Annotated in this window: 55 protein-coding genes and 1 other RNA gene; 25 read left to right on the top strand and 31 right to left on the bottom strand. The window is 63.5% G+C overall.

What is annotated here, in order from left to right:
• Positions 1 to 104 precede the first annotated feature (104 nt).
• The gene (gene mscL / locus IP79_RS09685) at positions 105 to 527 is read left to right on the top strand and encodes a large conductance mechanosensitive channel protein MscL (RefSeq protein WP_054119122.1); all 423 of its coding nucleotides are present in this window, start codon (positions 105 to 107) and stop codon (positions 525 to 527) included.
• Positions 528 to 671: 144 nt separating this feature from the next.
• Positions 672 to 1017, top strand: a transfer-messenger RNA (tmRNA) gene (gene ssrA, locus IP79_RS15225).
• A gap of 44 nt (positions 1018 to 1061) precedes the next feature.
• On the opposite strand, the gene IP79_RS09680 is transcribed toward ssrA, so the two are convergent.
• The 5 genes from IP79_RS09680 to IP79_RS09660 all read right to left on the bottom strand — a co-directional run bounded on the left by IP79_RS09680 (position 1062) and on the right by IP79_RS09660 (position 5639).
• The gene (locus IP79_RS09680) at positions 1062 to 1607 is read right to left on the bottom strand and encodes a hypothetical protein (RefSeq protein WP_054119097.1); all 546 of its coding nucleotides are present in this window, start codon (positions 1605 to 1607) and stop codon (positions 1062 to 1064) included.
• An 86-nt stretch (positions 1608 to 1693) separates the two neighbouring features.
• The gene (locus tag IP79_RS09675; protein ID WP_054119096.1) at positions 1694 to 1942 is read right to left on the bottom strand and encodes a hypothetical protein; all 249 of its coding nucleotides are present in this window, start codon (positions 1940 to 1942) and stop codon (positions 1694 to 1696) included.
• Between the two features lie 91 nt (positions 1943 to 2033).
• Positions 2034 to 3281, bottom strand: a complete 1248-nt coding sequence (locus tag IP79_RS09670; protein ID WP_054119121.1) for an N-succinylarginine dihydrolase — start codon at positions 3279 to 3281, stop codon at positions 2034 to 2036.
• A gap of 133 nt (positions 3282 to 3414) precedes the next feature.
• Complete coding sequence (locus IP79_RS09665) at positions 3415 to 4431, bottom strand: arginine N-succinyltransferase (protein WP_054119095.1); 1017 nt, start codon at positions 4429 to 4431, stop codon at positions 3415 to 3417.
• Positions 4428 to 5639 (bottom strand): hydrolase, encoded by a 1212-nt coding sequence (locus IP79_RS09660; protein ID WP_054119094.1) that lies wholly within the window; start codon positions 5637 to 5639, stop codon positions 4428 to 4430. The genes IP79_RS09665 and IP79_RS09660 overlap by 4 nt, the downstream gene beginning before the upstream one ends.
• Positions 5640 to 5782: 143 nt before the next feature.
• Between IP79_RS09660 and IP79_RS09655 the strand changes: the two genes are divergently transcribed.
• Complete coding sequence (locus IP79_RS09655) at positions 5783 to 7882, top strand: malate synthase G (protein ID WP_054119093.1); 2100 nt, start codon at positions 5783 to 5785, stop codon at positions 7880 to 7882.
• 62 nt (positions 7883 to 7944) lie between these two features.
• Entirely contained in the window at positions 7945 to 8499 is a 555-nt protein-coding gene (locus IP79_RS09650; protein ID WP_054119092.1) for a hypothetical protein, read from the top strand.
• Here IP79_RS09650 and rsmA read toward each other — a convergent pair.
• From rsmA to IP79_RS09630, 4 genes are all read right to left on the bottom strand, one after another.
• Positions 8462 to 9298, bottom strand: a complete 837-nt coding sequence (gene rsmA, locus IP79_RS09645) for a 16S rRNA (adenine(1518)-N(6)/adenine(1519)-N(6))-dimethyltransferase RsmA (protein ID WP_054119091.1) — start codon at positions 9296 to 9298, stop codon at positions 8462 to 8464. The genes IP79_RS09650 and rsmA overlap by 38 nt on opposite strands.
• Before the next feature lie 80 nt (positions 9299 to 9378).
• Entirely contained in the window at positions 9379 to 10386 is a 1008-nt protein-coding gene (pdxA, locus tag IP79_RS09640; protein ID WP_054119090.1) for a 4-hydroxythreonine-4-phosphate dehydrogenase PdxA, read from the bottom strand.
• 2 nt (positions 10387 to 10388) lie between these two features.
• A complete protein-coding gene (locus tag IP79_RS09635) occupies positions 10389 to 11747 on the bottom strand; it encodes a peptidylprolyl isomerase (protein ID WP_233994162.1) in 1359 nt (452 codons plus the stop codon).
• Between the two features lie 189 nt (positions 11748 to 11936).
• The gene (locus IP79_RS09630; protein ID WP_156318243.1) at positions 11937 to 14231 is read right to left on the bottom strand and encodes an LPS-assembly protein LptD; all 2295 of its coding nucleotides are present in this window, start codon (positions 14229 to 14231) and stop codon (positions 11937 to 11939) included.
• Between the two features lie 151 nt (positions 14232 to 14382).
• Between IP79_RS09630 and IP79_RS09625 the strand changes: the two genes are divergently transcribed.
• The 5 genes from IP79_RS09625 (at position 14383) to ndk (ending at position 17567) form a co-directional block, all read left to right on the top strand.
• Entirely contained in the window at positions 14383 to 15843 is a 1461-nt protein-coding gene (locus tag IP79_RS09625) for a leucyl aminopeptidase (RefSeq protein ID WP_054119089.1), read from the top strand.
• Positions 15844 to 15855: 12 nt separating this feature from the next.
• The gene (locus tag IP79_RS15220) at positions 15856 to 16005 is read left to right on the top strand and encodes a DUF2256 domain-containing protein (RefSeq protein ID WP_082337149.1); all 150 of its coding nucleotides are present in this window, start codon (positions 15856 to 15858) and stop codon (positions 16003 to 16005) included.
• Positions 16002 to 16436 (top strand): DNA polymerase III subunit chi, encoded by a 435-nt coding sequence (locus IP79_RS09620; protein ID WP_054119088.1) that lies wholly within the window; start codon positions 16002 to 16004, stop codon positions 16434 to 16436. Before IP79_RS15220 ends, IP79_RS09620 begins: the two co-directional genes overlap by 4 nt.
• Before the next feature lie 62 nt (positions 16437 to 16498).
• Positions 16499 to 17005, top strand: coding sequence for a hypothetical protein (locus IP79_RS09615; protein ID WP_054119087.1), 507 nt, complete (start codon positions 16499 to 16501; stop codon positions 17003 to 17005).
• Between the two features lie 139 nt (positions 17006 to 17144).
• Complete coding sequence (gene ndk, locus IP79_RS09610) at positions 17145 to 17567, top strand: nucleoside-diphosphate kinase (RefSeq protein WP_054119086.1); 423 nt, start codon at positions 17145 to 17147, stop codon at positions 17565 to 17567.
• A 53-nt stretch (positions 17568 to 17620) separates the two neighbouring features.
• Here ndk and IP79_RS09605 read toward each other — a convergent pair whose 3' ends face one another.
• The 3 genes from IP79_RS09605 to purM form a co-directional block, all read right to left on the bottom strand.
• Positions 17621 to 18862 (bottom strand): sulfotransferase family protein, encoded by a 1242-nt coding sequence (locus tag IP79_RS09605; protein ID WP_233994161.1) that lies wholly within the window; start codon positions 18860 to 18862, stop codon positions 17621 to 17623.
• The gene (purN, locus tag IP79_RS09600; RefSeq protein WP_054119085.1) at positions 18862 to 19827 is read right to left on the bottom strand and encodes a phosphoribosylglycinamide formyltransferase; all 966 of its coding nucleotides are present in this window, start codon (positions 19825 to 19827) and stop codon (positions 18862 to 18864) included. The genes IP79_RS09605 and purN overlap by 1 nt, the downstream gene beginning before the upstream one ends.
• Positions 19828 to 19937: 110 nt before the next feature.
• Positions 19938 to 21035, bottom strand: coding sequence for a phosphoribosylformylglycinamidine cyclo-ligase (gene purM, locus IP79_RS09595; protein WP_054119084.1), 1098 nt, complete (start codon positions 21033 to 21035; stop codon positions 19938 to 19940).
• A gap of 69 nt (positions 21036 to 21104) precedes the next feature.
• On the opposite strand from purM, the gene IP79_RS09590 reads away from it, so the two are divergent.
• Genes IP79_RS09590 through IP79_RS09575 form a run of 4 tightly spaced genes read left to right on the top strand, consistent with a single transcriptional unit; the run spans position 21105 to position 24226 of the window.
• On the top strand, positions 21105 to 22406 hold the full coding sequence (locus tag IP79_RS09590; RefSeq protein WP_054119083.1) for a hypothetical protein: 1302 nt from the start codon (positions 21105 to 21107) through the stop codon (positions 22404 to 22406).
• Positions 22407 to 22419: 13 nt separating this feature from the next.
• On the top strand, positions 22420 to 23091 hold the full coding sequence (locus tag IP79_RS09585; RefSeq protein WP_054119082.1) for an HdaA/DnaA family protein: 672 nt from the start codon (positions 22420 to 22422) through the stop codon (positions 23089 to 23091).
• Between the two features lie 44 nt (positions 23092 to 23135).
• The gene (epsC, locus tag IP79_RS09580) at positions 23136 to 23864 is read left to right on the top strand and encodes a serine O-acetyltransferase EpsC (RefSeq protein WP_054119081.1); all 729 of its coding nucleotides are present in this window, start codon (positions 23136 to 23138) and stop codon (positions 23862 to 23864) included.
• Between the two features lie 23 nt (positions 23865 to 23887).
• Positions 23888 to 24226, top strand: coding sequence for a DUF2794 domain-containing protein (locus IP79_RS09575; protein ID WP_054119080.1), 339 nt, complete (start codon positions 23888 to 23890; stop codon positions 24224 to 24226).
• Between the two features lie 4 nt (positions 24227 to 24230).
• Here IP79_RS09575 and IP79_RS09570 read toward each other — a convergent pair whose 3' ends face one another.
• The 3 genes from IP79_RS09570 to IP79_RS09560 all read right to left on the bottom strand — a co-directional run bounded on the left by IP79_RS09570 (position 24231) and on the right by IP79_RS09560 (position 27246).
• On the bottom strand, positions 24231 to 25418 hold the full coding sequence (locus IP79_RS09570; protein WP_054119079.1) for a hypothetical protein: 1188 nt from the start codon (positions 25416 to 25418) through the stop codon (positions 24231 to 24233).
• A gap of 65 nt (positions 25419 to 25483) precedes the next feature.
• Positions 25484 to 26413: an SDR family NAD(P)-dependent oxidoreductase gene (locus tag IP79_RS09565; RefSeq protein ID WP_054119078.1), complete on the bottom strand. Its 930-nt coding sequence runs from the start codon at positions 26411 to 26413 to the stop codon at positions 25484 to 25486.
• A 137-nt stretch (positions 26414 to 26550) separates the two neighbouring features.
• Complete coding sequence (locus IP79_RS09560; protein WP_054119077.1) at positions 26551 to 27246, bottom strand: HAD-IA family hydrolase; 696 nt, start codon at positions 27244 to 27246, stop codon at positions 26551 to 26553.
• 76 nt (positions 27247 to 27322) lie between these two features.
• Between IP79_RS09560 and glmU the strand changes: the two genes are divergently transcribed.
• From glmU to IP79_RS09540, 4 genes are read left to right on the top strand one after another with little or no spacing between them, the layout of a single operon-like run.
• A complete protein-coding gene (gene glmU / locus IP79_RS09555; protein WP_054119076.1) occupies positions 27323 to 28702 on the top strand; it encodes a bifunctional UDP-N-acetylglucosamine diphosphorylase/glucosamine-1-phosphate N-acetyltransferase GlmU in 1380 nt (459 codons plus the stop codon).
• Entirely contained in the window at positions 28699 to 29403 is a 705-nt protein-coding gene (locus IP79_RS09550) for a hypothetical protein (protein ID WP_156318241.1), read from the top strand. Before glmU ends, IP79_RS09550 begins: the two co-directional genes overlap by 4 nt.
• Positions 29396 to 29662: an HNH endonuclease gene (locus IP79_RS09545; protein WP_420705626.1), complete on the top strand. Its 267-nt coding sequence runs from the start codon at positions 29396 to 29398 to the stop codon at positions 29660 to 29662. The genes IP79_RS09550 and IP79_RS09545 overlap by 8 nt, the downstream gene beginning before the upstream one ends.
• Before the next feature lie 55 nt (positions 29663 to 29717).
• Complete coding sequence (locus tag IP79_RS09540; protein WP_054119073.1) at positions 29718 to 30314, top strand: SOUL family heme-binding protein; 597 nt, start codon at positions 29718 to 29720, stop codon at positions 30312 to 30314.
• A gap of 17 nt (positions 30315 to 30331) precedes the next feature.
• Here IP79_RS09540 and IP79_RS09535 read toward each other — a convergent pair whose 3' ends face one another.
• From IP79_RS09535 to IP79_RS09495, 9 genes are all read right to left on the bottom strand, one after another.
• Positions 30332 to 30586: a DUF1153 domain-containing protein gene (locus IP79_RS09535; RefSeq protein ID WP_054119072.1), complete on the bottom strand. Its 255-nt coding sequence runs from the start codon at positions 30584 to 30586 to the stop codon at positions 30332 to 30334.
• A 250-nt stretch (positions 30587 to 30836) separates the two neighbouring features.
• On the bottom strand, positions 30837 to 32948 hold the full coding sequence (locus tag IP79_RS09530) for a prolyl oligopeptidase family serine peptidase (protein ID WP_054119071.1): 2112 nt from the start codon (positions 32946 to 32948) through the stop codon (positions 30837 to 30839).
• Between the two features lie 166 nt (positions 32949 to 33114).
• On the bottom strand, positions 33115 to 33372 hold the full coding sequence (locus IP79_RS09525) for an ATP synthase F1 subunit epsilon (RefSeq protein WP_054119070.1): 258 nt from the start codon (positions 33370 to 33372) through the stop codon (positions 33115 to 33117).
• A 134-nt stretch (positions 33373 to 33506) separates the two neighbouring features.
• Positions 33507 to 34964, bottom strand: a complete 1458-nt coding sequence (atpD, locus tag IP79_RS09520) for a F0F1 ATP synthase subunit beta (protein ID WP_054119069.1) — start codon at positions 34962 to 34964, stop codon at positions 33507 to 33509.
• Positions 34965 to 34985: 21 nt separating this feature from the next.
• Complete coding sequence (locus IP79_RS09515) at positions 34986 to 35855, bottom strand: F0F1 ATP synthase subunit gamma (protein WP_054119068.1); 870 nt, start codon at positions 35853 to 35855, stop codon at positions 34986 to 34988.
• Positions 35856 to 35867: 12 nt separating this feature from the next.
• On the bottom strand, positions 35868 to 37397 hold the full coding sequence (atpA, locus tag IP79_RS09510) for a F0F1 ATP synthase subunit alpha (protein WP_054119067.1): 1530 nt from the start codon (positions 37395 to 37397) through the stop codon (positions 35868 to 35870).
• Between the two features lie 11 nt (positions 37398 to 37408).
• Entirely contained in the window at positions 37409 to 37963 is a 555-nt protein-coding gene (locus tag IP79_RS09505; RefSeq protein ID WP_054119066.1) for a F0F1 ATP synthase subunit delta, read from the bottom strand.
• A 202-nt stretch (positions 37964 to 38165) separates the two neighbouring features.
• Entirely contained in the window at positions 38166 to 39206 is a 1041-nt protein-coding gene (locus tag IP79_RS09500; protein WP_054119065.1) for a hypothetical protein, read from the bottom strand.
• 72 nt (positions 39207 to 39278) lie between these two features.
• Positions 39279 to 40844, bottom strand: a complete 1566-nt coding sequence (locus IP79_RS09495; protein WP_054119064.1) for a S1 family peptidase — start codon at positions 40842 to 40844, stop codon at positions 39279 to 39281.
• Positions 40845 to 41192: 348 nt separating this feature from the next.
• On the opposite strand from IP79_RS09495, the gene IP79_RS15785 reads away from it, so the two are divergent.
• From IP79_RS15785 to IP79_RS09480, 3 genes are read left to right on the top strand one after another with little or no spacing between them, the layout of a single operon-like run.
• On the top strand, positions 41193 to 41462 hold the full coding sequence (locus tag IP79_RS15785; protein ID WP_233994160.1) for a DUF1203 domain-containing protein: 270 nt from the start codon (positions 41193 to 41195) through the stop codon (positions 41460 to 41462).
• Positions 41459 to 42547 carry a bifunctional DNA-binding transcriptional regulator/O6-methylguanine-DNA methyltransferase Ada gene (gene ada, locus IP79_RS09485; RefSeq protein WP_233994159.1) on the top strand — a complete coding sequence of 363 codons (1089 nt, stop codon included), beginning with the start codon at positions 41459 to 41461 and terminating at the stop codon, positions 42545 to 42547. Before IP79_RS15785 ends, ada begins: the two co-directional genes overlap by 4 nt.
• Entirely contained in the window at positions 42544 to 43116 is a 573-nt protein-coding gene (locus IP79_RS09480; protein ID WP_054119062.1) for a hypothetical protein, read from the top strand. The genes ada and IP79_RS09480 overlap by 4 nt, the downstream gene beginning before the upstream one ends.
• 71 nt (positions 43117 to 43187) lie before the next feature.
• On the opposite strand, the gene IP79_RS09475 is transcribed toward IP79_RS09480, so the two are convergent.
• From IP79_RS09475 to IP79_RS09450, 6 genes are all read right to left on the bottom strand, one after another.
• Entirely contained in the window at positions 43188 to 44072 is an 885-nt protein-coding gene (locus IP79_RS09475) for a hypothetical protein (protein ID WP_233994158.1), read from the bottom strand.
• Positions 44073 to 44076: 4 nt separating this feature from the next.
• Positions 44077 to 44418 carry a hypothetical protein gene (locus IP79_RS09470; protein WP_054119060.1) on the bottom strand — a complete coding sequence of 114 codons (342 nt, stop codon included), beginning with the start codon at positions 44416 to 44418 and terminating at the stop codon, positions 44077 to 44079.
• A gap of 87 nt (positions 44419 to 44505) precedes the next feature.
• On the bottom strand, positions 44506 to 44748 hold the full coding sequence (locus IP79_RS09465; protein WP_054119059.1) for a hypothetical protein: 243 nt from the start codon (positions 44746 to 44748) through the stop codon (positions 44506 to 44508).
• Between the two features lie 272 nt (positions 44749 to 45020).
• Entirely contained in the window at positions 45021 to 45656 is a 636-nt protein-coding gene (locus tag IP79_RS09460; protein WP_054119058.1) for a glutathione S-transferase family protein, read from the bottom strand.
• Positions 45657 to 45667: 11 nt separating this feature from the next.
• On the bottom strand, positions 45668 to 47293 hold the full coding sequence (locus IP79_RS09455) for a cryptochrome/photolyase family protein (protein WP_233994157.1): 1626 nt from the start codon (positions 47291 to 47293) through the stop codon (positions 45668 to 45670).
• Between the two features lie 100 nt (positions 47294 to 47393).
• Complete coding sequence (locus IP79_RS09450) at positions 47394 to 49562, bottom strand: primosomal protein N' (RefSeq protein ID WP_054119117.1); 2169 nt, start codon at positions 49560 to 49562, stop codon at positions 47394 to 47396.
• 55 nt (positions 49563 to 49617) lie between these two features.
• On the opposite strand from IP79_RS09450, the gene IP79_RS09445 reads away from it, so the two are divergent.
• Positions 49618 to 50313 carry a DUF4197 domain-containing protein gene (locus IP79_RS09445; RefSeq protein ID WP_054119116.1) on the top strand — a complete coding sequence of 232 codons (696 nt, stop codon included), beginning with the start codon at positions 49618 to 49620 and terminating at the stop codon, positions 50311 to 50313.
• Between the two features lie 4 nt (positions 50314 to 50317).
• Here IP79_RS09445 and IP79_RS09440 read toward each other — a convergent pair whose 3' ends face one another.
• Entirely contained in the window at positions 50318 to 50974 is a 657-nt protein-coding gene (locus IP79_RS09440; protein WP_054119056.1) for a DUF2490 domain-containing protein, read from the bottom strand.
• 58 nt (positions 50975 to 51032) lie between these two features.
• Between IP79_RS09440 and fsa the strand changes: the two genes are divergently transcribed.
• The 4 genes from fsa to cysS all read left to right on the top strand — a co-directional run bounded on the left by fsa (position 51033) and on the right by cysS (position 55741).
• Positions 51033 to 51689 carry a fructose-6-phosphate aldolase gene (gene fsa, locus IP79_RS09435; protein WP_054119115.1) on the top strand — a complete coding sequence of 219 codons (657 nt, stop codon included), beginning with the start codon at positions 51033 to 51035 and terminating at the stop codon, positions 51687 to 51689.
• Entirely contained in the window at positions 51689 to 53527 is a 1839-nt protein-coding gene (gene cobT / locus IP79_RS09430; protein ID WP_054119055.1) for a cobaltochelatase subunit CobT, read from the top strand. Before fsa ends, cobT begins: the two co-directional genes overlap by 1 nt.
• Positions 53524 to 54186 (top strand): nitroreductase, encoded by a 663-nt coding sequence (locus IP79_RS09425; RefSeq protein WP_054119054.1) that lies wholly within the window; start codon positions 53524 to 53526, stop codon positions 54184 to 54186. Before cobT ends, IP79_RS09425 begins: the two co-directional genes overlap by 4 nt.
• 106 nt (positions 54187 to 54292) lie before the next feature.
• Entirely contained in the window at positions 54293 to 55741 is a 1449-nt protein-coding gene (gene cysS, locus IP79_RS09420; RefSeq protein ID WP_054119053.1) for a cysteine--tRNA ligase, read from the top strand.
• Positions 55742 to 55831: the final 90 nt, after the last annotated feature.

Genomic DNA, 55831 nt, shown 5'->3' with positions numbered 1-55831 from the left:
CACCGCTATCCGCGTTCAAGCGGTGGACATTGAAATTCATGGTGCTTGGCACGGAAGGTCGAGAGTGCCAGATAGCGCGAAACATGGTTAACAAGGGGATCATTATGTTTTCGGAATTCAAAGCCTTTATCGCCAAGGGCAATGTCATGGATCTTGCCGTCGGGGTGATCATCGGGGCGGCCTTTGGCGCTATCGTCAAATCGCTGACTGACGAGATCATCATGCCGGTAGTCGGGGCGATTTTCGGCAATATCGATTTTTCGGACCGTTACCTCGTCCTGTCGGGCGAAGTCGAACCGGGCACGACGCTGGCTGCCGCGCGCGAGGCGGGTGCCAATGTGCTGGGGCTGGGGGCTTTCGTTTCGGTGGTGATCAATTTCCTGATCCTGGCCTTCATCATCTTCCTGATGGTGCGTTATGTGAACAAGATCACCGCGCAATTTGCCAAGAAGGAAGAAGAGGCCGCTCCTGCCGGGCCGACCGAGGTGGAGTTGCTGGTCGAAATCCGCGATGCTTTGAAGAAGTAAGATTGGCGCTCTGCCTGCCCCGATGTTTCACGTGAAACATCGGGGCAGGCTGGTGCAAAACAGGGCCTAGAAGGGGTCTGGACGGGTCTAGAGGGGGTCTGGACAGGGTCTAGAGCGGCCTAACCTGCCGCCAACCCGCCCTGTCCACTTCACATTCAGAATTGCCACGCTATATGCGTCATTGCCGGTTTCGACCGGATATGGCGATAAATTGCTGCGTGCAATAGATGCAACGGACCCGGGGGCAGTACCCGGCGGCTCCACCAGAAGCGGCAGCTTGCTGCTACTCCTGACGGGGCCGAACCAGGATCGACGTGTGTTGAAAAGCGTAGTTTTTGCCCGGGCTGAGTAACCCGCATAAGGCTCAAAACCCATAAGTGCCAACGATAACGAAGCACTCGCAATCGCTGCGTAATTGATGGGCTAACGCCCTTCTTTTATTAGGCTAAAAAGCGCGGTTGGACCGAACCGGGCAACAGAATCGGATACCGGGGGCCCGGGGGAGCCTAGCAACAGAATCCCCCACCTCCTTTTTCAGTCTACCGCGCGTTTCAGATAGAGAAACGGCAGCCAGCTGGCGGCATGGATCCAGCCTTCGCGTTCCAACCCGGCGCTTATGCTGATCACGCGCCGATATTCCCATCGGGTATCGGTGCGCCGGAAGGTCAGCTGCAAGGGGCCTACGCTGACGAGTTCGTGCCCTTGCGTTCCGGCCTCTCGCAAAATGGCCATTTCGTTGAATGCATGCGCACCATAGCGCACCACCTTTTCCCCCTCGCCATCGCCGTCATCCGCTTCGATCTCGGCCGGCCCCTGCGTGCGAAACCGCTGCTGGGCAGCCTGCTTCGAAATCCCCAGCACATCGCCGATCTCGCTCCAGCTCATGCCCGAACGGCGTGCAGCCTCGATCCAGCGATGAAGCACGATCCGGCTTTCGTCGGCAATACAGTGCGCGGCGAGGATCGCCTCCTCGAAACCCTCGCGGCTTTCGCCTGTGAAAGGGGGCTCGCGGCCTTTGGCCCAATCCAGCATGAGCGCGCTGACCTGGTCGCGCAGATGCTGTTCTTCGGTGATTTTCATGGCTCGGCATCCGTCAACAAGTTCCTGACGGATCGTCAATGCCCTATTGACGTTCTCTCGTCAAGGTTTGCTTGACGGAAGCGCTGCTAGTCCTGAACCGCCTCGGCCTTGATTGCCGCCAATTCCTTCTCCAGCCTGATCGCATCAAGGATCTTTGCGCCGCCAAGGAACACGGCGCCGGTGGTCGCCAGCAGCAACAGCTTGCCGCCAAAGCCGGGATATTCGTTAAGATAGGCCGAACCGCGCGCGGTCGCACCGAGCGCGAGCGCATAGATGATCAGGAACGCTTCAAAGCGCGTCTTGATGACGAACAGCCGTTTGAACTTTGCCAGCATGGCGTCTCCTGATCGATCGCGAATCCCGTTCGGAGACTCGCTCTAAGATTGGAGCAACCCTACGCCTGCCGTGCGGGGCGGCGCAAACGCGTTAACCAAGCTGTCCCAGATCGAGCGCGTCCAGCAGTGCCATTCTTGCGCCGACAACCTTTTCGGCAAGCGCGGGCGTGCCAAGATCGAACGGATCGATCTGTTCGGGCCAGTGCGCTGCGATGGTGGCTTCGATTCGCTCGGCCTTGGCCTCGTCGAGCAGGAAGCGCGGATCGACTGTTGCAGGATCGCACACCACCCGCAGGCGCAGGCAGGCCGGGCCGCCGCCGTTGGCCATGGATTGTTTCACATCAACGGGGATGACTTGCCGGATCGGGCCGTTTCCGGCGAGCATCGTCTGCACCCAGCCCCAGACGGCCGCGCTTTCGCGGCATTCGGTCGGCACGATCAGCGCCATGGTTCCATCGGGCAGGGTCAGCAACTGCGCGTTGAACAGATAGGTGCGGATCGCCTCTTGCAGCGTCACCGCACTTGACGGCACTTCGACCACCTCCAGCGCGGGGAAAGCGGCGCGGATTGCCTCGTAAGCGCCCGCCTGATCGGCAAAGGCTTCGGCATGGGTGAACAATACGCGCCCATTGGCAACCGCGACCACATCATTGTGAAACGCGCCTGCTGCAATGGCTTGCGCGTTCTGCTCCACGAAAACCGTGCGCGCCGGATCAAGCCCGTGGGCGCGGGCGACAAGGCGGCTGGCCTGTTCGTGCTGGCGTGCCGGGAAGGGCCCGCCGGTGCGACCATAGACGAACACTTCGACACCGGGCGCATCGTGGCTTTCGCACAGGCGCATATGGTTGGCCGCGCCTTCATCGCCGAAGGTTGGCGGCACGGCATCGTGGATGGTGAAGTGGCGCTTGTCACCGAAGGCCACTTCCAGCTGGCGCTTGGTATCGGGCCATTCCTGCGCACGGTGAAGCATGGTGACAAGGTTGGCGGGCGTAAGGTGGCAGCGCCCGTCGGCAGTATCCGGCGCGGGGCTGACGGTGGCGGCATTGGCCGTCCACATGCTTGAGGCCGACCACGGCGCGGCGCGCAGTTGCGGCGGCTCGGTGCCGTCGAGCGCAAGCGCCTGCTCCAACGAATCATTCGGGCGGGGCAGTGGCAGCAGGAAGCCCTGAACGCCCAGCCGTGCCAGATTGCCGCGCATCTTGGCCATGCCCTGCAATGCTGCGGCGCGTGGGTAAGACGGTTCGCCCGCATGGCTGGCGCTGGCGATATTGCCGAGGCTGAGCCCCGCGTAATTGTGCGAAGGGCCGACGATCCCGTCGAAATTGATTTCGGTGAGCACTTTTCCCACTCCATTTCGTCATTGCGAGCGACCGTCAGGTCGTGCGGCAATCCATGGTCGAACTTCACGGCAAGCGGGCGGGCCATGGATCGCCGCGTCGCTGCGCTCCTCGCGGGTGGCGAGGGAGAGTCGCCTACCGCCCCACGCTCCACACCGTATCGCCTTCGCTGACATCAAGCAGATCGGCGCTGGCGCTGTCGATTGCTATGCCGCCATCCGCGTCCATCATTCGCGCACCGAAACAGGCGCGAAAGGTGCCGAGGCTCCCGGTTGCCAGTATCGCGCGCTCGCCCTCGGCTACCGAGACCGCGGTGACGGTCGCCCCGCTGCTGTTCTTGACGCTGGTGACCAGATCGGTGTGCGCTGTCATGGTCGGGCCGCCGTCGAAGATATCGACATAGCCATCGTGGCGGAAACCCTCGCCTTCCAGCATACGCATCGCGGCGCGGCCCGTGGGGTGGGGCACGCCGATCACGCTGCGCGCATCGTCATCCAGCATGGCGATGTACACCGGGTGCTTGGGCATCAGATCGGCGATGAACTGGTTGCCGTTGATCGCGTTGAAATAGTCCGCGTCCTGAAAGCTCATCCCGAAGAAGCGTCCGGCGACCCCGTCCCAGAACGGCGATCCGCCGCGTTCATCGATGATCCCGCGCAATTCGGCCAGGATACGGTCGGCAAAGCGTTTGCGGTGCATCGCCACGAACATGTAACGCGACCGGGCGAGCAGCAGGCCAAGCCCGCCTGCGCGCTCGTTCGGGTGCAGGAACAGCCCGCCGACCTCGCTTGATCCTTCGAGATCGGTGACAAGGCTGAGCAGTTCGGCGCGCACAGTGCGATCCAGTTCCTGCGAATACTGGGTGAGGGTGTTGAGGCGGTAGGAATAGAACGGCCAGCGTTGCCCCACCTTCGTCATCAACTGGCAGGTGCCGCGCACCGCGCCGGTGCGGGCGTTTTCCAGTACCAGTACGAACAATTCATCGCCCAGTGTATCGCTGTCGCTGGCAAAGGCGGCTTCGGTACGTTCCAGCTTGGTTTGCAGCGCGGAGCGATCGGGCGGCAGATTGGTAAAGCCTCCGCCGGTCAGCTTGGCCATTTCATACAGCGCCTCAAGATCGGCGGCACGCGCGGCGCGCAGGCGGAAAGTCATGTGGATGTTCCTTGGTTGAGTGCGCCGCTGGCAAGGCGTTCAATCACGCGGGCTGACAAGGCTGCACGCTCGGTAAGGCTGGGGACGATCAGATATTCGTCGGGTGAATGGATCGCGCCGCCGCGCACGCCCATGGTGTCCACTACCGGCACGCCGCAGGCTGCGATGTTGTTGCCATCGCACACTCCGCCAGTCGATTGCCAGCGGATGTCCTGCCCCAGTTCGGCGCCGCATGCCCGCACCAGATCGAACAGACGCTGCGCATTGGCATCAACCTTTTTCGGCGGGCGAGTAACGCCGCCGTGGCGGTGGGTGGAAACTTCGTGCACCGCATCAATGCTTCGCAGCAAAGCGTTGAGGTTGTTGTCAAACCCCTCCATCGCCGCAGTGGATTTCGGGCGGATGTTGAAGCGCAGCACGGCATGGTCGGGCACGACATTATTCGCGGCGCCACCTTCCAGCTTGGCGGGGTTGATCGTCAGATCGTCGCTTTCCAGCGCCTTCAGCCGCAGGATCAGATCAGCAGCAGCGACAACCGCATTGCGCCCTTCGTGCGGGTTGCGCCCGGCATGAGCGCTGCGCCCGGTGAAGGTGATAGAATAATTGCCCGTGCCGCCCCGTTCATGCGCCAGCGTGCCATCGGGCAGGGCGGCGGGCTCATAGGTCAGCGCGGCCAGCTTTCCCGCCGCCAACTCGGCAATCAGCGCGCTGCTGGCCAGCGATCCGGTTTCCTCGTCAGAATTGATCAGCACGTCATAGCCAAGGCTCGATGCACTGGCGGCCTGTTCGAACGCCAGCAGGGCGTGGAGCATCACCGCGATCCCGCCCTTCATGTCGGCCACGCCGGGGCCGTTGAGAACCTCCCCGTCCAGCCAGCGCTGGTTTTGAAAGCTGTGATCGGCGGGGAACACGGTGTCCATGTGCCCTGTCAGCAAGATGCGGCGATTGGCCTGCGGGCGCACCCGCACGACCAGATGCTGGCCGTGGGGCTTTTCGAACGCCGAACCATCGGCGGCCACAGCGGTGACAGGGGCGGGATCGACCAGTTCCACCGTGCCGGGCAATGCGCCAAACGCCTCCGCCAGCATAGCAGCCTGCCGGGCGAGCCCTGCAAGGTTGGCTGTGCCGGTGTTGATCGCGCCCCACGCCTCAACCTGCGCCAGCATGGTTGCGGCATCGAAATCTGCGGGGGTGACGGGCGCTTTCATCCTTGCACCTCTAGCCGCCTGTGCGCGCCAGTCCAACCCGTTGCGGGCCGCCAGACCGTTGCAAAGCCTCTGGCCCTGCGCCATAGGGCCAGCCGTCCTCTCCTCCCCGGGTTCGGCTTCACGCTTACCATACGAGGACTACCATGACTGACACGACCACCCGCGCCGGTTTGAGCATCGACTCCCGGTTGGCGAGCTTCCTTGAAACGCAGGTGCTGGCGCCGTTGGGGCGCGACGCCGGAGCGTTCTGGGAGGGTTTCGCCGCGCTCCTGGCCGATTTCGCGCCGCGTAACGCCGCCCTGTTGGCAAAGCGCGAGGATTTGCAGGCACAGATCGACGCTTGGCATACCGGGCGCGCCGGAAAGCCGCACGATGCGGCGGCCTACAAAGCCTTCCTGACGGACATCGGCTACCTCGTTCCGGAACCGGGCAACTTCCAGATCGGCACACAGAACGTCGATCCCGAAATCGCGACCATGGCCGGGCCGCAGCTGGTGGTGCCGATCCTCAACGCCCGCTTCTTGCTCAACGCCGCCAACGCGCGCTGGGGAAGCCTGTATGACGCCTTCTACGGCACCGACGCGCTGGATGCGGCCCCGGCCAAGCCCGGCGGGTATGACGAAGCACGCGGCGCGGCGGTGATCGCGCGCGGGCGGGAGTTTCTGGATAGCGCCTTTCCGCTGGCAGATGGGGCGAGCTGGGCCGATCTTGCAGGGCGCGAAGCTCTCGCACTTGCCGATCCGGCGCAGCATGTCGGCACCACCGACAAGGGACTGCTGCTGAAAAACAACGGCTTGCACATCGAAGTGGTGTTCGATGCGAGCACTCCGGTGGGCGCGACCGACAAGGCAGGCATCGCCGATATCATCGCCGAAGCCGCACTCACCACCATCGCCGATTGCGAGGATTCGGTCGCTGCGGTCGATGCCGAGGACAAGCTGCTGGCCTATACCAACTGGCTCGGCATCATCCGCGGCGATCTGGCCGAAAGCTTCGACAAGGGCGGCAAGACGCTGACCCGCACGCTGGCGGGCGACAAGAGTTTCACCGCAACCGATGGCACCGCGCATACCCTATCGGGCCGCAGCCTGATGTTCGTGCGCAATGTCGGCCACCTGATGACCAACCCCGCGATCCGTCTGCCCGATGGCAGCGAGATCCCCGAAGGCATCATGGACGCGGTCTTCACAAGCGCAATCAGCACGCTGGATGTCGAGGGCCACGCCAAGTTCGGCAATTCCCGCTGCGGCAGCATCTACATCGTGAAGCCCAAGATGCACGGGCCGGAAGAATGCGCCTTCACCAACGACCTGTTCGATGCGGTGGAAGACCTGCTCGGCCTGCCGCGCCACACGATCAAGGTCGGCGTGATGGACGAAGAACGCCGCACCAGCGCCAACCTTGCCGCCTGCATCCATGCTGTGCAGGGCCGGATCGTGTTCATCAACACCGGCTTCCTCGATCGGACGGGCGATGAAATCCACACCTCGATGCGCGCGGGGCCAATGCTGCGCAAGGGCGCGATGAAGGGGTCTGACTGGCTCAAATCCTACGAGGCGCGCAATGTCGCCATCGGCCTTACGCACGGCCTTTCGGGCAAGGCGCAGATCGGCAAGGGCATGTGGGCCGCGCCTGACCTGATGGGGCAGATGATGGTCGAGAAAATCGGTCACCTGCGTGCAGGCGCCAACACCGCATGGGTGCCTTCACCCACGGCGGCGACGCTCCACGCGCTGCATTACCATGCAGAAGATGTGTTCGCTATCCAGCAGAGCCTGCCCGAACCGATGGGCCTTGACGCGCTGCTCAGCATTCCGCTGGCGGACGGGGTCAACTGGTCGGCGGAGGAAATCCGCGAGGAACTCGACAATAATTGTCAGGGATTGCTCGGCTATGTCGTGCGCTGGATCGATGCGGGCGTGGGCTGTTCCAAGGTGCCGGACATAAATGATGTGGGCCTGATGGAAGACCGCGCGACCTTGCGCATTTCCTCGCAGCACATCGCCAACTGGTTGCTCCACGGCGTGATCACCGAAGATCAGGTGATGGATTCGCTGCGCCGCATGGCCGCCAAGGTTGATGCGCAGAACGCAGGCGATCCGCTTTATCAGCCGCTTACCGATAACGAAGATGGTGCAGCGTATCGCGCGGCGAAAGACCTGATCTTCAAGGGGGTGGAGCAGCCCAGCGGCTATACGGAGCCGCTGCTGCACGCCTGGAGATTGCGCCAAAAGGCGGGGTAAACGCTTTTTCCATAGATTCCGCATAGGGTTGGCCGAAAGGCCGGACCCTGGCGGAGCAATGGATGATGGGCGAGATTTTCGAACAGCTTTACATGGCGATTGTCAGCATGCTCAGCCTCGCCTTCTTCGGCGGGCTGATGTTTTACATCATTCACGCCAGCAATTCGCGCTGGCGCGAGTATGAACTGCTTTATGCGGCTATCGAACCGCGCCAGCCGCTGGCCAAAAAGCTGGCGGGCATGGTGCGCATCTCGCAGCCCGGTTTTCGCTGGGGGCATCTGTCGGGCGATCTCAAATCGCACCGCCACCCCCCGGTGACGGTGGGCGTGCACTCTGACGGGCTGACCCTCTCGATCGTGCCGCCGTTCAAATATGGTTGCCGTGATCTGTTCCTGCCGTTCGACAAGATGACGGTCGAGCCTGCCAATTGGGACATGCTCCACAAGGAATATGGCATACAGATGGAAGGCGTTGATGGCATTGAAATCCTGATGTTTTCCACCATCATGGAATGGGCGGCGGAAAGGTCGGAAATCCTGGATCTGATGCTGCAACGCGCAGAACTGGTGCGCGAATTGTCTAAGAACTGCGAACGCCAAGTGCCCGCGCCACGCTGACGAACTCATCAACGCTGACTGTCTCCGCCCGCCGCGTTTCGTCGATTCCCAGCGATGCCAAGGCTTCCAGTGCCCCTGGCACGCCCTTCAAACTCTGGCGCAGCATCTTGCGGCGCTGGCCGAAGGCGGCTTCGGTCAGGCGTTCGAGCATTCGGGCTGACACGCCTTCGGGCATGGGCGCAGGGGTCACGTGGACGATGGCGCTCATTACCTTGGGCGGCGGGGTAAAGGCGCTGCGGTGGACCTTCATCGCGAGGCGGGCCTCGGCGCGCCACTGCGCGAGCACAGCAAGACGGCCATAGGCATCCTCCCCCGCGCTTGCCACGATCCGGTCGGCCACTTCGCGCTGGAACATCAAGGTGAGCGATTGCCAGAGCGGGGGCCAGCTTTCTCCGCCCAGCCAGCGCACGAACAGCGCGGTGCCGACGTTGTAGGGCAGGTTCGACAAAACGTGGAATGGCTCTCCATTCATCAGCGCATTGTGATCGAGCTTGAGCGCATCGCCTTCGATAACAGTGAGTTGGCCGGGGAAGCTCTCGCTCAACTCGGCCAGCGCTGGCAGGCAGCGGCGGTCCATTTCGATCGCGGTGACCCGCGCTCCGGCGCGCAGCAAGGCGCGGGTCAGCCCGCCGGGGCCGGGTCCGACTTCGAGTACGGCTTGCCCCGCCAAATCCCCAGGCAGCGCGGCGATGCGCGCCAGAAGCTGTTCATCGAGCAGGAAATTCTGCCCCAGCGCCTTGCTGGCTGCAAGGCCGTAGCGTTGAATCACGTCACGGATCGGGGGGAGTATAATGCTCATCAGACTCCCTTATCCGTTCGTGTCGAGCGAAGTCGAGACACCAGTGCCAGGCCTCTCGACTACGCTCGGGGCGAACGGACTCAAGAGTTTACCCGCGCCGCTGCCATGTCTGCCGCCATCACAATCGCCGCCGCCATCGCGCCGGGATCGGCCACGCCTTGTCCGGCGATGTCGAAGGCAGTGCCATGATCGGGTGATGTGCGGATGATCGGCAGACCCAGCGTGACGTTCACGCCATCATCAACTTCCAGCGCTTTCAGGGGGATAAGCGCCTGATCGTGATACATGCACAGGGCCGCGTCATAGCCCGCCCGTGCCCGCGGCGTGAACAGCGCGTCGCCCGGAACAGGGCCGAAGGCGTCGATCCCTTCGGCCTGCAAGGCAGCGATGGCAGGGGTGATCAGCCGCGCTTCCTCGTCTCCGAACTGGCCGCCTTCACCGGCGTGCGGGTTCAACGCGGCAATCGCAAGTCTGGGTGATAACACACCGAAATCACGCCGCAATCCGGCGGCAACTATACGCGCTTTGTGGATGATCAATTCGGCTGAAAGCAGCGCGGGCACCTCGGCCAAAGGCACGTGGACAGTCAGCGGCACAGTGCGCAAACTCGGCCCCGCCAGCATCATCACCGCATCGCGGTATGGCTGGCCGCAAGCATCGGCGAGAAATTCGGTCTGGCCGGGGTAATCCCAGCCGATAGCGGCCAGCGCGCCCTTGGCCACCGGCGCGGTGACCAGCCCTACAGCGACCTCGGAGAGGGCAAATTTTGTCGCCCATTGGAGCGACGCCAAGGCCAGCCTGGCGCCATCGGGAGAGGGTTTGCCGGGGGTCAAAGCGCCATCAAGACCGGCCAGAACCGGCAGTCCTGCAGCCGCAGCGAAAACCGCTTCCGCCGGATCGGCAATCGGCACGATCGTGCAGTCGATCCCCATCCGTTCGGCAAGGCTGCGCAGCAGCTCCGGTCCGCCCACCACAAAGGCCGGCGGCGCGCGCCGTTCAGCCCGCAGCCGCGCCCACGCCCCCAGAATGACCTCCGGCCCGATCCCCGCCGGATCGCCGAGCGATATCGCCAGCGGGGCGCCAGCCACGGTCAGTTGTATTCGATGTAGGCGTCGTTGCGCAGATCTCGGAGGTAACGCTGGGCGCGCTTGTTGACGCGCTCTTCCTCGATCTGGTCCATCACAGCGGCAAAGGTCGGCCCGCCGGTATCAGCCGGATCATCGCGTCCGCACAACATCAGCACGCGCACGCCTTCCTGCACTCCGCCAAAGGGCGGCGTCGCCTGCCCGATTTGCAGGCCCAGAATGATGTCGCGCAACTGCGCGGGCAGGTTGGCCGCCTTGATATTATCGTTCGAGACGACTTCGGCGTTGATCTTCGCCGCGCCCGCTTCCACGTCGCTGCAACCGCGCAGGCCCTCGATGAAGTCGGCGAATTCATTCACCCGTACTTCGGCCTGATCCTGCGTGATGCCGGGGGCAAAGTTGATCGAGATCTGCTTGAGGCTGAGCAAGGCTTCGGCCGGGTCGGCCATCAGCACCTGGCGCTTATTGATCAGGTAAAGGATCGAAAAACCGCCGGGAATTTCGATCGGGCCTACCAATTGCCCCGTCTGCATCGTGCGGGCCGCTTCGCCAAGCTGCGACGGCAATTGGCCCAGCCGCACCCAGCCCAGGTCGCCGCCGACCACCGCTGTGGTCGCTTCGGAAAACTGGCGGGCATAGGCGACAAAGCTGCCGCCCTGCTGCAATTGCTGGACGATTGCCTGTGCATTGGCGAGCACGGCGGCGCGGTTTTCGGTGGTGGCCGAAAGGTAGATTTCGCCGAGACGGTATTCATCCGTCCCGCGCGCTTCGTTCATGCGCTTGAGCGAATCGTTCACTTCTTCCGCCGACACATTCACGAAGGGCATGATCTTGCGGCGCAGCAGGTTTTCCCACGCCACTTCGCCTTCGATCTGGCGCTTGAGCGAAGCGGGCGAGGATCCGATGGAAACGAGGTATTCGTCCATCTTCTTGGGTTCGCCTGCAAAGTTCTGGCCGGCCAGCTGGATGTAGGTCTGTTGGACCTCCTCGGGCTTCACCGCCATCTCATCCGCGGCCGCGGCCTGGATCTTGAGTGTTTCGTCGATCAGGTTGCGCAGCACCTGCACGCGCAGGCGCAGCATTTCTTCCTCGGAGATTTCGGCGTCGGAAGCGGCGGTGACCAGCGCAACCCGCTGATCGATATCGGTGCCGGTGATCACATAGCCGTTGACCACCGCGGTGGCGGTGCGGCGATCGGGATCGGCCTTGCCGAACAAGGTGATATCTTCGGGCAGACCGAAAGGATTCTCCGCAGTCGGAACGGCCACGGTCTGCGCCGAGGAAGCAACCGGTGCGACAGAAAGGCCGATCATCCCGATCGCGGCCAGCGCGGTTCCGGTTCTGGTAAACAGCGTCTTGGTCAACAGCTTTACACTCACTCGTTTCAATCCCGTCTTACGGTAAAATCCCGCCCTACAAGTGGTGCGGGCCCCCTTGCCGTTGCCCTGCATCGGCTGAACGGAAGCTGAGTTCCGCCCGATCCCCCAAGGCGTGGCCCCCCGCCACTTGCGCAGCCCTTAGCCCGATTTCCCGGCGCTGCCAATTCGTGCTGTTTAACGGAACCCCAGATTACGCAGTGCGAAGAACACCTGAAACGCATTGCCGCGCCGCGCATCGCCCGCATCGATGAAATCGCGCCGCCAGGTTGCGCCGAATTCGATGCAGTCATCCTGATAGGCCACGCCAAGCCGGGTGCGGATCGGTTCGAACCCGTCGGGCAGGAACACCGGGTCATCATCGGCATCGGTCAGGTTGACTACGCCCGATCCGAACACCGACCATTTGCGCCCGATGGCAATGCGGGCCGCAGCGCGCACTTCTTCGCGGTCGCGCAGATCCTCGACCGTGGCGATGTTGCGATCCAGCCGCAGATAGCCGACTTCGAGATAGGTGCGGCGCGAACCGATGGCAGCATCGATTTCGTTGCGGCGGACCGTGAAATTGTCCTTGTCCAGCCGGAACCGGTGGGTGAGGCTTACCAGATTGCGGAACCGGATTTCGGTGCGTCCGACAAAATCCGACACCCGTTCGGACAGGCCCGTGCCTTCGGGGAAGATATCATCGCGCGGGGCTTCGATGCGGAAGGATTGGCCGATGGTCGATTTGACGCGCCAGCCGGGGCGCTGCAATTCCCAATCCACGCCCCAGGTGACGCGGGTGCCATCTTCCACCCGGTCATAACCGGGGAAACGGTTGAGCGCGAACAGGTTGGAATCTTCAAGATCGATCGCGCGCGCATCTTCGTTGGGCACAGCCAGATTGCGGATCTTGGGGCTGGCAACCAGTTGCAGGCGCGGTTTGAACACCTGCGTGCCGCCGAATGCCTCGCCCACGAACGGCCATTCGATATCGAGCGCGGCGGTGGCGATGCCGCGGGTGGTCCAGCCTTCATTGCCGCGATAAATGGCGGTGCTGGTCGCAAGCACATTGTCGGTGTTGTAAACATCGCCGCGGGCCAGCGCTGTCAGCGTGACGACCTGACCCATGCCGGTCAGCCGCTTCATATCCCACTGCACCCCGGCAAAGGCACGCTGGGTATCCTGCCCGTCCTTGCGCAGCAGGGCCAGGCTGTTGGCCTGGAACATCACATTCCCGCCCAGCACCGGATCGGCAAGCTTCTGGCGGAAATCGATCGCGGGGAGCGCCAGTGGCACCTGCCCCTGATCGGCATTCAGCCGCAACGTCTGCGTCGCCCAGCCCGCGATCGAGAGGTAGGAATTATCGGTGATGCGTTCCAGATCGATGGTCGAACGCAGCCGGTCATCGCGGCTGATATCATAGCGGCGCAGGAAGGTGCGATCACTGGCCAGGCGGATCGATCCGGTCAGGCTCCAGTCGGGCGAGAACTGGAAACGGCCGTTGGCATCCAGATAGCCGCGCGGGTCGCTTTGAAAACTGTCCGCGCCGGTAAAGTCGGTCGACCGGTCACTGGCTGTGGCATAGCCGGTGATCTGGTAGGCACCCTTTTCGGTCAGGTGCCGCCATTTTGCGCTCGCCATCGGGGCGACGTTGGAAAACACATAGGCGCCCAGCGTCAGATCCTTGTTATCATCAAGGCGCCAGTAATATTCGCCGGTCAGCTCCAGCCCGTTGACCTGTGTGACGCGCACGTCGGGGATCAGGAAGCCGGACGTGCCTTTGCCATCGGTGCGAAAGCCGAGACCCGGCAGCGGCAGGATGCGCGCACCGAACAATTCCAGCATTGCGCCAGAAAAACTGACGATGCTGGTGTTCTGGTCATAGGTCACCCGCTTGGCGGTGATGCGCCAGCTGGGATCGGCGGCGCAGCCTTCGGCATCGACGACCGGGCAGGCGGTATAGGCAGCGTCGTTCAGCACGGCGACGCCATCGGCCCCGCGCTGCGCCGATCTTGCGGCTAGGCGGCCGCCTGCGCGCAGGGCGATCAGCAGCTCGCTCATCGCGCCTGTGTCGAATTCTTCGGTCAGCTCGACCTGATCGGTGAAAAGCTGGTTGCCCGCCTCGTCCACCAGCCGCACATTACCGGTTGCGAGGATCTGCCCGCTGCGGCGATCCCACGTCACCGCGTCCGCCCGTACTGACCGGTCTTCGGATCGCAGGATCACATTGCCGCTGGCGGTGACGGTTTCGGTTTCGTTGTTGTAGGAAAGCTCGCTCGCCTCGAAATCGATTGCGCGTGGCTGATCGGCGGGTGCGGGCGCAGCAGCGGTTTCGCCCAAGATTTGGGGGGCGGTTGCTTGTTCCTGCGCGGCCAGCGGCGCGGCCAAGCCCAGCAGCGCAAGCACAGCACACGACACCGCCGCCCGAGCCGGGAAGCGCGAGCCTGCGGTGACATGCATCCGCGATGCGATCGACGAGCTTCCCGACATGGCCTTGCCTATTGCACCGCTCGCGCCTAATCGCAATCGCGTTTGCGCCCCCGTGCGCGCGGCTTGTCGCGGCTGCCGAACAGGCGGTCCGCGCATCAGGCTGGCGTGCGCATCGGTTTTGGCGTTGTGACCCCATTCTTGCGGAGAACCCATGCAGATCCTCTTCACCTCCACCCCGCCTGCCGCTGTCCGTCTGATCGCACGTGTGGTCAATCAGGGCGCTGCCCTTGCCGGGTTGGAACCGGCACTGGTCGAAGGCGCGGCGGCATCGCGCTTTACCGGACGCGCCGGGCAGGTGTTCGAAGGCTTTGCCAGCGTTGATGGCGCGGTCAAGCGGATCGCGCTGGCAGGGGCGGGCGAGGCTGACGGTGCTGACCGGCGGATGGATTGCGAGCGTGCGGGCGCGGCGCTGACAGCGAAGTTTCTGGTATCGACCGAAAAGGCGATGGTGCTCGATCTGGGGCAGGCGGGCCTGTCTGCCGATGAAGCGGCTGCCGTGCTGCTGGGCGTGCGCCTGCGCGGCTGGCGCCATGATGCCTACCGCACCAAGCTGGCCGCCGACAAGAAGCCGAGCCTTGAAACAGTCCACGTAACCGGCGCTCCCGAAGGCACCGAAGCCGCATGGGAACGCGAAGCCGCATTGGCCAAGGGCGTGGAATTCACCCGCACGCTGGTGACCGAGCCGGCCAACATCATCTATCCCGAAACCTTCGTTGTCGCCTGCCAGAAAGCCTTTGAAGGCACCGGGGCGGAAATCACCGTGCTGGGCGAAGCCGAGATGGAATCGCTCGGCATGGGCGCGCTGGTCGGCGTGGGGCGCGGGTCTGAACGTGAATCGAAACTGATCGCGATCCGCTGGAATGGCGGCGCAGCGGGTGACAAGCCGACTGTGTTTGTCGGCAAGGGTGTCACCTTCGATACCGGCGGCATTTCCCTGAAGCCGCCGCCGGGCATGGAAGATATGAAGTGGGACATGGGCGGTGCAGGGGCAGTCGCCGGCGCAATGCTCGCACTCGTCAGCCGCAAGGCCAAGGCCAACGTGATCGGCGTGATGGGGCTGGTTGAGAACATGCCCGATGGCATGGCGCAGCGCCCCGGCGATGTCGTCACCACCATGAGCGGGCAGACGGTCGAAGTGCTCAACACCGATGCCGAAGGGCGGCTGGTGCTGTGTGACGCGCTGCATTGGGCGCAGGAACAGTATGATGCAGCGCGGATCGTCGATCTCGCCACGCTGACCGGCGCGATGATCATTGCGCTGGGCAATGAACATGGCGGCATGTTCGCCAATGACGATACGCTGGCCGAGCAGCTGACCGCAGCGGGCAAGGCCACCGGCGACAAGCTGTGGCGGATGCCGCTGGGCGCGAATTACGACAAGCTGATCGATTCGCCGATTGCAGACATCAAGAATGTCGGCCCGCGCGAAGCCGGATCGATCACCGCGGCGCAGTTCCTGCAACGCTTCATCAAGAACGGCACCCCGTGGGCGCACCTCGACATCGCGGGCATGGTCTGGTCGAACAAGCCGGGCCACACCTGGGACAAGGGCGCGACGGGATACGGCGCGCGCCTGCTCGACCAGTTCGTGCGGGATGTGGTCGAAAAGTAAGGAGCGCGCCTCATGCCCAAGATGAGGCGCAAATCCGACCTGCCGACCAAGACCTGCCTCGCCTGCGGTTTGCCATTTGCGTGGCGCAAGAAGTGGGAGCGGGATTGGGACAATGTGAAGTATTGTTCCGACCGCTGCCGACGTTCTAAGTCCGCCTCATGAAACTTGATTTCTGGCAATATACTGATGATCCGGTCGAAAAGGTCGTCGCGCTGATCGCCAAGCGGGTGCTGGGGGAGGGCGCGCGGCTGCTGGTCGTGTCAGGCGATCCCGATCAGCGCGCTGCCATATCCCGCGCATTGTGGCAGGCCGGGCCGGAAAGCTTCCTTGCCAATGGCGAGGCAGATGCGCCGGGGGGCGAAGCCCAGCCGATCCTGCTGTCTGCCGAAATCAACGCGCGCAATGGTGCGACCCACCTGATCCTGGCCGATGGCGCGTTCCGCGATACCGACGCTTTTGGCCGCGTGTTCCTGTTATTCCCGCCCGATGCTGCCCCCGCCGCCCGGCAGGCATGGCGCGCGCAGGATGGCCGCGCGGATGTGGAGCGCGCCTATTTCGAACAGCAGGACGGGCGTTGGATGAAGAAGGGTTAGGGGCTTGCACCCTTCCGCGTGATCGGTGATGCTGCGTGACCTTGTGATTGGGGGACAAGCAAATGCGTAATTCGGGATTGGCGCTGGCAAGCGTGGCCGCCATGGCGCTTTCCGCCTGCGGGTCGGAAACCTCGGGCGAATTCACCACCGAAGAGGGCGACAAGGCCGAGTACACCATCGACAAGGATACTGGCGAAACCAGTATGACGATCAGGGGCGAGGATGGCACCGCCACCTTGCGATCGGGCAGCGATGTGCCGGTCAATCTGCCCGGCGGCTTCAGCCTGCTTGCGGGCACTAAGGTGGTCACCAGCACCGTGGTCAACCAGCCCGACGGGCAAGGCACGATGGTGATGTTCGAAACCGATGCCAAACCGGACGCGGTTATCGCGCATTACCGCGAACAGGCCAAATCGGCAGGGTTCGACATCGAATTGGAAATGAACACCAACGGCACCACAATGATCGCGGGCAAGCGCGAAAGCGACGGATCGAGCCTGTCAGTCACCGCTACCAGTGGTGAGCCGACCTCCGGCCAGATCATCATCGGCAGCCAGACAAAGCGCTGATCCCGCTTCGGGACGCCGTTTTTGCGATGCCAGCGCCCCGCGCGCTGCGCCTGTGCGCGGGCGCTTGCCATTTTGCAGCGCAACATCTACGGGCGCGGCCAATACCTCTTCCCTAAAAAGACGTTCACAGGAGCTTATCATGGCGGTTACCCGCACCTTTTCGATCATCAAGCCCGATGCCACGCGCCGCAACCTGACCGGTGCGGTCACCAAGATGCTGGAAGACGCCGGCCTGCGCGTTGTCGCGTCGAAGCGCATCCACATGACCCGCGAACAGGCCGAAGGTTTCTACGGCGTGCACCGCGAACGTCCGTTCTTCGGCGAACTGGTCGATTTCATGATGAGCGAGCCGGTGGTTGTGCAGGTTCTGGAAGGCGAAGACGCTGTTGCCAAGAACCGCGAAGTGATGGGCGCGACCAACCCGGCCGATGCCGCTTCGGGCACGATCCGCAAGGAACTGGCGCTGTCGATCGGTGAAAACACCGTCCACGGCTCGGACAGCGAAGAAAACGCCGCGATCGAAATCGCGTTCTTCTTCAAGCCGGAAGAAATCGTCGGCTGATTTTGTCGCCTGATGAAATGCGAAGGGCCGTCCCGTTTGGGGCGGCCCTTTTGCTATGGATGCCCTTGGCCCGCTCCGGCAAAGCGCGCCAATTGCGCCGAATGGGCGAGGTGGTGGCCGGTTTCGCTCGCCGCCATCTGCTTGCGCATGGCCGCCAAGGCTGTGGGCGTCAGGGTTAGGCCGAGATCGGCATAGCAGCGTGTGATCGCGCCCTCCCAGTCGTCGCCCAGTTCTTCGAAATCCAGCCGCGCCACCGGCCCCTTCCATCCCGCAAGCGCATCCGCCATCCGCGCCTCCCTCAGCGCGATCTTGTGTTCCCAGCGCGCCGTGATCGCCCCCAGATCGCAGGCGTCCGATTGCATCGCCATCTGGTTCGCGGCGAGTGATACGGCGCTGCGCAGCACGGCGCCATGTTCGCGGTGGGCGATCACCAGCCGGGCATCGGGGAAGGCGTCAAGCAGCGTGGCGAGGTCTTCGGCAAAGGCGGGCACCTTCATCACGCGGGGCCTGTCTGCCACCGCGCGCGAGGCGGCATCGGTGCGCAGAATGCGCGTCATTTCGTGGTAGATCGGGGCGGGATCGCGCCCCTCGCTCCAGGCCGAATAGGCCGGGATGTGCCACTGCGATTCGTAAATCGAATGGTGCAGCGCGGCGGATATCCACGCCAGTTCCTCCTCGACGGCAGCAGGCGCCATCGGGTGGATCGATTGCAGCCAGGGGTTGAGCATCCCCAGCATCGCCAGTTCCAGCGCCGCCTTTACCCGGTTCATCCCCAGCCGCGCCCCGTAACGCGGGGGCACCGGGTGATAGGCATCGCAATAACGGGTGTGCGAATGGCCCGGATCTGCGGCGAGCAGAGTGTGAATCCGCGTCGTCCCGCTGCGCATGTGGCCGATGACGATGATCGGCGCGGCCAGCGGCGTTTCCAGCAGTTCGGGCCGATCGCTCCACAAAGCGCCGAACGCCAGCCGGTTTTTCACCACCCGCGAAAGCTGCCCGAAGGCCATTGCCCGGCCCAGCGAGTTCAGGTTCGCCTCTGCCGCAATGCTGGCGCACAGCCGTTCCAGCCGCTCGCGGAAATCGGCGACGTCATCGCCGCTGCGCCCGCCATGCTCTGCTGCTGCGGCGCGCGCGCCATAGGGCTTGGTGGCCAGTGCCCACAGGGCATCCGGATCAAGATCTGGCGGGGACAACCAGCCGCGCTGCCATGCCTTGCCCAGAAAATCATTGGCCCGCTGCGCCATCGGCCCGCGCGCCAGCGGATGATCGCGGGGCGGGATAACGCGGGTTGCCATCAGAATTCGTCCGCGATGGCCAAGAAGCGCGTCAGCCGCTTGGGCGCGACGGCGCGCCAGCTGCGTTCCAGCCATGCGTCGATATCGCCCCAGTCGAGGTCAGGCCGGTCGAGCACGATGCCAACCCAGCCGCTCGCGCCGTAGAAGGCGGGCTTGAAATAGATGTCCGGCTGATCTTCAACGAGAGCGTTAAGTTCATCCATCCCGCCAGCCTTCACCAACAGCGCGATGCGATCATGGCCATGGGGACGATCGGAGAAATAGGCGAAATACTTGCCCGATTTGCCTGTGCCGGCACGGAAACCGGCCGACCCGAAGCTGTCCTGCTCGCAGGTTTCGGGCAGGGCAAGGGCACGCGCGCGCACCTGTTCCAGCAGCCACGCCGGATTGCGCCAGCGCGACACGTAATCGGCCACGGCGCGCGGGTAGAGCTGATGTTCGGCAAAGCGCACCCGTTCGGCAAGGCTGGCGGGCGTGTCACCGGGCGCGATGGCAACACGGGCCTGCGCCAGCACTTCGCCTGAATCGAGATCGGGCGTGACCAGATGCACGCTCGCGCCCGCGTGACTGTCTCCCGCTGCAATGGCGCGGGCGAAGGTGTCGAGCCCCTTGTATTTTGGCAGCAGCGAGGGGTGAATGTTGAGCATCCGGCCCGCCCAGCGCTCGACAAACCCGTCAGACAGGATGCGCATATATCCGGCCAGCACGATATATTCCGCCCCTGCCGCCAGTACGGCGGCTTCCATCGCGGTATCGTGCACCTCGCGGGTCATGCCCTTGTGGGGGTGGGCGAAGGTCGGCACGCCTTCCAGCGCGGCCAGTGCGAGACCGGGTGCGGCGGGATCATTGCTGGCGACCAGCACGACCTCGTAAGGCGCATCGCCGAGGCGGCTGGCATAGAGCAGCGCGGCCATATTGGTGCCCGCACCGGAAATCAGGACGGCGATTTTGGCTTTGTCTGTCATTGCGCCGTCCCCTCCTGCCGTTCGTGCTGAGCTTGTCGAAGCACTGCTCTTCTCTCGCGAGATAGAAAGTAAAGACGGCCCTTCGACAAGCTCAGGGCGAACGGAAGTGATTAGGCGAGGTGAGTCGCTTCCCAATCAGCCTTCGCAGCCCACGTTTCCACGCTGCCGCGCACGGTGCAGCCCTTGTCGCCCGATTCGATCGTGCCGACGGTGACGACAGTCTCGCCTGCCGCCTCCAGCGCTGCGGTAACATCGGCCACTTGATCGGCGGCAACGGCCAGCACCATGCCGACCCCGCAGTTGAAGGTGCGCGCCATTTCTTCGGGTTCGATATGGCCCTGAGCTTGCAGGAAAGCCATCAGCCGCGGCTGTTCCCACAGATCGGCATCGACCACCGCGTGCGCGCCATCGGGCAAGATGCGCGGGATGTTCTCCAGCAGGCCGCCGCCGGTGATGTGGGCCAGCGCGTTGATCTTGCCGGCGCGGATCAGCGGTAGCAGGCTCGACACGTAAATGCGCGTTGGTGCGATCAGCGCGTCGATCAGCAATTGATCCTGATCGAACAGGGCGGGGCGGTTCAGTTTCCAGCCCTTGTCCGCCGCCAGCCTGCGCACCAGCGAATAGCCGTTGGAATGGACGCCGGATGAGGCAAGGCCCAGCAGCACGTCGCCGGGGGCAACCTTGTCGCCGGTCAGCTGCTCGCCGCGCTCCACCGCGCCGACGCAGAAGCCGGCAAGGTCATAATCGCCCGCGGCATACATCCCCGGCATTTCCGCCGTCTCGCCGCCGATCAGCGCGCATCCGGCGATTTTGCAGCCTTCTGCAATGCCCGCAATCACCCGCTCGGCCACGCCGTTCTCCAGCTTGCCGGTGGCGAAATAGTCGAGGAAGAACAATGGCTCCGCGCCCTGCACGATCAGATCGTTGACGCACATGGCCACCAGATCGATGCCCACCGTATCGTGCCGGTCATGTTCGATTGCCAGCTTCAGCTTGGTGCCCACGCCATCATTGGCGGCCACCAGCAACGGATCGCTGTATCCGGCCGCCTTGGGATCGAAAAACCCGCCAAACCCGCCGAGTTCACTCGTCGCGCCGGGGCGTGCGGTGGCCTTGGCCAGCGGGGCGATGGCCTTCACCAGCGCATTGCCCGCAGCGATCGAAACACCGGCATCGGCGTAGGTGTAAGAAGAGTTCTTGGTGGTCATGCACGCCGCTTTAGCCTTTCGCGCTTGGAATTCCACTCGCGTTTGGGCAAAGGACAAGCGATTTTCCCCATGAGAGCGTCGCTTTCCCTTCCCGGCCATGGTGCCGCCCATTCCCGGCCCGTGCTGCGCGGCCTCGGCGGCGCTATGCTGGCGCTGGCGCTGCTGGGCGGCGGCTACGCTCTGGTGGCACAGGTTGCAGGCGAGCGCGGGATCGCGCCCACTGCCGCCAGTTCCGATATCGAAGTGCGCGGAATCAGCGTCGATGTGCAGGGCAAAAGTGCCGAGGACGCGCGCGCCAATGGCTGGCGCGAGGCGGTGCGGCAGGGTTGGGCCAAGCTCAAGGGGCCGAAACTGTCCGACGGGCAGCTGGACGGGATGGTATCAGCCATCGTGATCGAACGGGAACGACTCGGCCCCCGGCGCTACATCGCCACGCTGGGCGTCATTTTCGATCGCCAGCGTGCGGGCGGCTATCTCGGCGGGAAGACGCAGGCGAGCCGATCGGCGCCTTTGTTGCTGATCCCGGCAATGGAAAGCGGCGGCACCTTTGTTACTTTCGAACAGCGCACCCCGTGGCAGCGCGCCTGGGCCGAGTTCAACCCCGGCACCAGCCGCATCGATTATGTGCGCCTGAGCGGGGCAGGGGGCGATTCGCTGCTGGTCAATTTCGGGCAGGCGGGCCGCCGCAGCCGGGCATGGTGGCGATCAACGCTTGACCAATATGGCGCAACCGATGTGCTGATGGCGTTCGCGCGGATCGATCACCAGTTTCCCGGCGGGCCGGTCAGCGGCACGTTTACGGCGCGCTATGGCCCTGACAGCTTGCCGCTGGAGAGCTTCACGCTGAAGGCCGAAGAGCCGGACGGGGTGCCCGCGATGCTGGCACAGGCGGTCGAGCGGATGGATTCGGTATTTGCCAGCGCGCTGGCAGCGGGCAAGTTGCGGCCTGATCCGACTTTGCGAATGGGTTCGGGCGGAGAAGCTGACCCCGCGATCCAGCGGTTGATCGAGATCGGCCGCGCGATCCGCGCCCGCGATGCCGCAGCGGCGGCGCAAGCGGCGGCAGCAGCATCGGGCAATGCCCCGCGGATCGATTCGCAGCCTGTGACGGGCGTCGAACCGGGCGAGGCGCAGGTGCGGGTTGTCACAGTTCAGTTTGCCACCCCTGATGCCGGCGCGTTTGATGGCGCGCTGGGCGCGGTGCGCGGGGCTTCGGGTGTGCGCGCTGTCGGCGTGACCAGCACGGCCATCGGCGGCACTTCGGTGATGGCGGTAACTTATGCCGGATCGCTGGAAGAACTCGCTGCGGCGCTCGAAGCACGCGGTTTTGCCGTGCGGCGCGGAGCCAACGCGCTCGCCATCAGCCGCTGATCAGCGCGCGGCGATGAATGCCCCCCCTCCCTCACAGATTGCCCTGCCGCTTGCCACCCGCAAGGATAGCGCCGCGCAGCGGATCGTGATCGGCAATGCCAACGCACAGGTGATCGAAGCCCTGCAAACGCCCGAGCGCTGGCCGTTTCACGTTGCCGTGCTCAGCGGGCCGCCGCGTTCGGGCAAATCGCTGCTGGCGCGCTGGGCGCAGGGCCTCGCCGGGCCTGATCGGCTAGATGTAATCGATGATGCCGAAAGCGCCGATGAAACCGATCTGTTCCACCGCTGGAATGCGGTGCAGCAGGGCGGCGCGCGCGAAGGGGCGGCTTTGCTTCTGGTTGCGAATGTTGATGAGGAAGGCGATCATGCAGGCGGCGGCTGGCGCATTGGTTTGCCCGATTTGGCCTCGCGCATCGGCGGATCGCTGCTGCTGGAAATCGCCGCGCCGGATGATGCGATGGCGGGCGCGCTGATCCTTGCCCATGCGCAGCAGCGCGGTCTTTCCCTGCCTGAAGGCGCGGCCGAATATCTGGTGCCGCGCACCACCCGCAGCTTTGCCGCGATCGAAGCGCTGGTGGCAGTGATTGATCGCATCTCTCTTGAACGCCAGGCGCCCGCTACCATGTCTGTGTGGCGCGCGGCGCTCGAAGCCCTTCACGGCCCCGAACAGCAGCGCCTGATCTAGCGACGATTGCAATGATCGTCTTTTGGTGGGAATTGTGAGGGGCCATGTTTGAACGGCTGATCAGCTATCTGGAATCCGTGCGCGCACGTGACCCTGCGCCGCGTTCGCGCTGGGAGATCCTGCTTTATCCGGGCGTGTTGGCGCTGGGCTTCCATCGCATTGCGCATTGGTTGTTCGAAGCGAAGCTGTATTTTCTGGCGCGGTTTGTGAATCATTTTTCGCGCCTGATGACCGCGATCGATATCCATCCGGGAGCCACCATCGGCAGAAACCTGTTTATCGACCATGGGTTTACGGTGATCGGGGAAACGGCGGAGATCGGTGACAATGTCACGATCTACCAATGCGTGACCTTGGGCGGGACGAACCCCACCAATGGCAAAGGCGGCAAGCGCCACCCCACCATTTGCGACAATGTCATCATCGGATCGGGCGCGCAGATCATCGGGCCGATTACCATTGGTGAACGCGGGCGCGTGGGTGCCAATGCGGTCGTCACCGATGATGTGCCCGCGGGCGCAACCATGATCGGATTGAAGGCGCGTTCCACGCTGGTTCCGGCCGAGGACTGGATCAAGGAATTCATCCCCTATGGCACGCCCTGCGATGATCCCCCGTGCGACGATCAGGGCCGCCCGCGCCGCGATTGCGTGGAAAAACTCGAATCCGAAGTCGCCGCGCTGCGCGAGGAACTGGCGGTGATGAAAGCGATGCTGGCCGAACGCGCGCCGGTGGAGACCGAATTGCAGCGTAAAAACGGGACAGCGGATTGAAGGCGGGCGCTCAGGGGCCGGGCATGGCAGGGCAGGTGGTGGCCTTCCCCGCCCGAAATCCAGAGCAGGTCGGCTTCGAGCGCGCCGAATTGCAGCGCATCCTTGATCTTTATGGCCGGATGGTCGCCGCCGGGGAATGGCGCGATTACGCGATGGATTTCGATCGCCACGCCGCCACCTTCGCTGCATTCCGCCGCACGGCAGAAAAGCCCCAGGCGCGGGTGGAAAAGCGCCCGGCGCTGCGATCAAAACAAGGCATGTGGACGCTGTTCGGCGAACACGGGCAGGTGCTGAAACGCGGGCACGATCTGGCGAATGTGCTCGCGCCGATGGAACGGCGGCTGATGAAAGCGGTGGATTAGGTGCCTAAGCCGCCGGGCTGGCGTCCGCCACCGGCACAAAGGTAGGCTCCTCGGTCGCGGGCAGCATCGCTTGCAGGGCCGGCGGAAGCAGGGTCACCACCGCACGCCGGATCGGCTGCCAGAAGGCCGACAGACTGAGCAGGGCTGAACCGATCACCAGCGCGGTCAGCGCGAAGTTCAGCTCAACCGCGCCGAATTCCTGAAACAGGAACGTGAGCGCAAACAGCACATAGACCAGCGCCGAAACCAGCAGCGCCCGCCGGTCGGTCGCCAACGCGACGAGGCCGAAGGCGATGTAAACGCCGATGACGCCCAGAGCTGCGCCCATGCCGGGGTTATCCCCTTCGGTCACGCCCAGCAGCGCGAAGATCGGATGCGCGATCATGGGCGCGGCGGTGAGGTGGAGCCAGAAGGCGACATCGGAGCGGCGGGTGGTGCGCGCGCGATCAGACGTGTCCCAGCGCATCGCGAAGGCGAAGACCGCGATTCCTGCGACCAAAATAAGCGCAAGCATCACCTTCTCGCCAAGATTGTCGGGCCCGATTGCTGCGGCGAGAAGCGCAAGCACTGTGCCTGCAATCGCTGCCGTGCCTGCGGCAACGGTGATTGGCACCATGAAGCGCCGCCAGTGCAGCCACGCCGCACCCGCCGCAAACAAGGCGGCGCCTGCCACCAGAACTGCGCCGAGCGTGTCGCTTACGCGATCGGGGCCGCTGACCATCAGCATCACGCCGCCCACCGCCATTGCAAAGGTGCCGCCAACAAAGGCGAGGAGTAGGAGGATCGAAGGCAGCGCCATGCGCCGCTTGCGGGTGAAAAATTCGGCCAAAGGCCATGCTGCGGCGGCAATCAGGACAGCTGGAAACGACACGCCAAGCGCATCATTGAGCGCACGGCCGCGGCTCCAATCATCCATCGCCTGAGATGTCATGTTGGCATTGAAGTCAGACCAATCCGGCCTAGGCACGATGGCATCCGCCAGTGCCTGCCCGATCGCGCCAAGCGCGACCAGCAGGATCACGATCCCGATGCTGACGAAAATATCGTTGAAGCTGTTGAGCAGCCGGAAATCTTCTTCCGAAGCGTGCGGCAGATGGCGCATCCGGCTCATATGCGTCCGGAAATTCGCCGCCGCCTCGGCGCTCAATGCACCTGCGGCGACGGCGGAATTAAGATCTTCGTCGCTATACACCGGTCATCCCCCTGAAATTGCCGGAAGGATGACGCCGGTGTCTTAGCTTGTCAATACAGCTTGGCTCAGCCCCGCGCGCTGCCCGGGCCGGTGCCGGTGACCTTCTGCATCGCTTTCAGGATATTGCCCGATTGCTCGCTGCCCGATTGCGGGGCGGCAAGGTTGGTGAAGGCGTTGATCTCTTCCCAATGCGCGGCAAAGCCTTCGACGGTACGATCTGCTTCCGGCAGCCACACGGCATCGTTCATGACAGTCCACGAGGAGTGGAACCCGCCAGCCCCTGCGCCGACGATGGCGTTGGTCGGCGCGTCTTCGCTGACGAGGAACAGCGCGGCGGGCACGACATTCTCGGGTGCGAACAGCTTGAACGCTTCTTCGGGGAACAGGTCTTCGGTCATGCGGGTGCCTGCGACCGGCGACAGGGTGTTGCAGCGAATGTTGTACTTCGCACCTTCAAGCTGCAGCGTCTTGGTCAGGCCGGCAAGGCCAAGCTTGGCCGCGCCGTAGTTGGCCTGGCCGAAATTGCCGAACAGACCGGTCGAAGACGCGGTCATCAGCACGCGGCCATAGCCCTGTTCGCGCATGGTTTCCCAGCACGCCTTGGTGGCGAAAGCCGATCCGGTGAGGTGCACCTTTACCACGAATTCGAAGTCGGCTGGCTCCATCTTGATGAAGGTCTTGTCGCGTAGTACGCCGGCGTTGTTGATCAGCACATGGACGCCGCCCCACTTCTGCTTGGCGTCGGCGACCATCATTTCCATCTGTTCGAATTCGGTCACCGATCCGCCGTTGGCGATGGCTTCGCCGCCCATCGCTTCGATTTCGGCGACGACCTGCGCTGCGGCATCCGACGTGCCGGTGCCATCGCGCGATCCGCCCAGATCGTTGACGACAACCTTCGCGCCGCGCCGGGCGAGTTCGAGCGCATAGGCCTTGCCGAGCCCGCCGCCTGCACCGGTAACGATGGCGACCTTGTCCTTGAAGCTGATGGTCATGATGTTTCTCCTGTCCTTGATCTTTGCGGCTTCGGGCGGCGCGGTTTACGCCTGCGTAAAGCTGATTTGCGGGCGCTGCGTGGCACTTTCACGCGTGGCTTGCAACCGCCGAACTGACAGAGTGCGATGCCGTAGGGTCAGATTGCCGGGGTGAGACCCTTCAACGCGGGAATCAGCGCGTCAAACGAATCGATTACCGCGTCTGCGCCCAGATCATGCGGCGGCTTGTCGCAATAGCCATAGGCCGCCGCGATCACCGGAACGCCCGCCGCTTTCGCGCTGCGCACATCATAGGTGGAATCGCCGATGAACACAAAGCGGCCCCCTCCCGTCGCCGCGCGTGCAGCGATCACAGGGGCAGGGTGCGGCTTGGCGAGGTACTGCCCGTCGGGGCCTTTGCCCATGCTGTCCCCGCCGATCACGGTTTCGAAGGTGTCGATCAGATCCAGTTGGGTCAGGACAGAGCGGGCGAAGGCTTCAAACTTGTTGGTCACCACCGCCATCTTGACGTCCTGCGCCGCCAGTTCCGCCAGCACCTCGCGCACGCCGGGATAGGGCGCGGTGTGGACTGCATTATGGCCTTCGTAATAGGCCAGCATCGCCTTGTAGAGCCGCTTGAATTCGTCATCGGGCAGCCCGCCTTGCGCTTCGACCGCGCGCGCCAGCATGATCTTGGCTCCGCCGCCGATCAGATCCTTGCTGGTTTCCAGCGGCACCGCGTCTAACCCGCCCAGCACCAGCGCATGGTTCACCGCCGCGCCCAGATCGCGGAAGGTATCGAGCAAGGTGCCATCAAGATCGAAACCGATCGCGTCGAAAGGAATATCCGTCATGCCGGGGCGGGTGCCGCAAGCTACATCAAACCGCAAGCATTTGCTGGCAAGCGCAGGTTTGCTTACAGGGGCTATCATGACGACCACGACACATTCACCCGATCTGGCCTTCGCCGCTATCATCCTTGCTGCGGGCAAGGGCACCCGCATGAGAAGCGATACGCACAAGGTGCTGCACAAGATCGCCGGGCGGCCGATGCTGGACCATCTTATGGCGAGCGTGGCGGAACTGGGGCCGGAACGGCTGGCGGTAGTTGTCGGCGCAGGGCGCGAGCAGATCGAGAAGGCCGTGGGCACGCGGGCGACGACCTGCCTGCAGGAACCTCAGCTTGGCACCGGCCATGCCGTGCAGCAGGCCGAGGGTGCGCTGGCAGGCTTCGCCGGCGATGTGCTGGTGCTTTATGGCGACGTGCCCTTCGTCAAGGCTGCGACCATGCAGGCGATGCTCGAACGGCTGCACGCGGATGATACGCCTGCCGCGGTTGTGCTGGGGTTCGAGCCGGAAGATCCGCTCGCTTATGGCAGGGTGATCGCGGATGATGATGGCCGGATCGTCAAGATGGTCGAATACAAGGACGCGGACGAAGGCGAGCGGGCCTGCCACTTGTGCAATTCCGGCCTGATTGCCGCGCGCGCTGCCGATCTGTTCGCGCTGCTCGCACGGGTCGGAAACGACAATGCGCAGGGCGAATATTACCTGCCAGACATCGTCAACATTGCGATTGCTGATGGCAAACCTTGTGCGGTGATTGTCGCCGAGACAGCGGACGAAGTTGCAGGCATCAACAGCCGCGCCGAACTTGCGGCTGCGGAAGCGCGCTGGCAGGCGGCCCGCCGGGTGCAGGCGATGGACGAAGGTGCGACACTGATTGCGCCGGATACCGTGTTCTTTGCGCACGACACAGTACTGGGCCGCGATGTCACCATCGAACCCAATGTGTTCTTCGGCACCGGTGTGACCATCGCTGACAACGTGTTGGTCCGCGCCAACAGCCACATCGAAGGCGCGAAGCTGGCCAGCGGGGTCAAGGTCGGCCCGTTTGCCCGCCTGCGCCCCGGAACGGTGCTGGAGGCAGGCAGTTTCGTCGGCAATTTCGTGGAGGTGAAGAACGCGGTGCTGGGCGAGGGCGCGAAAGCCAGCCACCTCACCTATTTGGGCGATGCCACCATCGGCGCGGGCGCAAATATCGGCGCGGGCACGATCACCTGCAATTACGATGGCTATTTCAAATACAGGACCGTGATTGGCGAGCGCGCCTTCATCGGTTCCAACTCGGCGCTGGTCGCCCCTGTTACCATCGGCGCCGATGCCATCGTCGCGGCGGGCAGCACCGTCAGCCGCGATGTCGCGCCGGGCGAATTGCGGATGGTGCGCGCCGAACAACTGGTAAAAGACGGCTGGGCTGACCGCTTCCACGATGCGATGAAGAAGAAGAAAGCGGCGGAGAAGAAGTGAGGGTACCGCTGCGCAATCCCGCCTGTTTTACAGCAAGCTTGCTGGCGTTCGTGGCGGTGTTGGCAGGCTGTCAGGAGCGGGAGCGCGCAGACTCCAAATCGGCGGAGCCCGCAGCTGCACAGCCGTTTTCCCCTGATGATGCCAATAAAACCGTCATTGGCTCCGAACCGAAGGCCCAAGTGCCGTCCGATATTGGGCTGCCCGATGATGAAGCGCGCCTGATTGCGGCGCTGGATGGCGAAACACGGCGGATCGCGGCGGCGGCATGCAGGCAGGGTGAAGAGGCCATTTTCCACTGCAAGATCAGAAACGGAAAACCGCTCTCCATTTGCGCAACCAGGCAGGGCGAAGGTGAATATCGTTATGGCGGCGAAAACCCGGAACTGGTTCTGCAGGACGGGTCGTGGTCTGCCGACACATCCTGGGCACGGGGCGGCGAATCGCAGATCCGTTTCGTGAACGGTGACACCAGCTACATCGTGTTCAGCCGCATGGTCGCCACCAGCGTTGAAGAAAACGGCAGCGGGCCGGCAATCAGCGACGGCGTTATTATCGAGCGCAACGGTCGGCCGGGACGATTGCGTCTGTGCGAAGGCAAGCAGGCGGATATTCCGGTAAATTACAGCGCGGCACAGCGGGTGTTTGGCGAACCCGATGATCTCTATACAGGCCAGACAGCAGAGGCGGACACCATTGAGTAACTCACACAACTGCTGGCTCTGCACCCGCCCGCTGGGCGATATCGTGCAATGGCATCACCCTGTTCCCAAGGCCAAGAAGGGCAAGATCAAGGTGCCGATCCACCCGATCTGCCACAAGACCATCCACGCCAACTTCACCAACAACGAACTCGCCCGCATTGGCGATAATGCAGAAGCGATCCGCGACAATCCGGCGATCGCAAAATTCGTCGCCTGGGTGGCGAACAAGCCCGCCGATTTCGACGCGCCGACGCGGTAACGGGAACTTTCGAATGCTCCGCCGACTTGGAAAGTCGTAACCAAGGAGACACGCCATGAAAACCGGACGCTGGATCGCCGCCGGGGTCGCGCTCGCCGCAGTAGGAGCCGCCGCCGTGTATGCGCAAGCTCGCACGACAGAAGAACCCGAATTCGCTCTTGTCGCTGCGGAGGGCGATTTTGCGCTGCGCGATTACCCGCAGCTGGTCGTGGCCGAAGTCACCTCGTCAGGCGAACGCCAGCGCGCCAGCGGGGCCAGCTTCCGCAGGCTGGCTGCCTATATCTTCGGGCAGGATCGGCCCGAAGGCGGAGAAAGCATCGCCATGACCGCGCCAGTATTGCAGGAAGAAACTGCGCCCAATGAATGGCGGATGCGCTTTGTGATGCCGGCTAAGTACTCGCTGGAAACCTTGCCGCCCGCGCCTGCCAATATCGGTCTGACGCAGGTTCCGGCGCGGCGTATGGCTGCGATCCGGTTTTCCGGCAACGGATCGGGCCGCGATCTGGCCCTGATGGAAGCCCGTCTGCGCGACTGGCTGATGGGGCAGGGCCTGATGCCAGCGGGCGAGGCGGAGTATGCCTTTTACGATGCCCCGATGGTGCCCGGCCCGCTGCGCCGCAACGAGGTTCTGATCCCCGTCGCGGCGCAATAGCACGGTCTGATCACGCGTCAGGCGTCCTGCATGCGTGTCTTGTCGCTGGCGGCATCGCCACCCGTAGCGATATAATCGCGTTCCCACTGGGCAAACTCGCTGCGGCTCAGCAGGTAGCGGTTGCGCGCTTCGGCAAAGCTGATCGCTTCATCGCGCACGGCCCGCACCACTTCATCCTTGCGCGCCTTGGACCAGTGGACGCGGTGATTGCGCGGCAGTGCGTAATAGCTCTTGATCGCATCGGCGATCGAAACGTTGTTGGGGTAGGCCATCGGTCTGTTCCTCTTCGCATGTGCTCGTCATCGCCCCCGATGGACCCAATGTTGACGGGCAGACTTAACGAGTGGCTGCGAAAGATGGTTAAACTGGCGTTGATGATCCCTCCCGTTCCGCTGGTGCGATGAACCGAGGGCAAAGTGTCGGGTTGTTTTACAGGCAGTTGCGTTGCCTTCCGCGACTAACGCAAAAAGGGGCGGTTCCGTGGTGGAACCGCCCCTTTGAAAGTCCTTGGCCGAAAGGTGTTTACCCGCCGGTCGCAGGCCCCATCAGGCGCTGCATCAGGTAGACATATTGCAGCGCCTGCAGCTTGGCGCGCTGTTCGTTATCGACCCCGCCGGAATGGCCGCCGGTGGTATCTTCGAAGTAATAATAGGGCTGGCCCAGTTCCTTCAGCTTGGCAGCTCCCTTACGCGCGTGGGCGGGGTGGGTGCGATCATCCGCGGTCGATGCCCACAGGAAGGGCGAGGGGTAATCCACCCCGGCCACGATCTTCTGGTAGGGCGAATAGCCATCGATCCATGCGCGCTGTTCGGGAATGCGCGGATCGCCATATTCACCGATCCACGAAGCCCCGCGTCCGATCAGGTGATAGCGCACCATATCGAACAGCGGGATCTGCACGATCGCCGCGTTCAGCAGGTCGGGGCGCTGGGTGAAGAAGGTGCCCACCAGCAGACCGCCTTGCGAGCCGCCCTGAATGCCGAGATGCTTGGGGCTGGTGAAGCCGCGCTTCACCAGATCCTCGCCCACCGCGATGAAATCGTCCCAGGTGCGCTGCTTGTTTTCGCGGATCGCGGTCTGGTGCCAGTTCGGCCCGAACTCGCCGCCGCCGCGCAGGTTGGCGAGCACATAGGCGCCGCCCTTTTCCACCCACAGCTTGCCGGTCGAGCCGAGGTAGCCCGGCAGGCGTGCAATCTGGAAGCCCCCGTAACCGGTCAGCAGCGTGGCGGTGGAGCCATCCAGTGTCATCCCCTTGGGCTTGACGATGAAGTAGGGGATTTGCGTCCCGTCCTTGCTGGTCGCCTGATGCTGTTCAACCTCCATGCCTTCGGGCACGAAATAGGCCGGGCTGGTCTTCAGCACCTGTGGATTGCCCGCCCCATCGTCGTAATACAACGTCGTGGGATTGAGGAAATCGCTGACCGTATACATGATCTGGTCGGTCTCGTTCGAAGACGCAGCAATGCCCAGTGTGGCATTATCGGGCAGCGGCACCTGCTTGCTGACCCACTTGCCGTCTTCGAAATTGAACTGCAGCACCTTGCCGACGACGTTGTCGAGCAGCGTCACGAACAGCGCGCTGCCTGTGATCGATCCGCCCTGCTTGGTCTGCCGCTCGCCCGGCGCCCAGACCAGCGTTTTCTTCGCGCCGTTCGGGTTGGCTTTCCATTCCTCCAGATCGACCGCGATCAGGCTGTCGGCGGGGAAAGTCTGGCCGTCCACCGTCCAGTCTTCATCGGTGGAATAGAGCAGGTGGCCATCGACGATCCCGTAAGGCGATGCCTTCTTGGGAATATCGAGCGCAAGCCACTCGCCATCTTTCTCGACGAAGTAGAGGCTTTCGTGGAAGCTGACACCGCGGAAGGCGGTGCGTGCGTGGATGGTGCCGGTGTTGTCGCGCAGCAGGCTGGCGCCCGCCCACACGTCGGTCGGTTCGCCGCGGAAGATTTCAGGCGCCTCGGCAATCGATGTGCCGCGCATCCACACGCGGCTGGTGAAGGGGTATTCGCTGGCGGTCAGCGTGCCTTCGCCAAAGCCGCGCCCAACCAGCAGCGTGTCTTCATCGATCCAGCTGATGCCGCCTTGGCTTTTGGCATCGAGCACAAAGCCGCCTTCGACGAACTGCTTGGTCGACGTGTCGAATTCACGCATGATGGTGGCATCTTCACCACCGTCAGACAGCGCGATCATGCACTTGGTGTTGGCGGGCGGCAGGCAGGTCGAGCCCTGATAGACCCATTCCTTGCCCTCGGCCTTGGCGAGTGCGTCGATATCCAGCACCACTTCCCATTCCGGCTTGTCGGTGCGATAGCTTTCCAGCGTAGTGCGGCGCAGAACGCCCTTCGGGTTCGCCTTGTCCTGCCAGAAATTGTACAGGCCATCGGGGCGGAAGCTGACGAATGGGATGCGGTCTTCGCTGTCGAAAATCGCCAGCGCTTCGGTCTTCAACTGGGCATAGCGCGGATCGGCTTCAAAGGCGGCCAGCGTGCGCTCGTTCTCCTTGGCGACCCATTCGAGTGCCTCGGGCGAGCGGGCTTCCTCCAGCCAGATATAGGGATCCTGTTCGGGGCCGGGGATGGGGGCTTCGGCCGCAGGTTCCTGAGCGGCTGCGCCAGTGGTTGCGGTTACGGTCATTGCGAGTGCCAGTGCGAAAGTGGAGACAAGTTTCAAGCGTCCTCTCCTCAAGGGAATGTGCTGGACGGTGTTGTGCCGAGGGTGAGGCGCAAAGGGAAGGGGGCAGAAACAAAAAGGGCGAGCCATTGGCCCGCCCCTGTTTCTCGTTGGTCGATTGATGCCAAGGTTACCCCTCGACGTGCTCCGCCAGCACGGTGAGGCCCTTTTCATTGACCTCGGCAAAGCCGCCGCGCACCTGGATGATTTCCGGCGCTGCGTTCGCTGTGGCGAAGACCTGAACGGCCCCGTCGCGGATGGTGCTCATGAAGGGCGCGTGACCCTCCAGCACGCCGAATTCGCCCTCGGTGCCGGGGACGACCACCATGTGGACGTCTTCCGACCGGACGAGCTTGGCGGGGGTGACGAGTTCGAAGTGCAGTGCCATTTTGTGTTCCAATCCCCCTCCCGCCTGCGGGAGGGGCAGTGAGACTTGCGAGCTTGCTCGCTAGTCGCAGCGGGGTGGGCCTTTTCGGCCCATTCCCACACCCGACCCCTCCCGCAAGCGGGAGGGGAGCTTGATTACGCCTCTTCGGCCATCTTCTTGGCCTTTTCGACCGCCTGTTCGATCCCGCCGACCATATAGAAGGCCTGTTCGGGCAGGTGATCGTACTCACCATCAACCACCGCCTTGAAGCTCTTCACGGTGTCTTCGAGCTGCACGAACACGCCCGAAATGCCGGTGAAGACTTCCGCGACGTGGAAGGGCTGCGAAAGGAACTTCTGCAGCTTGCGCGCGCGGGCGACGATCAGCTTGTCCTCTTCCGACAGTTCATCCATCCCGAGAATGGCGATGATGTCCTGCAGGCTCTTGTACTTCTGCAGGGTTTCCTGAACGCGGCGGGCGGTTTCGTAATGCTCGTTGCCGACGACGCGCGGTTCGAGAACGCGCGAGGTGGAGTCGAGCGGGTCAACCGCCGGGTAGATGCCAAGCTCCGAGATGGCGCGGCTCAGCGTCGTGGTCGCGTCCAAGTGGGCAAACGAAGCAGCAGGCGCCGGGTCGGTCAAATCGTCCGCGGGAACGTAGATCGCCTGCACCGAGGTGATCGAGCCCTTGGTGGTCGAGGTGATGCGTTCCTGCAGCTTGCCCATGTCGGTCGCAAGCGTCGGCTGATAACCCACCGCCGAAGGAATACGGCCGAGCAGCGCGGACACTTCCGAGCCCGCCTGCGTGAAACGGAAGATGTTGTCGACGAAGAACAATACGTCCTGACCTTCCACGTCGCGGAAATATTCAGCCATCGTCAGGCCCGAAAGAGCGACGCGGGCGCGGGCACCCGGGGGCTCGTTCATCTGGCCGAAAACGAGTGCCACCTTGGAGCCTTCCGAGGTCGCATTGCCATCGGCGTCCTTGGCAATAACGCCAGCGTCGAGGAATTCGTGGTAGAGATCGTTGCCTTCGCGGGTGCGTTCACCCACACCGGCGAAGACGGACACGCCGCCGTGGCCCTTGGCGATGTTGTTGATCAGTTCCTGGATCAGCACGGTCTTGCCAACGCCCGCGCCGCCGAACAGGCCGATCTTGCCACCACGCGCATAGGGCGCGAGCAGGTCGATCACCTTGATGCCGGTGACGAGGATCGCCGCATCGGTCGACTGGTCGATGAACAGCGGGGCATCGGCGTGGATCGGCATGGTGCTGTCCGCACCGATCGGGCCGCGTTCGTCGATCGCTTCGCCGATCACGTTCATGATCCGGCCGAGCACCTTGGGGCCGACAGGCACAGAAATCTGCGCGCCGGTGTTGACGACTTCGGTGCCGCGCACGAGACCTTCGGTCGCGTCCATCGCGATGGTGCGAACGGTGTTTTCGCCAAGGTGCTGGGCGACTTCGAGCACCAGCGTCTTGTCGCCATTGCGGGTTTCAAGCGCGGTGAGGATCGCGGGCAGTTCCCCTGGGAAATGCACGTCGACGACAGCGCCGATGACCTGGCTGATGGTGCCATTGGTGGTCTGGTTGAGAGCGGGGGCGGTGGCCATTTTTCGTTCCTTAGCCTTCAGTTAGAGCGCTTCTGCGCCCGCGATAATTTCGATGAGTTCGGTGGTGATCGCCGCCTGACGCTGGCGGTTGTAGACAATGGTCAGCTTGCTGATCAGGTCGCCCGCGTTGCGCGTGGCGTTGTCCATCGCGGTCATCGAGGCGCCCTGTTCGGAAGCCTCGCGTTCCAGCAGCGCGCCGAACAGCTGGGTGCGCACATAACGCGGCAGCAGCTCTTCAAGGATTTCCTCTTCGCTCGGCTCGTATTCGACAACCGAGTCCGCTTCGACCGCAGTGGACGGGGCGGGGACGGGGATCAGCTGATTGATTGTCGGATCCTGCGCCAGCGCCGATTTGAAGGTCGGGTAGACGAGGTGGGCGACATCGAACTGGCCCGCGTCGAACATCGCGATCAATTCGTTGGCAATCGCTTCGGCTTCGGCAAAACCGGGGGTCTTGACCGTGCTGGTGTCAAAGCCCGCGCCGATCAGGGTCGGAAATTCACGCTTCAGCGGAGCGCGACCCTTCTTGCCGACAAGGTAGAATTCGACCGTCTTGCCAGCCGCGATCAATTCCTTGGCCTTGATCTTGGCTGCCTTGACCAGGTTCGAGTTCAGACCGCCGCACAGGCCCTTGTCGGTGTTCACCACAACCAGCAGGTGGCGCTGATCCGATCCGGTGCCAGCCAGCAGCTTGGGAGCGCTATCGCCCGCAACCTTGCCCGCCAGCGATGCCATCACCGCAGCAAGCCGTGTGGCATAGGGCCGGCCAGCTTCGGCCGCAGCCTGGGCACGGCGCAGCTTGGCGGCTGCAACCATCTGCTTGGCCTTGGTGATCTTCTGGGTCGATTTGACCGAGTTGATCCGACCTTTCAGTTCCTTGAGTGAGGGCACTGGGCGGTGTCCTTACGCGAACTGCTTGGCGAAAGCTTGCAGCGCGGCCTTGGCCTTGTCGGCGACCTCGCCTTCGAACTTCTTGCTGGTGCGGATTTCGGTCACCACATCAGCGTGTTCACGGCGCATGTAATCGAGCATCTGCGTTTCGTATTCGCCCACGCGGTTCACCGGGATGTTATCCAGGAAACCGTTGGTGCCGGCATAGATCGACAGGGTCTGCTCTTCGAACGGCATGGGCGAGAACTGCTTCTGCTTCAGCAACTCGGTCAGGCGTGCGCCGCGGTTGAGCAGCTTCTGGGTCGAGGCATCGAGGTCGGAACCGAACTGCGCGAAGGCCGCCATTTCGCGGTACTGCGCAAGGTCGAGCTTCATCGAGCCCGAAACCTTCTTCATCGCCTTGGTCTGGGCGGCACCGCCCACACGCGACACCGACAGACCGACGTTGATCGCCGGGCGGATGCCCTGGAAGAACAGGCCGGTTTCGAGGAAGATCTGACCATCGGTGATCGAGATCACGTTGGTCGGAATGTAGGCGGACACGTCACCGGCCTGCGTTTCGATGATCGGCAGCGCGGTGAGCGAGCCCGAGCCATTGTCGCTGTTCATCTTGGCGGCACGCTCGAGCAGACGGCTGTGCAGGTAGAACACATCGCCCGGATAGGCTTCACGGCCCGGAGGACGACGCAGCAGCAGCGACATCTGGCGGTAAGCTACGGCCTGCTTGGAAAGGTCATCGTAAACGATCACGGCGTGCATCCCGTTATCGCGGAAATATTCGCCCATCGCGCAGCCGGTATAGGGCGCGAGGTATTGCAGCGGGGCAGGTTCCGAAGCGGTCGCTGCGATCACGATGGAATATTCCATCGCGCCGTTTTCTTCGAGCTGCTTGACGATCTGCGCCACAGTGGAACGCTTCTGGCCGACGGCGACATACACGCAGTAAAGCTTCTTGCCTTCATCGTCGCCCGCGTTGGCTTCTTTCTGGTTGATGAAGGTGTCGATCGCGACAGCGGTCTTGCCGGTCTGGCGGTCACCGATGATCAGCTCGCGCTGACCGCGGCCCACGGGCACCAGCGCGTCAATTGCCTTGAGGCCGGTCTGCACCGGCTCGGACACGGATTCGCGCGGGATGATGCCGGGTGCCTTCACTTCGACGCGGCTGCGCTTTTCAGCGACGATCGGGCCCTTGCCGTCGATCGGGTTGCCGAGCGCATCGACCACGCGGCCCAGCAGACCCTTGCCGACGGGAACGTCCACAATGGTGCCGGTGCGCTTGACCACGTCACCTTCCTTGATCTCGGAGTCCGAGCCGAAGATCACGACGCCGACGTTGTCGGCTTCAAGGTTGAGGGCCATGCCCTGCACGCCATTGGCGAATTCGACCATTTCACCGGCCTGCACCTTGTCGAGGCCGTGGATACGGGCGATCCCGTCACCCACGTTCAGCACGGTGCCGGTTTCGCTGACTTCAGCTTCGGTGCCGAAATTGGCGATCTGGTCCTTGATGACCTTCGAGATTTCTGCGGCGCGGATTTCCATGTTTATGTCCTTCAGGCCTTCATGGCTTGGGCAAGCGAGTTGAGACGGGTGCGGATCGAGGCATCAATGCGCTGCGATCCGATGGTGACGACAAGGCCGCCGAGCAGGTCGGGGTCGACTGCGGCGGTGAGCATGACAGTGCGGCCTTCGCGCGCTGTCAGCTTGGTTTTCAGGGCAGCAACCTGATCAGCGCTGAGCGGGTGGGCGCTGGTGACAGTGGCGGTTACCTCACCGCGCTGGGCTGCGGCAATCGCGCGGAACGCGCTGATGATCGCGGGCAGTTTGCCAAGGCGGCGGTTGGCAGCGAGCACGCCGAGGAAATTGGTGGTCAGCACGCTGAGCTTCAACTTCTTCGCTACCGCCGCCATCGCATTGCCCTGCACATCGCGGGCGAGTTCGGGATTGGTGGTGAGTGCAGAAAGTTCGCCCGATTCGGCCAGCGCCGCGCCGAGCGTTGCCAGATCGCTTTCGACAGCGGTCACAGCGCCGCTCTCGCTCGCGAGATCGAACAGAGCCGAGGCATAGCGCCCAGCCAGGCTAGCCTTGATACCGGCGGAAATATCCACGCGCTTGCAGTCCTCTCGGAAGCTAAGAAGGGTAATGCTTGGGCCTTGGGTATGGGGGATGCACAAAGGCACCGCCTCAAGGTTGGCGCGCGCCTAGCAATTGATTCCCGATGGTGCAAGCCGCAGGGGCAGGATTTGTGCAGGTGCGAAGGTCGCCAGCCTTGCCGAAGGCTTCATTTTGGTGGCCGGGGCTGTCGGTCGATCAGGGCTGACCGGCAGATTGCCTCACATCGCGCATTTCCGCTTCGCATGGTGTGGGCGCGCTGCATGGCTTGGCGATATCCATTTTCCCATAGGCCAGCTTGACGAAATGTTCGAGCCGGCTCGATGATTCATTGGGCCGCATGGCATAGAGGCCTTTCAGATACGCCATATCGAGCGCGGTCATGCGCATGGGCGCGGCAGAAGGTTCGGCATCGAACAGGTTGAGGATAGAAAGGGCCCCTTCCTGTTCGATGTCGACAGTTGGTTGGGGCATGCCGAGAATGCGCAAGGTCGCGAAGTCTGAAAGCTGGTCGAGGTGGACGCCATTGAGCCGGTCAACATCGAACACCATTGTGGTGAAGACCTTTTCGACGCTGTAATTGATTTCGAAACTTGAAGGACGGGTAAGTTGAAGCTCCCGCGCTGCGCCGCCGGCATTGGCAAAGGCACCTTCAAGCAAATTGCCAACCACGACGCCCGACGCTCCGCCGTTGCGGCCGAGCGGCCCTTGCGTAGCAAAACGCGACCACACGATTGCGGCATCGCCGCGGCTTTGCGCGGCCCTGATTGCGCGGCTGGCGAATATGTCGAAAAAATCCGGGTGAGACTTTCTCATCCCTTCGATCAGCAGGTCCTGATCATCGGTCACGATCAGCACGGCATTGGCATCACACCCTTCGTCCGCTACCTCAACGCCCACGGCAATGGCATTGCTGCGGATGCGTTCGGAAACGTAAGCGCCCATCCGTTCGCCCATGCCGACGACCACCGGGCACAGCGGCGCCTGATAGCGCGACAGAGGCCTGCCATAGCCACGCCCGCGCATAGCCACATCCCTTACCGCATCGCGCAGTTCATCGATCTCCAGTTCCTGCTCGCCCTGCACGATGATCGTGGGTTCCTCGTCGGCTTCATCGGTGCCGGCCGGGCTGGTCTGGGCATTGGCGGCTGCGAAAGGGAGCATGGATGCCAGCATCACTGCGGCAATGATCGCGCCGCGCCTGAATGTTGCCACACCGCTTGCTGCGACCCGTTGCATCCCACTGCTCCTGATAGCGAAGAACTCTCTGTTCTTGCAGCAAAAGATGCATAAATGATGCTGAACGCAGGATTAAGGGGCGGCACTGGCCGCTCTGGCCGTGCAAGAATAGACCAGCCGTTCATTCGGCCGTTCGGGCAGCAAGGCAATCAGCGCCGATTGCTGTTCGCCGACTGTGCGGGCGGCATCGCTGACCCCGCAGGCCGGCGGGGTATAAGCGGCGCGGGCAGAACGTGCGGCTGCCAGCGCCTGCTGCCCCAATAAATAGCGATCGGTTCGCAGGGTGCGCGTTTCCGGATCGTAGGTGTTCACCGCAATCGCATCATCTTCCTGCGCGGCAAAGACACGCCGCCATTCGCCCCCTTGTCCGAGCCCGTATTGGGTGCGCTCGTTCACGCAGCCATCGGCTGACCAATCAAACGCCACATCATCGGTACGGGCCGACGTCACGCGGCTGCGATCGGGCACCAGAGTGCAGATCAGCGAACCTTCCGCCGCGAGCGAGGGTTGGGTGGCCGAGCCGGGCGCGGGCCCGCCCTCCGCCTCGGCCACAGCCGCTTCGACGCGGTCTTCGATCTCGGTGAGGCCGGGGCGGGTGACCCACAGCAGTCCCGCCGCGATCAGCGCTGCGCCTGCCACAGCGCCCGCGATTCCCGCGTGTTTGCGCCTTGCACTATCCTTGCTCCACACCATCGCGGCATAGCCTGCGCCGATCGCCGCCAGCAGGGCGATCAGGGCAAGCGCCATGCGGTCTTCCCGCGCGGCGAGCACTTCCATCTGCGCGGTCAGCCGTGCCGTTTCGCGCACTTCGCGCATGGTTTCGGCCCGCTGCGCCAGGCGTTCGCGCGCCCGCGACTGGTCGGCTTCAAGCCGTTGGCGTTCCTCGGCATTCAGGTCTTCGATTGAGCGGCAGGGGAGCGCATTGGTCACCGGCTCCACCCCGTTATCCCGCAGGAACGGCAGCAATTCGCGCAAGGATACCGCGAAGTAGAATTCCCCGTCCCCGCTCGCCGAATCCGCGCTGAAACTGTTGACCCCGATCACCCGACCGCACGGATCGAGCAGCGGCCCGCCCGAATTGCCGCGGGCGATCGGCGCGGTGTGGAGGATCGTGTCGAACTGGCGCGCAGGGCGCTCACCCGAAAGGAACCCGCGGCTTTTTACCGGCGGCTGGGCGCGGAATATATCAGCCATATCAAGGCCCTGTGCCAGATCGACATTCATCGGATAGCCGACTGCCGTCACCTCGCCCAGATTACCTCCGGCGCTGGCCGCCAATGCCAGCTGGGGCAGGCGCAGGCTGCCCTTGGCGATTTCGAGCAGCGCCAAGTCGTTGCGCGGGGATACCGCGATCACCCGTGCAAAAGCCCCGCCTTCGCCTTCGGACGGCACGATGCCGACGCGCAGGGTATCATCCTGCATTGCTTCCGCCACGACATGGGCGTTGGTGACGATCCGCGTGGGGCTGACCGCAAAGCCGGTGCCGTGGCTGACCGGCGCGGGTTCGCCCCTGTCCTCTCCGATGATGATAACCCGCACCACGCCGCGCGCTGCCGCATCGACATCGGCGGGATCGGCCAGCGCGGGGGCGGCCAGCAGGGTCAACAGCAGGGCGAACAGGAGGCGAAGGCAGTTCATGGCGCGGCTTATACCGCTTTTTGCACCCCGCGCGACATTGAACGCAAGGGTAGGGGGTGCGGCCTCGCACGGCCTGCCGCAAAAGGGGGGCGAGAAATCATTCCAGTTCTAGGAGCCTGCCATGACTTACCGAATTTGCGGCCTTGACCCAGCAGTATTTGCCCCACTTTTTTCGGCGAGTGAGGGCGAACTGGACGCCAATCTTGCACGGCGCGAAGTGGCTGACGCGGCGGGGTATTACCCGTGCCGCGTTAGTCTCGAAGACGCTGCGCCGGGCGAGGCGCTGGTGCTGGCCCATTTTACCAACCACGACGTGCCCCTCCCTATCGCCACGCCTTTGCGATCTACGTGCGCGAGGCAGCAGATGCCGCCGCCGAGTATGTCGATGCGCTCCCCCCGATCCTGCGCCGCCGTCCGATTGCGCTGCGGGGCTATGACGCGAACGGCAATCTTCACCGCGCTGCGCTGGCGCTGGCGGACGATGCCGATACGCAGGTGCGGGCATTGCTTGATGATCCCGCGGTGACCTATATTGATGCGCACAACGCGATGCATGGCTGTTTTGCTGCGCGGATCGAGCGCCACGATGCAGCCAGTGCGGAGGAATGTTTCACGTGAAACATTTTGAGAACATTTCTGACGATGATCGCTGGCAATCGGTGCTGGCCAAGGACCGGCGGTTCGACGGCGCGTTCGTTACCGGCGTGCATTCAACTGGCATCTATTGCCGCCCTTCCTGCCCGGCGAGGGCGCCCTTGCGCAAGAATGTGCGGTTCTACGCCACGCCTGCGGATGCCGTAGCGGCTGGTCTAAGGCCTTGTAAACGCTGTTCTCCTGACGCGCAGAGCGCCGAGGAGGCCTGCGTGCTTGCCGCCATCGCCGCGATCCGCGAAGGCGGCGCCATGACGCTGGAGGCGCTGGCCGACCTGACCGGATACACCCCCACCCATTTCCAGCGATTGTTCAAACGCAGCGTCGGATTGTCACCCGCCGCCTTTGCCAGAGCATTGCGCGATGAGCGGGTGCGCGAGGCGCTGTCGGGGGGTCTAACCGTCACCAAGGCCCTGTCTGGCGCGGGCTACGCGGGGTCTAAACAGTTCTACGCAGAGACGAAAGGCAGACTGGGCATGGCGCCAAGTGAATGGAGCAAGGGCGGCGCGGGCCGTGTGGTTCATTGGGCGGTGTTGGAAACATCGCTGGGGCCGATGCTGGTGGCGGCGACCGACAAGGGCGTGTGCTGTCTGGCATTCGGAGAGGGCGAGGCGGAATTGCGCGCCCGTTTCCCCCGCGCTGAACTGGTCGCAGCGGGGGAGGATTTCCGCGATCTGTTTGCTGCTGTGCTGGCGGCGGTCGAACAGCCTGGCGCGAATATTTCGGGCAGCGCCGCGATCCCGCTCGATGTGAAGGGCACCGCCTTCCAGCAGCGCGTCTGGGAAGAACTGCGCCGCATCCCCCACGGCGAAACGCGCAGCTATGGCGAGCTGGCAGCAGCCCTCGGCAACCCCAAAGCCAGCCGCGCAGTGGGCGGAGCGAACGGCGCGAACAATGTCGCGGTGCTGATCCCCTGCCACCGCGTCATCGCCAGCGAGGGGACGCTGGGGGGCTATGCCTACGGGCTGGACATCAAGGCGGAGTTGCTGCGGCGGGAGGGGGTTTGGAGGGATTGGCCAGATGCCGGGACTGCCCTACAAACCAATGAATGATTGATACTCCGTCCGAACCACCGGCTGTTCAGGAACATATTATCGAGCAGAAGCTGCTTGAGTGCGGCCTCAAAGCCGGTGGTTTCTCGGTAAAATACGAGGATTATCTCCAGAGCATCGAGATAATCATCACCCCTGAAGCCGGGGCCACGCCCGAACACTTCGGCTGCATCCACGAAGCAGCATTTCCCGAAGTTGTGTCCTTTGCCGATGCCGAAATGTATCGGCGCTACATGGCTTATGTCGACGCGCTGTTTCGGCCGCAGATGCTCGCCGATGCCGAAGCCGAACTGAAGAAGCGCGGCTTGTGGGACAATTTTCCGGCCCGCGATGGCTATCCCACCCTGGCGGATTATGCCCGCGCGCTGGAGGCCCATGCGGGCTTCGCGCCCGGAACGATGCTGCGGGCTGAAGACAGCGAGCGCGTGGCCTTCGATCCGTATGACAATCAGCAGTTTGCCGCCATAGATTTTGAACGTGTGGGGGCGCTGCTTGCGGTGCTGGTATTTGCCTCGGCACGTAACGGCTTCTCGATGGGCTTCATCGGCAACGATAAAGTGCGCGAATAGCGCAGCCAAGCCCCGGATCAAGTCCGGGGCGACGTGGACGGGAAGCTTTGCCTACCTCCCTCATGGCGGCGCTATTGCCCGTATCTGTCCAGCACGCGGCACGAGGTGTAGCTTTTGCCCTCCAGTCCGTTGGGCGCAACATTGGTGCATTTGACGCTGCTGCCCCAGCGTTCTGCCGATCGCGCTGCCATGCTTTCCATTTCGCTGCGCCGTTCGGCCTGCACGCGTCCGGCCCAGGCCTGGGCATCACGCGCGTTGAATTTCATCACTCGCAGCCGTCGCTGATATTCCTCGGTCACCAGCCGTGTGGCGGGCGGATTGTATTGCCAGAACGGATCGGTGATCATTGCCACGATGGCCGCATCGCTCAAGGCCTGCACGCCCAGTTTCCCGATTTCCACCACCAACTCGCCCAGATATTCGCCTTCGGGGATGGGATCGCCCATCCGGCCTTTGCCGCCCGGGTGACGATCGACGATGTAATCCGCGATCAGGCGCGGGTTGCGGTTGGCGGCCATGTGCTGGCGCAGGAAGGGGACGTTGATCTCGCCGCCCTGTTCATGGGCCTGCTGGCGTTCGGCGGCGATCCGGCGATCTTCGCGCTCGATCGTCAGTTCTTCGCACATTACGGCCAGATCGAAGACGTAATCCTCGGCGGCGGACTCGGTTTTCCCCGCCGTCAGCGTGTCGAATTGTTGCTGGGCCCATTTCGCGGCGATTTCGCGCGAGACGCCGTGTTTGCGCTCCAGTTCTAGAAATTCCTCGAACAGCACGGCGCTGCTGAACCGCAGGGGTTCGCCGTTGTCTTCTGAAAACTTCATGGCGCTGGCGCATTCCAGCGTGGTGTTGGCCAGATCCTGCGGTGAAATCTCGTCGCTATTGGCGGCACCAGCAGGATAAGCTGCGCCCACCAACAGGGCTGCGGCCACAGGCACGGCGCTGCGCCAACCGCGCATCAGATCAAAGCTGTGCATCGCAATCGCGGGCGCGCTGGATCACTTTCTGCATGGTTTCAGCTGCACCCATGACCCGTTCACGCTTCTTGTACTTGGCGCGCGCTTCCGCATCATAGCGGGCCGGGTCGATTTGCAGTTTGACGGCGGTGGCGGCCTTGGCCTGATCCCAAGTCGATGAAGGATTGTTCAGGCTCACACCATTGCCTTCGGCGATCCGCACGACATAGGCGCATTCGGATACCATCTGCATGATCTTCTGTTCTTCCTTGCCGGCGGCGTGACTAGCCGATGGCACTGCGATGCAGAGGCTGGCAGAGATGGCGGTGAACAGAATGGAACGGATCATGGCAATGCCCCCGGAACGTGAATAATTCCGTGGGTCTATCGCGTTTCCGGGCGCTTGTGCGTGACAAGTGCTGTTAGGTTTGCTGCCTCAGTTTTCGGGGTCGCCGCCGGGCGCAAAGGGTTCCGGTGCAGGGCCTTCGCTTTCGGGCGTCTGGCCCACGCCGCTTCCTTCACCGGTTTCCGGCATCACGATCGGATCGGATACTGTGCCATCGCGATCGCCCGAAGGGTTGAACAGGATCGTGACCAGAATAACGGCGAAAACCGCGATCAGGGCCACCCAGAACCATTTGGGGCGGGTCTGCTGCGGCGGGGTGGGATTGGCTGGCATGACGAAGGCTCCTTCGGCTGGTTACGGCAACGGACAAGCATCAGGCCTGCCCGTCTGCGTCTGGGCAGCGAAAGCTAACCCGGCCGCGCGGTGTTCCGTGATCCGAGACTGACCGCGCCGCTGGTGCGACGGGCCGTGGTTCACGCCAGCGCTTCACCCTCGTCATTGCGAGCCGAAGGCGCGGCAATCCATGACCTGAAGTGTCCGCATTGCGGCATGGCCCGGTCATGGATTGCATCGTCGCTGCGCTCCTCGCAATGACGCAGAATGCCTCAATCCAGCTTGGGCGGCATCCCCGGTTCGCACTTGGCCATAGCCGCCTGATAGGCGGGCCGTTCGCCGATGCGCTTCAGATAGGCTTGCAGGTTGGGCATCCCGTCGATCCCCATGCCGCTCATCGCGCGGCTGGTGGTGAGCTGGAAACCCATCATGATGTCGGCAGTGGTCAGTTGCGATCCGCCGAAATACTCCGCCTCGCCCAGCCGTTTCTCGACAATGGCCCAGCCTTTCTGCACCCGGTCTGCCACGAAGGGCGGCAGTTCCTTTGCGCCCATGAACTGCGCCACCAGCGCCATCATGCCGTTGGTCATGAAGGTGGCATTGGCCCAGTGATAATAGAACAGGTGATCGGTGTAATCGCGGTGGCCGGGGTGCGGCATCAGCGGGGTGCCGGGGGCATATTTGGCGATGATGTAATCCATGATCGCGCCGCTTTCGCCCAGCACAAGATCATCGTCTGTGATCACCGGCGCAATGCCCATCGGGTGCAGCGCCTTGTATTCATCAGGAGCTAGACGATTATCGGCGCGGCGGGTGTAGAGCTTGCATTCGTAATCCAGCGCCAGCTCCTCGGCCAGCCAGACGATGCGTTCGGATTGCGACAGGCGCAGGTGGTGGATGGTCAGCATAATGGGCTCCCTTATTCGGTGGGTTCTTCGGCTCGCGCCCAACCCTTGCGGGCTGGTTCAAGGCTGTCGAGGAATTTTTGGGCGCTTTGCAGATATTCGCCCTGCTTGGCCTCGCCCATCCTGTCCCACGTGGCAAAGATGCGGCCGATGCGGTGGTTGCTTTCCAGCCGCGCCCGGTTCGCGTCCATGAAATGCCAGTAAAGCGGATTGAACGGGCAGGCGCCGTCGCCGGTTTTCTGGCTGACTTTGTACCGGCATTTGCCGCAGTAATCGGACATCTTGTTGATATAATTGCCCGACGCTGCATAGGGCTTGGTCGCCAGCCTGCCGCCATCGGCATAAAGGACCATGCCGGATACGTTCGGCAGTTCGACCCAGTCGAAGGCATCGGCATAGACCGCGAGATACCAGTCCTGCACCGCTTTCGGCTCGATACCCGCGATCAGGCAGAAATTGCCGAGCACCATCAGCCGCTGGATATGGTGCGCGTGGGCATCTTCCCGCGTGGTGCGGACGCAATCGGCAAGGCAGCGCATGTCGGTTTTGCCCGTCCAGAAAAATTCCGGCAGCGGGCGGTGGGCGCCGAGTTCGTTGGCTTCGGCCAGCCCCGGCATCTGGTGCCAGTAGAACCCGCGTACATATTCGCGCCAGCCGATGATCTGGCGGATGAAGCCTTCGACCGAATTCAATGGCGCGCGGCCCTTGCGATATTCGGCCTCGGCGCGCTGGCATAGCTCCAGCGGATCGAGCAGCCCGATATTCAGGCTGGTCGAGAGCATGGAATGATAAAGGTCATCCTGTCCGTGCACCATCGCGTCCTGATAGGGGCCGAATTTTTCCAGCCGCCTGGCAAAGAAGGCATCTGCGGCGTCCAGTGCCTCATCGCGGGTGACGGGCCAGCCGAAAGGTTCAAGATCGCCGAAGTGATCGGCAAACCGTGTCCCGACGAGGGCGATGACTTCCTGCGTTATCGCATCGGGTTCGAACTTCGGCACTGGTGGCGATTTCATGTCGCCCTTGGGCGGTTCGCGGTTCTCCGCGTCGAGGTTCCACTGGTCGCCTTCCGGCCCCATTTTCCCTTGGCCGTCATCGCGCATCAACAGCCCGGTCTTGCGGCGCATTTCGCGGTAAAAATACTCCATCGTCAGATGCTTGCGGTCTTCCGCGAAGGCACGGAAGTCGGCGTGGGTGGCGATGAAGCGGGTGTCGGGCAGGATGCTGACCGGGCAGGGCAGGCGGTCTTCCCATTCCGCAATCGCTTGGCTTACGCGCCATTCGCTCGCCTCGGTGATGCGCACTTCGCTGGCGTCATGACGCGCCACTGCGCGGGCGACTTCGCCGGTGAAGCTGCCGGTGTTGCCGGGATCATCCAGCGCCACGTAATCGACCTGCCAGCCATCGGCGCGCAGTTCTTCCGCGAAGTGGCGCATGGCCGAAAAGATCAGCACGATCTTCTGCTTGTGGTGCTTCACATAGGTCGCCTCGTCCCACACCTCCATCATCAGGATGGTGGCATCGGAGGGCGTCAGGCCATCAAGACTTGAGATGTTGCGCGAGAGCTGGTCGCCGAGAATCGGCACAAGGATCGGGTTGGTCATGCGGGGGGTAATGCTGCGCGAGGCCTTTAGTTTCGTCATTGCGAGCCGAAGGCGCGGCAATCCATGACCCGCCAGCCGTGATTGGAGCTATGCCCGGTCATGGATTGCCGCGGCGACTGCGTCGCCTTGCAATGACGAGTTACACGAACGAGTAAGGATCAATATCCACGCCGACCCGCACACCGGGCGCGAATTGCACGGCGCCGATCCAGTCGCGCAAGGCAGCTTGCAGGTTGGCGCTTCGCTTGGCGTTGACCAGAAATCGGTAACGATAGCGCCCGCGCAGCAGCGCCAGCGGTGCAGGTGCAGGGCCCAGGATCTGGACATCCGCCAGCCGCGGCCGCGCATCGCCCAGCCGGGCGGCAGCTTGGCGCGCTTCTTTCTCATCCTCTGATGACAGGATGATTGCCGCCCAGCGCCCGAATGGCGGGGCGCCGGCATCGCGCCGCGCATCGGTTTCGGCGGCGTAGAACCCGTCGCGGTCGCCGTTTGCCAGTGCGGCGATCACGGGCGCATCGGGGTGGCGCGTCTGGATCAGCACTTCGCCCGGCTTGGCCCCGCGCCCTGCGCGCCCGGCAACCTGCGCAATCTGGCTGAAGGTGCGCTCGCCCGCCCGCAAGTCTCCGCCTTCAAGCCCGAGATCGGCATCGACCACGCCCACCAGCGTGAGATCGGGGAAGTGGAACCCCTTGGTGACCAGCTGCGTGCCGATGATGATGTCGATCGCCCGGCCTTCCGCCTGCGCAATGAATTCGGCGGCGCGGTCAGGGGTATTGAGGGTGTCTGATGTCGCCACCACCACCCGCGCCTGCGGGAACAGTTCGGCGACTTCGGCTGCGATCCGCTCCACGCCGGGGCCGCAGGCGACCAGACAATCGCTCTCGCCGCATTCGGGGCAGGCATCGGGCACCCGCGTTTCGAATCCGCAATGGTGGCAGGCGAGCCGGGCGGACAGGCGGTGTTCGACCAGCCATGCGCTGCAACTGGGGCATTTGAAACGGTGCCCGCAATTGCGGCACAAAGTCAGCGGGGCATAGCCGCGGCGGTTGAGGAACAGCAGCGATTGTTCGCCCTTGTCCAGCCGGTCACGCAAGGCATCGATCAGCGGCCCGGCAAGCCAGCGCTGGCTGCCGGGCTTTTCTTCCGTGAGGTTGATCAGCCGCACTGTCGGCAGGCTTGCCCCGCCAAACCGGCTGGGCAGATCGAGTTTTTCGTAAACGCCTTGCGTCGCCATGTGCAGGCTTTCCAGCGCCGGGGTGGCGCTGGCGAGGATCACCGGCACGCCTTCGAACCGCGCGCGCATTACCGAGACATCGCGGGCGTTGTATCGCACCCCGTCATCCTGCTTGAAGCTGATTTCGTGCGCTTCATCGACCACGATCAGGCCAAGATTGGCATAGGGCAGGAACAGCGCCGAACGTGCGCCGACCACGACCTGCGCGCTTCCACCGGCAATCGCCCGCCACGCGCGCCGCCGCTCGGTGGATTTCAATGAGGAATGCCACAGCACCGGCGCCGCGCCGAAGCGGGCGGCAAAGCGGCTGAGGAAGTTCTCGGTCAGCGCGATTTCGGGCAGCAGCACCAGGACCTGCTTACCGCTGCGGATCGCTTCGGCCACGGGTTCGAAATAGGTTTCGGTCTTGCCCGATCCGGTCACCCCGTCGAGCAGGAAGGGGGCAAAGCTGCGGGCCTGCACCGCCGCTGTCAGCTTGCCCGCGACCTCGGCCTGAACGGGCGACAAGTCCGGTTGATCGAAATCGGGATCGGCCGGGGGGTAGGGGCGGTCGATATTCACTGTCACCGGCTCGATCAGCCCCGCGCCTGCCATGCCGCGCAGCACGCCCTCGGAAACACCGGCGATTGCCGCCAACTCGCGCATGGTGCCCTGTTCGCCGGTCAGTTTTTCCAGAGCGGTCTTGCGCTGTGCTGTGAGTCGCCCGGAGCCATCCGCGCCCGTCAGCCGGTATTCGGTCATGGTCGCAGGCCCGCCCAGCGCCCCGCCGCTCGCCAGCGCCATGCGCGCCACGCTGGCCAGCGGCGCGCAGTAATAATCCGCTGTCCATTCGATCAGCCGCCGCAGTGGTTCGGGCAGGGGCGGGACAGGCAGCACCTCAAGGATCGGGCGCAGCCGCTCGAAAGCGATTTCATCGCCAGGCAACCGCCCTTCGTCCCACACGATGCCTGTCACCTTGCGCGGGCCAAGCGGCGCGATCACCACACTGCCCGCTGGCGCATTCACCCCATCGGGCAGCCGGTAATCCAGCGGGCCGAGCGCGGCGTTCAAAACTAACAGGCGGATACGGTTCATCTTGCCGCCATATGGGCACTGGCAGTAGGTTGGGGCAAGCATGGAGACCCCGAAAATGACCGCAATTCATCAATCGACCCCGACCCGCCGCGCCCTGCTGGCCGGAGCCGCTGGCGGGGCGGCGCTGATCCTGCTGCCCGGATGCGCCAGCACCGGTGGGTTCAGCATGGTCGAAGCCGTGCGCCGGATGCTGCTGCTGGCATCGGAAAATGCCTTTGCGCGGCTGACTGCGCCGGGCGGCTTCTGGGACGAGCAAGTGGCGCGTGTCGGCCTCAATGAGTTGATGGGTACGCGCGGCGACGTTTTGTCGCGCATCCTCACCTCGGCGCTGGTCAAGGATCGGCTGGAGGAACGCTTTGCCGATTTCGCCATCGAAGCCAGCTTCCGCGCCGCTCCGGTAGTGACCGATGCGATCAGCGTGATCGGGTTTGAAAACGCGATCGATCTGGTGCGCGGCGGGCCGACAGCGGCCAGCAGCTATTTGCGCGCAGAGGTCGGCACCGCGCTGATCGATGCAGTGGTGCCCGAACTGGGCCAAGCCATCCGCGTTTCGCGCGATCCGCTGCTGGGCGAGGCGTTGAGTGCGCTGACCGGTGTCAATGTCGGCGCGGTGGCGCAGCGCATCGGGACCGAGGTGGATAATGCGATCTGGGGCGAAATCGCACGCGAGGAAGCCGCGATCCGCGCCAATCCGCAGGCCACCCGCGATCCGCTGCTGATCGGCACCTTCGGGCTGGGCAGCCGCATCTGACGCCTCAGAAGCGGTAGATCAGTACAGTCTGCGGCACATGGCTGTAGCGCGCCGGGCGGTCGCCGCGGGGAAAGGCGAGGAGCCAGTAATTCGCGCCGATTTCCAGCTTTTCGCTGACCCTGTAGGCCACGCCCGTTTGCGCCCGCCATTGTTCGGTCGAAGCGCCTTCGCCTTCATTGCGTGATTGCAACAGCCCAAGCCATTCCCCGCCGATACTGGCGCGCCAGCCGTTACCCAGCGGCTGATTGTACTGGATGCGCTGGCGCAGGCGCACTTCGACCCTGTCAGCGCCATCGAAAAACCGCTGTTCCAGCCGCGTGCGCGCTTCGATCCGGCCCGATACAAGGGTAACCTGCTGATGCGGGCGAATCTCAGTCGCGCCGCCGGCGTCGAACAGCGCGCCCCCGCCGCCGATGCGCACGCCCTCGGCCACCTGCTGTTCGATGGTTACGCGCAAGGTTTGTTGATCATCCCCCCGTGCGGCCTCGCGCCAGCGCTGCGTGGCATCGACCGTCAGCCGGGTATCCTCGCCAATATCGCCCGTGAGGAAGACGAACTGCCACAATTGCACATCTTCATCGGCCGCGCGTGCTTTCGATGGTTGCCAAGCGGCGGCGAGGGCGGCAAGCAGCATCGCAAAGTGGGTGATGGTTCGGTTCATGTCCCTCCATTACGCCGCGACCCAAACCGCAGCCAATCGCAAAAGCTGGAGCTATCTCATGAAATTCTTCGTCGACACCGCCGAGATCGAACCGATCCGCGAACTGGCCGCCACCGGCCTGCTCGATGGCGTGACCACCAACCCCTCGCTGATCGCCAAATCGGGGCGGGATTTCATGGAAGTGACCCGCGAAATTTGCGGCATCGTCGATGGCCCGGTCTCGGCCGAAGTGGTGGCGCTGGATCACGCGACGATGATGAAAGAGGCCGAAGTGCTGCGCAAGATTGCGGACAATGTCTGCATCAAGGTGCCGCTGACGGTGGACGGGCTGAAGACCTGCAAGGCGCTGACCGGCGAAGGCACGATGGTCAATGTGACCCTGTGCTTTTCGGCCAATCAGGCGCTGCTGGCGGCCAAGGCCGGGGCGAGCTTCATCTCCCCCTTCGTCGGTCGGCATGACGATAACGGCTTTGACGGGATGGACCTGATTGAGGACATCCGCCTGATTTACGACAACTACAATTTCGCCACCGAAATCCTTGTCGCCAGCGTTCGCCACACCACCCACGTGCTGCAAGCCGCCAAGATCGGCGCGGACGTGATGACCGCGCCGCCCAAGGTGATCCACGACTTGTTCAAGCACGTGCTGACCGACAAGGGCATCGAAGGCTTCATGGCCGATTGGGCCAAGACGGGTCAGACGATTCTCAAGTAATGGCTGACCAGTCCCCGCTTGATCTGTTCAAACAGGCGCTGACCGGCGCAAGCCGTGCGATTGCGCGCGATGCCGAGGTGGAGGTGGCGTGGAGCGCCGATGTGCCGGGGGCCGCGGGCAACCGTTTCCGCGTGCCCTTGCCGGGGCGCGATCTGCCAGCCGATCAGGTGACCGAAGCGCGCGGCTTTGCCGATAGCTTTGCGCTCAAACTGCGCCACCACAACGCCGCGCTCCACGCCAAAGCCGCCCCGCCCGAACCCATCGCCCGCGCCTGTTACGACGCGATCGAGCAGGTGCGTTACGAGGCGCTGGGCGCGAACCGCTTCGGCGGAATCAAGGCCAATCTCGACGCGGCGACCGAAATGCGCACGTCAGGCGACAAGATCGTGCGGGCGCAGAACTCCTCCGAAGTGCCCTTGCAAACCGCGCTGGCCCTGCTCGTGCGCGAGGCACTGACGGGAGAAGCCGTGCCTGCCAAGGCGCAGGGCGGGATCGAACTGGTGCGCGATTTCCTCGAAGAGAAAGTCGGCAAGGATTTCGGCGCGCTGGCCGAGAAGCTCTCCGATCAGGAAGCGTTCCAGAAACTCGCGCTCGACATGCTGCGCGAACTCGACCTGACCCGTTCCACCGATGCGCCGGATGAAAGCGACAGCGATTCGCCCGATGACGAAGACGGCCCCGAGGATGAAAGCCAGGGCGAGGACGACAATCAGGGCGAAGGCGATCCGCAGGCCGCCGAAATGGCGGGCGACATGGCCGAGGGCGAAGGCGAGGGCGACGATTCGTCCGATATGTCGTCCGAAAGCGAAATGTCCGAAGGGGAGCCGGGCGAAGAAGGCGATGCCTCCAACGCGCCCGTCCGCCCCAATCGCCCGCAGGCCGACATCCCGCCGAGCGTGGATTACAAGGCCTTCACCACCCGTTTCGACGAGGAAGTCGCTGCGCCCGACCTGTGCGATGCCGAAGAACTCGACCGGCTGCGCGCCTATCTCGATAGCCAGCTGACCGGACTGCAAGGCGTGGTCACGCGCCTCGCCAACCGCTTGCAGCGCCGCTTGATGGCGCAGCAGAACCGCAGCTGGGATTTCGACATGGAGGAAGGCGTGCTCGATGCAGCCCGCCTCGCCCGCGTGATCATCTCGCCCGGCACGGCGCTGTCCTACAAGGTCGAACGCGATGTCGAGTTCAAGGACACGATTGTCACCCTGCTGATCGATAACTCGGGATCAATGCGGGGCCGCCCGATCAGCATCGCGGCGATCAGCGCCGATATTCTGGCGCGCACGCTGGAACGCTGCGGGGTCAAGACTGAAATCCTCGGCTTCACCACCCGCGCATGGAAGGGCGGGCAGGGGCGCGAAGCATGGCTCGCCGATGGCAAGCCGCAGAATCCGGGCCGCCTCAACGATCTGCGCCACATCATCTACAAACAGGCCGACGAGCCGTGGCGCCGCGCGCGTCGCAATCTCGGCCTGATGATGCGCGAAGGTTTGCTGAAGGAGAACATCGACGGCGAGGCGCTGATCTGGGCGCACAGCCGTCTGCTCTACCGCCCCGAAGAACGCCGCATCCTGATGGTCATCAGCGACGGTGCGCCGGTGGACGATTCGACGCTGTCGGTGAACTCGGCTGGGTATCTTGAGGCGCACCTGCGCAGCGTGATCGAATGGATCGAGAAGGTTTCGCCCGTGCAGTTGGTGGCGATCGGGATCGGGCATGACGTGACGCGCTATTATCGCCGCGCGGTGACGATCATGGACGTAGAGCAACTGGGCGGCACGATCATGGAGCAGTTGGCGGAACTGTTCGAGGATGAGAAGGGTACTAAACGCAAATGAACGTCACCGAAGCCGTTACCACCCGCCGCTCAATCCGCAATTATCTCGATAAGCCGGTCGATCTCGAAACGCTCACCCGCGTCATGGACACAGCGCGTTGGGCGGCTTCGGGCTGCAATTACCAGCCGTGGGAAGCCAGCATCCTCACCGGCCAGCCCTTGAAGGACTTGCAGGCTAAGATCATCGCCGACGGCCCGCAGGCCGCCGAGTACGACTGGGCCGCGCCCGGTACGGAAGATACCTACAAGGAACGCCTCAACCGGGTTTCTGCGGGCATGTTCGGCGCGATGGGGATTGCGCGTGATGATGGCGCTGGCCGCATGGCGGCGATGATGCGCAATGCCACCAGCTTCGATGCGCCTGCGGTGATGTTCGTCTATTTCCCGCGCCTGATGAAGGAGCCGCAGTGGTCGGATGTCGGCATGTGGCTGCAAACCGTCGCGCTGTTGCTGCGCGAAGAGGGGCTGGATTCCTGCTGGCAGGAATACATGGCGCTTTATGCCAATACGATCCGCGAGTTCCTTGGCCTCGATCACGAACGCTATATGTTCTTCTGCGGCATGGCGATCGGCTACCGCGATCCGGACGCGCCGCTCAACAATTTCGAGCGCGAGCGTGTGCCTCTCGACGAGCATGTGAAGTTCATCGGGTTCGAGTGACATCCGTCACCCCGGCGCAGGCCGGGGTCGCTGGCCGCATGTGCCGGGCTTGCCGCAAACGATCCCGGCTTGCGCCGGGATGACGGAATAGGGCAAAGGCCCGCCCATGACCGACGTGCCCCTCAAGCTGTTCAACTCGCTCACCCGGCAAACCGAGGTGTTCGCGCCCGTCCACCCTGGCGAGGCGCGCGTCTACACCTGCGGGCCGACGGTCTATAACTACCAGCATATCGGCAATATGCGCGCCTATGTGTTTGCCGACACGCTGGGGCGGACGTTGCAGTGGAAGGGGTATAAGCTCACCCACGTCGTCAACATCACCGATGTCGGCCACCTGACGTCCGACGCCGATGAGGGCGAGGACAAGATGGAGCGCATGGCGCAGCGCGAGGGCAAGAGCGCGTGGGACATTGCGAAGTTCTATCAGGAGGATTTCGAGCGCGATCTGGCGCGGCTGAATGTCCAGCCCAAACAGCACCCGCGCGCGACCGAATATGTCGATGCGATGATCGACTGGGGCAAGTCGATTGCTGACAAGCACTGCTACAAATTGGAGAGCGGGCTCTATTTCGATGTGTCCACCGTCGCCGATTACGGGCGGCTGGCGCGCGCCGTCACCGAGGACGGAGAGGGCCGGATCGAAAGCGTCGAAGGCAAGCGCAACGCGGCCGATTTTGCGATCTGGCGCAAGACTCCGTCGGGCGAGACGCGGCAGATGGAGTGGGATTCGCCGTGGGGCCGGGGCGCGCCGGGCTGGCATCTGGAATGCTCGGTGATGGGCGAGGCGCTCTTGGGCTTCCCGTTCGATATCCACACCGGCGGGATCGACCACCGCGAAATCCACCACCCCAACGAAATTGCGCAGAACCAGGCGTTCTGCTGCACGAACGGGTTGGATGATCCGAAGAATTCTGGCGCGAAGATCTGGATGCACAACAACTTTCTCGTCGAACGGTCGGGGAAGATGTCGAAGTCGTCGGGCGAATTCCTGCGGCTGCAATTGCTGGTCGACCGGGGGTATCACCCGCTTGCCTACCGGCTGATGTGCCTGCAGGCGCATTATCGTTCGGAGCTGGAGTTCTCGTGGGAGGGCCTCGGCGCGGCGCTGACGCGGTTGAAGCGGATGGTGATGGCGGCAGGGTCTTTGGCCGATGTGCCGTCTCAACCCGAGGCCGAGCACCCGAAGTTTGCGCCGGTGCTGGCGAAGTTCGATGCAGCGATGGCCGACGATCTCAATACCCCCATCGCCCTTACCGCGCTGGAGGAGGCACTCGCGGTCAAGAAGGTCGATGCCGGGATCAAGCGCGCGGTGATCGAGGATATGGACGCCGTCCTTGGCCTTGGGCTGTTTGCATTAGCCCGCGCTGATCTTCGCATCCGCCCCAAATCCGCGCGCATCACCGAAGCCGAAATCACCGCCGCGCTCGCCCGCCGCAAGGAAGCGCGCGCTGCCAAGGACTTCGCCGCCTCCGATGCGATCCGCGATGAACTTGCCGCGCAAGGCGTCGAGGTGATGGACGGTGACCCGCTCGGCTGGGAGTGGAAGCTGGGCTGAAAATCCCCCTCCCGCTTGCGGGAGGGGTTAGGGGTGGGCAAGAGGCATAAAACACCGCTGCGGACAGGGCCCCCCCCCCCCCCCCCCCCC

Source organism: Porphyrobacter sp. AAP60, assembly GCF_001296025.1.
In the GTDB taxonomy this organism is placed as follows: Bacteria; Pseudomonadota; Alphaproteobacteria; order Sphingomonadales; family Sphingomonadaceae; genus Erythrobacter.
This window is presented reverse-complemented; position numbering and strand designations above follow the sequence as displayed.

Excerpts from the sequence above, each read along its gene's own strand:
- IP79_RS09540 (WP_054119073.1), top strand. The coding sequence starts at position 29,718 with ATGAAAACCGGACGCTGGATCGCCGCCGGGGTCGCGCTCGCCGCAGTA.
- cobT (WP_054119055.1), top strand. The coding sequence starts at position 51,689 with ATGGCTGACCAGTCCCCGCTTGATCTGTTCAAACAGGCGCTGACCGGC.
- IP79_RS09615 (WP_054119087.1), top strand. The coding sequence starts at position 16,499 with ATGCGTAATTCGGGATTGGCGCTGGCAAGCGTGGCCGCCATGGCGCTT.
- IP79_RS09630 (WP_156318243.1), bottom strand. The coding sequence starts at position 14,231 with ATGTCGGGAAGCTCGTCGATCGCATCGCGGATGCATGTCACCGCAGGC.
- IP79_RS09605 (WP_233994161.1), bottom strand. The coding sequence starts at position 18,862 with ATGGCAACCCGCGTTATCCCGCCCCGCGATCATCCGCTGGCGCGCGGG.
- rsmA (WP_054119091.1), bottom strand. The coding sequence starts at position 9,298 with ATGAGCATTATACTCCCCCCGATCCGTGACGTGATTCAACGCTACGGC.
- cysS (WP_054119053.1), top strand. The coding sequence starts at position 54,293 with ATGACCGACGTGCCCCTCAAGCTGTTCAACTCGCTCACCCGGCAAACC.
- IP79_RS09560 (WP_054119077.1), bottom strand. The coding sequence starts at position 27,246 with ATGACGGATATTCCTTTCGACGCGATCGGTTTCGATCTTGATGGCACC.
- IP79_RS09500 (WP_054119065.1), bottom strand. The coding sequence starts at position 39,206 with ATGCAACGGGTCGCAGCAAGCGGTGTGGCAACATTCAGGCGCGGCGCG.
- IP79_RS09495 (WP_054119064.1), bottom strand. The coding sequence starts at position 40,844 with ATGAACTGCCTTCGCCTCCTGTTCGCCCTGCTGTTGACCCTGCTGGCC.
- IP79_RS09625 (WP_054119089.1), top strand. The coding sequence starts at position 14,383 with ATGCAGATCCTCTTCACCTCCACCCCGCCTGCCGCTGTCCGTCTGATC.
- IP79_RS09655 (WP_054119093.1), top strand. The coding sequence starts at position 5,783 with ATGACTGACACGACCACCCGCGCCGGTTTGAGCATCGACTCCCGGTTG.
- IP79_RS09680 (WP_054119097.1), bottom strand. The coding sequence starts at position 1,607 with ATGAAAATCACCGAAGAACAGCATCTGCGCGACCAGGTCAGCGCGCTC.
- glmU (WP_054119076.1), top strand. The coding sequence starts at position 27,323 with ATGACGACCACGACACATTCACCCGATCTGGCCTTCGCCGCTATCATC.
- IP79_RS09675 (WP_054119096.1), bottom strand. The coding sequence starts at position 1,942 with ATGCTGGCAAAGTTCAAACGGCTGTTCGTCATCAAGACGCGCTTTGAA.
- IP79_RS09575 (WP_054119080.1), top strand. The coding sequence starts at position 23,888 with ATGGCAGGGCAGGTGGTGGCCTTCCCCGCCCGAAATCCAGAGCAGGTC.
- IP79_RS09590 (WP_054119083.1), top strand. The coding sequence starts at position 21,105 with ATGAGAGCGTCGCTTTCCCTTCCCGGCCATGGTGCCGCCCATTCCCGG.
- IP79_RS09665 (WP_054119095.1), bottom strand. The coding sequence starts at position 4,431 with ATGACTTTCCGCCTGCGCGCCGCGCGTGCCGCCGATCTTGAGGCGCTG.
- atpD (WP_054119069.1), bottom strand. The coding sequence starts at position 34,964 with ATGGCCACCGCCCCCGCTCTCAACCAGACCACCAATGGCACCATCAGC.
- IP79_RS09450 (WP_054119117.1), bottom strand. The coding sequence starts at position 49,562 with ATGAACCGTATCCGCCTGTTAGTTTTGAACGCCGCGCTCGGCCCGCTG.
- IP79_RS09525 (WP_054119070.1), bottom strand. The coding sequence starts at position 33,372 with ATGGCACTGCACTTCGAACTCGTCACCCCCGCCAAGCTCGTCCGGTCG.
- IP79_RS09565 (WP_054119078.1), bottom strand. The coding sequence starts at position 26,413 with ATGACCATCAGCTTCAAGGACAAGGTCGCCATCGTTACCGGTGCAGGC.
- ndk (WP_054119086.1), top strand. The coding sequence starts at position 17,145 with ATGGCGGTTACCCGCACCTTTTCGATCATCAAGCCCGATGCCACGCGC.
- IP79_RS09480 (WP_054119062.1), top strand. The coding sequence starts at position 42,544 with ATGATTGATACTCCGTCCGAACCACCGGCTGTTCAGGAACATATTATC.
- IP79_RS09535 (WP_054119072.1), bottom strand. The coding sequence starts at position 30,586 with ATGGCCTACCCCAACAACGTTTCGATCGCCGATGCGATCAAGAGCTAT.
- IP79_RS09455 (WP_233994157.1), bottom strand. The coding sequence starts at position 47,293 with ATGACGAAACTAAAGGCCTCGCGCAGCATTACCCCCCGCATGACCAAC.
- atpA (WP_054119067.1), bottom strand. The coding sequence starts at position 37,397 with ATGGAAATCCGCGCCGCAGAAATCTCGAAGGTCATCAAGGACCAGATC.
- IP79_RS09460 (WP_054119058.1), bottom strand. The coding sequence starts at position 45,656 with ATGCTGACCATCCACCACCTGCGCCTGTCGCAATCCGAACGCATCGTC.
- IP79_RS09660 (WP_054119094.1), bottom strand. The coding sequence starts at position 5,639 with ATGAAAGCGCCCGTCACCCCCGCAGATTTCGATGCCGCAACCATGCTG.
- IP79_RS09585 (WP_054119082.1), top strand. The coding sequence starts at position 22,420 with ATGAATGCCCCCCCTCCCTCACAGATTGCCCTGCCGCTTGCCACCCGC.
- epsC (WP_054119081.1), top strand. The coding sequence starts at position 23,136 with ATGTTTGAACGGCTGATCAGCTATCTGGAATCCGTGCGCGCACGTGAC.
- IP79_RS09465 (WP_054119059.1), bottom strand. The coding sequence starts at position 44,748 with ATGCCAGCCAATCCCACCCCGCCGCAGCAGACCCGCCCCAAATGGTTC.
- IP79_RS09470 (WP_054119060.1), bottom strand. The coding sequence starts at position 44,418 with ATGATCCGTTCCATTCTGTTCACCGCCATCTCTGCCAGCCTCTGCATC.
- IP79_RS09530 (WP_054119071.1), bottom strand. The coding sequence starts at position 32,948 with ATGACCGTAACCGCAACCACTGGCGCAGCCGCTCAGGAACCTGCGGCC.
- IP79_RS09475 (WP_233994158.1), bottom strand. The coding sequence starts at position 44,072 with ATGCGCGGTTGGCGCAGCGCCGTGCCTGTGGCCGCAGCCCTGTTGGTG.
- IP79_RS09425 (WP_054119054.1), top strand. The coding sequence starts at position 53,524 with ATGAACGTCACCGAAGCCGTTACCACCCGCCGCTCAATCCGCAATTAT.
- purN (WP_054119085.1), bottom strand. The coding sequence starts at position 19,827 with ATGACAGACAAAGCCAAAATCGCCGTCCTGATTTCCGGTGCGGGCACC.
- fsa (WP_054119115.1), top strand. The coding sequence starts at position 51,033 with ATGAAATTCTTCGTCGACACCGCCGAGATCGAACCGATCCGCGAACTG.
- mscL (WP_054119122.1), top strand. The coding sequence starts at position 105 with ATGTTTTCGGAATTCAAAGCCTTTATCGCCAAGGGCAATGTCATGGAT.
- IP79_RS09440 (WP_054119056.1), bottom strand. The coding sequence starts at position 50,974 with ATGAACCGAACCATCACCCACTTTGCGATGCTGCTTGCCGCCCTCGCC.
- purM (WP_054119084.1), bottom strand. The coding sequence starts at position 21,035 with ATGACCACCAAGAACTCTTCTTACACCTACGCCGATGCCGGTGTTTCG.
- IP79_RS09620 (WP_054119088.1), top strand. The coding sequence starts at position 16,002 with ATGAAACTTGATTTCTGGCAATATACTGATGATCCGGTCGAAAAGGTC.
- IP79_RS09650 (WP_054119092.1), top strand. The coding sequence starts at position 7,945 with ATGATGGGCGAGATTTTCGAACAGCTTTACATGGCGATTGTCAGCATG.
- IP79_RS15220 (WP_082337149.1), top strand. The coding sequence starts at position 15,856 with ATGCCCAAGATGAGGCGCAAATCCGACCTGCCGACCAAGACCTGCCTC.
- IP79_RS09445 (WP_054119116.1), top strand. The coding sequence starts at position 49,618 with ATGACCGCAATTCATCAATCGACCCCGACCCGCCGCGCCCTGCTGGCC.